We start from the raw sequence: 55535 nt of genomic DNA on the forward strand, positions 1-55535 counted from the left end.
GGCGGACATGCGGGTCTCGCTCACGAACCACGGCCCGTTCACCGTCGTCGTCGAGGTCTGAGCCGGGTCCCGGTCCGGACGCAGACGGGTCGGACATCCGGCGTGGACGACGCAGACGGTCGCGCGTAGGAAATCTGCGCACAGAAGCCTGAGGGCCGGGGTCCTTCGTCCGGCCCGGCCCCGCTCCCCGATCCGGTCCGGTCCGGTCCGGACGAGCGGTCCTACGGCTCCACGACCGTCTCCTGGGCGGCGGCCGTGTCCCCCGCGAGCAGTTCCGCGTCCACCGCGACGTTCCGCTTGACCAGGGCCAGCGCGATCGGTCCCAGTTCGTGGTGGCGGGCCGAGGTGGTGATGAAGCCCAGCTGCCTGCCCTCGGCACCGTCCGCGGCGAGCCGTACCGGTGTGCCGTGTCCGGGCAGGACGACCTCGCTGCCGTCGAGGTGCAGAAAGACCAGCCGCCGCGGCGGCTTGCCCAGGTTCTGCACCCGGGCCACGGTCTCCTGGCCCCGGTAGCAGCCCTTCTGGAGGTGGACGGCGGTGCCGATCCAGCCCAGCTCGTGCGGGATGGTGCGGTGATCGGTCTCGAAGCCGACGCGCGGGCGGTGCGCCTCGACGCGCAGCGCCTCGTACGCGAGGACGCCGGCCAGGGGGCCGTGCGCGGCCGCGTACTTCTCCAGGTCGGCGCGGGGCAGGAACAGATCCCGGCCGTACGCCGTCTCCCGTACCGTCACGCCGTCCGGGGCCTCCGCGATGGAGCCGGCCGGCAGATACACCACGGCGAAGTCCTCGGTGCGGTCGGCGACTTCGACCCGGTAGAAGAACTTCATGGACTCCAGGTAGGCGACGAGATCGCCCTGTGTGCCCGGTTCGGCGTGCATCCACACGGTCTCGCCGTCGTCGACGAGGTAGAGGGCGTGCTCGATGTGCCCGTTCGCGGTGAGGATCAGGGCCTCGGTGGCCTGTCCCGGGGCGAGGTCGCTGACGTGCTGGGTGAGCAGGAGATGCAGCCAGGCCAGCCGGTCGCTGCCGGTGACGGTGACGACGGCACGGTGCGAGAGGTCGACGAGGCCGGAGCCGTCGGCGAGGGCGCGCTGCTCGCGGAACAGATCGCCGTAGTGCGCGGCGACGCCTTCGTCGTGGCCTTCGGCGGGTACGGCACCGGGCAGGGACAGCAGGGGGCTCTTCATGCGACCAGCGTACGACGCGATTTACGGCTCGGGACGGGCCGCTTCGGCCGTCCGGGCGGCGCCCGCGGACGCCGCCTTCGCCGTGCAGTCGGCGCAGCGGCCGAAGATCGCGAAGTGCTTCATGTCCGTCTCGAAACCGAAGTCGGCCTGGAGCTTCGCGGTGAACTCGGCGACGACCTCGACATCGGCCTCGATGACGTTCGTGCAGTCGCGGCAGACCAGATGGATGTGGTGGTGGCGGTCGGCCAGGTGGTACGTCGGCGCCCCGTGCCCCAGATGGGCGTGGCTGACCAGCTCCAGCTCCTCCAGGAGTTCGAGCGTCCGGTAGACGGTGGAGATGTTCACGCCGGATGCGGTCCTGCGCACCTCGGCGAGGATGTCGTCCGGCGTCGCGTGTTCCAGCGTGTCGACGGCTTCCAGGACAAGCTGCCGCTGCGGCGTCAGCCGGTAGCCGCGCTGTCGGAGGTCGGTCTTCCAGTCGGTGCTCACCACACGCTCAGTGTAGGTCGGGGTGAGCACCTGCCCGCAGCTGTGTGCGAAAGGAATCCATGCACCGCGCGCCGCGATCCCCGCGAACGCGGGCGGCGGAACGAACGGCAGGAACGCGGCGGCCGGGGCGGGCCGCCGGGGCGAGGACTACTTGAAGAAGGCGATGCCGTCGTCCGGAAGGTCGCCGAGGCTCTTCGCCATCGCCTCGACCTCTTCCGGAGTGACGACCTTCTTCAGGTGCGCCGACATGTACGGGCGCAGCTCCACCTCGGGGGTGGCCTTCTCGCCGACCCACATCAGGTCGCTCTTCACATAGCCGTAGAGACGCTTGCCACCGCTGTACGGGCCGGAGGCCGCGGTCCGGGCCACCGCGTCGGTGACCAGGTCGATCTGCGGCTTCTGGTCGGCCAGCTCGCCGTACCAGATCTCGATGACGCCCTGGTCGCGGACCATGACGACCTCGACCTTGCGGTCCTTGTCGATACGCCAGTAGCCGGACTCGGACTCCAGCGGCTTGACCTTCTTGCCCTCGGAGTCGAGCACCCAGGTGTGCGAGACGTACTCCAGGAAGTCCCGGCCGTCGTGGCTGAAGGAGACTTCCTGGCCGAAGTTGCACTGCTCGGCGCCGGGGAAGTCGGAGACACCCGCGCCCGCCCAGTTGCCGAGGAGGAAGGCCAGCGGGACGAGGTCCGGGTGGAGGTCGGACGGGATCTCGATCATGAACGGCTCAGACGATCTGTGAGGTGGGGGCGACTTCGAACGTGACACATCGGAGTGCCGGTGTCACGTCGTCCTGACGGGGGTACCCGTGCGGACAGAGGCGAGGGCGGGGAGGTTCAGCGCTGACCCTGGTACAGCTTCTTCACGGTCACGCCCGCGAAGGCGAGAACGCCGACGCAGACCAGTACCAGCAGGGCAGAGAAGAATGCCTCAAGCACGGGAACTCCTTGGAACGAGCGGTATGGCAGCGGTATGGGGCCGGGCCCCAGCCTAATGGGTTGGGGCCCGGCCCGCCGGTTCGGGGTTTACGGCCCGCTGCACGATATGGAGTGGATCAGGCCGATACCGTGGGGCAGGTCAGCCCAGCAGCTGGTTCTGCAGGATCAGCGTCTGGTGGAACGGAACGCGATCCGTGCCCTCCTTGCCCTCCCGGGACTGGACAACGAGGGCGAACGTGTCGCCGGCGACCAGGTATCCCAGGCGCACCTGCGCCGCGCCGTACGGCTTCGCCTCCTCGTACGCGTACGACGCGGTGCGCTCCACCTTGCCTGCGCCGCTCCAGCCCTCGTCGAGGACCATCCCGGACGTCTCGGACGTCCCGACGAGAGGTACCCCGGAGGGGGCGTCCCCAACGACCGCGTCCCTGAAGTACTGCGCGAAGGCCGTCGAATTGAACTGCACGAGATAAATCCGGGACGACGTGCCGTCGGGCATCGCCCAGCCGCGGGCGGCGACGTGCCGCGGAGCAGAGTCCTTCAGTATGTGTGTGATGTCGGAGCGCTTGCCCTTCACGTACTCGGAGAGGTACCGCTCCGTGCTCACCCAGCCGCCATCGAGCTTCTTGTCCACGGTCGCTCCGGCCGGAGCGGGCAGCAGCAGACGTCGAAGGTCGGCGTGGTGAATCTCGGCGGCATTGCCGTCGCTGAACGGGCGGGGCGAACCGGCCGGCAGCGCCGGCAGGCTCAGCTCGGGATAGTCCCAGCGGCCGTCACTCCCGGTGGACAGACCCGGTGCGGGCGTACTCGTCCACGCCCAGCCAGCCGTCGCGGAGGCCCGGCACCGCCTTGTCCTCGCTCCAGCCCGCGGGCCTGTCGGCGAGCAACTTGCGCAGGTCGCCGTCCGTCCTGACCTGACGGTCCTGGGACGCGGGCAGCGGGTCGGGGGCCTTGTCCGCGGGCAGCGCCTTCGCCGGGTACGCCAGATCGGGCTGCGCCAGGGCGGGCAGCGGGGTCGGGGCACGACCCGCCTGCACGTCGTAGCCCACGGCGGTGCCGCCGGCGATACCGAGCACCGCGGCAGCGGCGATCAGCAGGGCCGTGCGCCCACGCGGGCCCTTCGCGACGGGCGCTGCGGCCGGTGCGGCCTCGGGATCAGCCACGGGCGCCGACCCGGGCACGGCCCGGGGCTGGACCCGGGGCCCGGGCCCGGGCTCAGGCATCGGCACCGGTTCCGGCCCAAGCACCGGCTCCGGGGTCTCTCTCGCCGGCGATGGCTCCACGGCACCGGCCGGTATCTCTTTCGCGGCGAGCGGCTCGGCCTGCCCGTCAGGAATGGTGTCCTTCGATTCCAAAAGGGGTCCCCCCACGAGACCTGAGGCGCGGATTCCGTTATTCGCGCACCCACCTGACTGCCACCGAGGGGATGAGGTTGCCCGCCCGACGATTACAGTTCGGCATATGCCGAAGAAGCTCGTGATCAAGGTGACTGCCGGTGCCGACGCAGCCGAGCGCTGCTCCCAGGCGTTCACGGTGGCCGCGGTCGCCGTCGCCAGTGGTGTGGAGGTCTCCCTCTGGCTGACCGGGGAGTCCTCGTGGTTCGCGCTGCCGGGGCGGGCCGCCGAGTTCGAACTGCCGCACGCCGCCCCACTGCCGGATCTGATCGAGTCGATCCAGGCGGGCGGCCGGATCACCCTGTGCACGCAGTGCGCCGCGCGTCGCGACATCACCGAACAGGACGTCCTGGAGGGCGTACGCATCGCGGGCGCCCAGGTCTTCGTCAGCGAGATCATGGCCGACGGCGTCCAGGCCCTCGTCTACTGACGGCGCCCACGGCCTTCGGCGCCGTCCCGGCCGTTCAGTGCCGTTTCTTGCCGTCGAGCTCGTCCCACCACTCGTCCGACTGCGGATCGCCGGACGGATCGTCCCACCAGCGGTCCTCCGGGCCCCGACGGTTGGCGACCATGGCCGCGACGGGCGGGATGACCATGGCGACCACACACATCGCTATCGCGGCGGGCATCGACCACAGCCGGACAAAGGACCAGGCCGATACGAAGAGGACGATGCAACCGCCCATCATCAGGAAATAGCCGCGACGGCGTCGGGCGTACATACCTCAAGCGTAGGCCCGTTCCCCGCCCGCGCGAACGGCGCGAAGGGCCGTACCCCGCTTCGGAAGGCGTCCAACCCCCGGGGCACGGCCCTTCGGCCGGCAAGGCGTCGCGGGAGCACCGGCCCGGCCGGTGCTCCCGCGTTCGGTGACTAGACGGCGATCGCGACCTCGGAGAGGCCACCGGTCTGCGCCACGACCGTGCGGTCGGCGCTGCCGCCCGGGACGAGGGCGCGCAGCGTCCACGTGCCCTCGGCCGCGTAGAAGCGGAACTGTCCGGTCGCCGAGGTCGGGACCTCCGCGGTGAACTCGCCGGTCGAGTCCAGCAGGCGCACGTAGCCGGTGACGGGCTCGCCGTCGCGGGTCACGCTGCCCTGGATGGTGGTCTCACCGGGCTTGATGCCCGAAGCGTCGGGGCCGCCGGCCTTTGCTCCACACATGGTGTTCTGTCCTTCTGGGTCGGGGGTCGTGCTGGTCCGGGTCGTGCGGAGTTACTTGTTGGCGCCGAGCTCGATCGGCACACCCACGAGGGAGCCGTACTCGGTCCACGAACCGTCGTAGTTCTTGACGTTCTCCTGGCCGAGCAGCTCGTGCAGCACGAACCAGGTGAGCGCGGAGCGCTCGCCGATGCGGCAGTACGCGATGGTGTCCTTCGACAGGTCGACCTGCTCGGCCTCGTAGAGCGCCTTGAGCTCGTCGTCCGACTTGAAGGTGCCGTCGTCGTTGGCGTTCTTCGACCACGGGATGTTGCGGGCGCTCGGCACGTGGCCGGGGCGCTGGGACTGCTCCTGCGGGAGGTGCGCCGGGGCGAGCAGCTTGCCGCTGAACTCGTCGGGCGAACGCACGTCGACCAGGTTCAGGCTGCCGATGGCCTTCACGACGTCGTCGCGGTAGGCGCGGATCGACCTGTCCTGCGGCTGGGCCCTGTACGCGGTGGCCGGGCGGGACGGGATCTGGTCGCCGTCGACCAGGTCGCGGGAGTCGAGCTCCCACTTCTTGCGGCCGCCGTCGAGCAGACGGACGTCCTGGTGACCGTAGAGCTTGAAGTACCAGAACGCGTAGGACGCGAACCAGTTGTTGTTGCCGCCGTACAGGACGACCGTGGTGTCGTTGCCGATGCCCTTCTCGGACAGCAGCTTCTCGAAGCCGGCCTGGTCGATGAAGTCACGGCGGACCGGGTCCTGGAGGTCCTTGGTCCAGTCGATCCGGATCGCGTTCCTGATGTGGTTCTTCTCGTACGCCGAGGTGTCCTCGTCGACCTCGACGAGAGCGACCTTCGGGTCGTCGATGTGGGCCTCGACCCAGTCGGCGTCTACCAGGACGTCACTGCGGCTCATTCTGTTCTCCTCCGGGGCGGTCTGCGGCGAGATGGTGCGAGACGGTGCGTGATACGGATGTGCGGCGGCGCAGGGTGCGGCGCACGTGCACAGGCGATGAGGATGGGGATGGGGCCCCGACATCGGTCGAAGGGCCGGGGAACGCGGGGCGCCGAAGGCTCCCGCTCAGACAGTGCGACAGAGCATGGCGGCGACGCGACACAGGTCCACTGCCCGCCGCTTCGTGAGATCCGCCCGGCCCCGCTGTGGGAGACCGCCGATTGAGCACTGCATGGCACCGATCGTAGGGAGGTACGGGCGGGCATGTCACCGCCGTACCGTATCGCGAGACGCGATCGTCCGTAATGCGAGACACGAACATGAGCGCGGCGTCCGCGGCACCGTGCCCGCCTCCTCGGCACGCGTCGATCATCTGCGGATCGGACGCGACCGTCTCACTATGTGGTGCACCGGGGCGTCGAAGCCCCGCCCCGCCCCGCCCGTCCCTGCTCGGTGGGGCTCATCGGCGGGGACCGCGGGCCGGAATCATCCGGCGATCCTCACGTCCGTGCCCGTCACCGAGATCTCCAGACCGTCGGCGGTCGGTTGGATCCTCTGCAGCTTCAGGCCGCTGGGCAGGCCGCCGACCTCCCGCTCGAAGTCGGTCTTCCGGCGCACCAGACCTTCCAGTCCGGGAATGCCCTCTCCCGGCACCTTGTCCGCATGCACCTTGATGGTGTGACCGTCGATCAGGGTGACGGTGGAGAGCACACTGCGCGACAGCGGGCGGCCGAGGATGTCGACCGTGCCGGTCACCTTCACCTTGCCGTTGCCGCCGTACTCGACGACTACGCCGTCGCTGGCAGCCTTGGTCAGGTCCTCGTACGAGATGACGGCGGTGCCGGTGGCACGGGCGGCGGTGGCGCTGGAGTAGCCGTCGGCGAGCTTCACCTCGTACAGCGCGGCGTTCATCCTGCTGATCCGGATCCTGCGGCCGTTGGCGTCGGTCTCGATGCCGGAGATCTCGACGTCGACCTCGTCGAGCTGCGATCCGGCGACCTGCGTCAGAAACGGAAATCCCTTGATGGAGACGTCCGTCGAGCCGATCGTGGCGCCGGTGACCGCGACCCGTCCCTCGGCCTCCGACTCGGCGAAGTACACCGCCGCCCGGTCGACCGCGACGAAGATCCCGCCCAGGACCACCACCATGACCAGCAGTATCCGCAGTGCACGCACGCCCGCTCCTCCCGCCCACCCTGCATCCGGCCGGACCCCCGGCGCCCGTGCGTCCGCCACGGATGCACAGCACGCCCGGGGTGATCGACGAGCAGGCACCCCCCTTCGGTTCCCGAGGGGGGTGGTACCGGTCGGCGCCAGGACAGCACTAGGAGATCGCGCGGCCGATCAGATAGACGGCGGGGGCCGCGGCGGTGAGCGGCAGCGCCACACCGGCCGTCATGTGGACGAACCGGGACGGGTAGTCGTAGCTCGCCACCCGCAGCCCGATCAGTGCGCAACCCCCCGCCGCGAGGCCGAGCAGCGCGCCCTTCGCGCCGAGATCGGTGAACGTCCCCGCCACGGCACCGGCGCCCGCGGCGGCGAGCAGCGCCACCACGACCGAGGCCGGTCCGGGCAGCGGCAGGGCGCGGACGAGCACGGCGACCGCGACGGCCACCGCGCCCACCGTCACCGCGTCCGGGACCGCCGCGAGATGTCCGGCGGCCAGGACCGAGAGGGCGGCCGACGCGACAGTGGCCATCAGCCCCTGCATCCGTTCGTCGGCGCTCGCGTGGCTGCGCAGCTGGAGGACGACGGTGAGCAGCACCCAGACGCCGAGGGTGCCGAGGATGGCGGCCGGTCCGTTCTCCCGGCCCGCGGCGAGCAGCGCGATGTCGGCGACGAGACCACCGGCGAACGCGAGCGCGATGCCCTGCCGGGCCGGCCACATGCCGTTGAGCCGGAACCAGCCGGCCGCGGTCACGGCCTGGAGCAGCACCAGCGGCACGACCAGGGCGTACGACCCGATCGCGGCACCGACGGCGAGCAGCAGCCCGAGTCCCGCGGTGATCGCGGCGGGCTGCATGCCCGGCGCGATGATCGGTGAGCGGCCCTCGGCACGGGCGCGCTGGGCATCGGTGATGCGGCTGTTGCCCAGAGTGGTGGGCGTGCTGTAACCGGCGGCGTCGAGCGCGGAGGCGGCGGCCGGGCGTGCTTCCGCGGGAACAGCCGCCCGGACCGGCTCGGCGGCGCCGCTCGCGAGCGGGACCTCCGGAGGCAGCGGGTAGGAGCCGGAGGCGCCGTGCGGCTGCGCGTGCTGCGGACGCGGCGCACCGTCGGCCCCGGCACCGGGCGGCACGGGCTGAGCGGGCTGGATGGTCGGCTGGTACTGGGTGTCCCAGGTCTGCCCCTCCCAGGTCTGCGTGACCCCGGGGTCGTGCGTGCCGTGGGCCGTGGGCGCGACGGGTTCCCCCGACTGCCCCTCGGGCCACACGGGCCCGGGGTTCGTCCCGAGGGCTCCGGGCGTCCGGTGCGGGTCGTGAGCACCGTGCTCCTGCTGCGGGGCTCCGTACGGGGCCTGCTGCCCGTACGGCTGCGCGCCGTACGTCTCGCCCCCGTACGACTGTCGTCCGTGGGCCGGGCCACCACAGGAAGACTGGTCGCCGTAGGACTGGTCGCCGTACGAGGGCGAGACGTGAGTCGCGTCGCCGTGCGACTGCTGCCCGTACGACTGCTGTCCGTAGGTCTGCTGCCCGTACGCCTGCTGTCCGTACGTCTGCGCGGGCTGCGGATCCTGGCCGTACCCGGGTCCGTACCCCTGGCCCGGATCCTGCCCGTACGGATGCTGATGATCGTTTCCGTACGGATACTGATGATCGTTGCTGCTCATGTTCTGCGGTTCACCCTCCTGCGAACGGCGGGAGCACCTCGACCGTGCCGCCCTCGGCAAGGCGTACGGTCTCATGACCTCGGGTCCCGACGGGGGCACCGTCGATGAGGAACGAGCACCTCTGCAGCACTCGGGTGAGCTCACCGGGGTGCCGCTCGCGCACCGCGTCGAGCGCCTCGGCGAGGGTCACGGCTGTGTACGGCTCCTCCGCTGTCCCGGCGGCGGCCTTGGCGGCGGCCCAGTAGCGGATCGTTCCCGCGGGCATGGCGGCACTCCTCTCGTCTCGCATCAGCTGTCCATCATGAATCACGGTGCCGCCACCCAGTCGCCGATGCGGGTGAGCAGGCTCTCGTCCGCCGCGTTCTCGGCATGGCCCATACCGCGTTCCAGCCACAGCTCGGCGCCGTCGCCCGCCGCCTCGGCCAGCATCCGCGGGTGGTCCAGCGGGAAGTACGGGTCCTGGTCGCCGTGCACGATCAGCAGCGGGGCCGGGGCGATCAGCCCTGCCGCCTCCACGGGCGGGAGCGGCACCGGATCCCAGTCGTCGCGGTCGATCCGGGTGCGGAACCCGTAGCGGCCGACCAGCCGGCCGACGGGCCGGGTGACCATCCAGTGCAGCCGGCGCATCGGGGCCGTGCCCCGGTAGTACCAGCGGGCAGGGGCGCTCACGGCCACCACCGCGTCCGCGTGCGCCTCCGCGCGTGCTCCGACGCGCCCCTCGCGCCCCACGACGCCACGGGCCTCCGCGCCCTCCGTCACCCGTCCGGCGTAAAGCGCCCCGTGCCGCAGCACCACGGAGCCGCCCATCGAGAACCCGACGGTCACGACCCGCCGGTGTCCGAGCGCCCGCGCCCACTCCACCGCCGCCGCCAGATCCAGCACCTCGCGGTCGCCCACCGTCGACCGGCCGCCGGAGCCGCCGTGGCCGCGGAAGGAGAACGTGACCACGGCCGCACGCCGGGCGAACACCCCGGCGGCCCGTCGGACGGCGGGCCGGTCCACCGAACCGGTGAACCCGTGCGCGACCACGACCGCAGTACCGTCGAAGGATGTTCCCGCAGCGGCCCCGGCACCCGCCGTACACGGCTCGTACACCGCCTCGATACGAATCCCGTCATCGGTCCGCAATGCAGTGCGCAGAGGACCGGGCGTGATCAAGGGAACAGAGGAACTCCGAAATCGCCCCTCGGACACAGAACTCATGTGGGCTATTCTGCTGGGAAGAGGATCCGGGCAAAGCAGCCCCCGGGTCCTTTTGTGCTTTCCAGACGTTGTTACGGAGAAGTTTCCACAAGCTCAGCGGTCCCGGGGCGCGGGGCCGCAGCCGTAAGAACCGTATGACAACCGTCGTACGGCAACCCGTGCGAAAGCCCGCACGAAACGTACGAAGAAGTGCCGCATACTCCCCCGGGCCCGAGCCCGGGAGTGCCCCTCTCGCAGGGAACGAGGAGGACCGACGTAATGGGCGAGCGAACCGTGCACGATCACCGACCGACGACCCAGGCAGGTGGGCGGCGATGAGTTCACTGCTGCTCCTGACAAATGCCCTTCAACCGTCGACGGAGGTGCTTCCCGCCCTCGGTCTCCTGCTGCACAGCGTGCGGGTGGCACCGGCCGAGGGCCCCGCCCTCGTCGACACCCCCGGTGCCGACGTCATCCTGATCGACGGCCGCCGCGATCTGCCGCAGGTGCGGTCGCTGTGCCAGCTGCTGCGGTCCACCGGACCGGGCTGCCCGCTGATCCTCGTCGTGACGGAGGGCGGTCTCGCGGCCGTCACCGCCGACTGGGGCATCGACGACGTACTGCTGGACACGGCGGGACCGGCCGAGGTCGAGGCCCGGCTGCGGCTGGCCACCGGCCGGCAGCAGATCGGCTCCGACGACTCGCCGATGGAGATCCGCAACGGCGATCTGTCGGTCGACGAGGCGACGTACAGCGCGAAGCTGAAGGGCCGGGTCCTCGACCTGACCTTCAAGGAATTCGAACTGCTCAAATATCTGGCGCAGCACCCGGGCCGGGTCTTCACCCGCGCCCAGTTGCTCCAGGAGGTCTGGGGCTACGACTACTTCGGCGGTACGCGGACGGTCGACGTCCATGTGCGGCGGCTGCGCGCCAAGCTCGGCCCCGAGCACGAGTCGCTGATCGGCACGGTCCGCAACGTCGGCTACCGCTTCGTCGCACCGGAGAAGGTGGAGCGCGCCGCCGAGGAGGCCAAAGCCCAGGCCGCGGCGGAGGCGGCCGCCGGACCCGTGACCCGCCCGGAGCGGCCGGGGACGGCCGGGGCCGCGGAAGAGGTCCCGGTCCGGCCCGCGCGCAGGTAGCGGGTGACAGGTGGACCGGGCCGGGTCACGGAGCGGGCTCCGGTGCGTGCGGCCGCACGGCAAAACCGCGGCGTGCCGGTGATGACGACACCGCCGCGGACACGCGTGACGGCCTGGTGCACGACAAGGAGCCCACTCGCTCTCGTGCACCAGGCCGTAACAGGCCCCGCGAACCCGGCCCGGTCCACCTGTCACCCGCTTGGTCCATCCGCGTAGACTGCCGCGCGTGGCCAAGGTGACGCGGGACGATGTGGCGAGACTGGCGGGTACGTCGACCGCGGTCGTCAGCTACGTCATCAACAACGGACCCAGGCCGGTCGCCCCGGCCACGCGCGAGCGGGTACTCGCCGCGATCAAGGAGCTGGGCTACCGGCCGGACCGGGTTGCCCAGGCGATGGCCTCGCGGCGGACCGATCTCATAGGGATGATCGTGCCGGACGCCCGGCAGCCGTTCTTCGCGGAGATGGCGCACGCGGTCGAGCAGGCCGCCGCCGAGCGCGGAAAGATGGTGCTCGTCGGCAACTCCGACTACCGCGACGAGCGCGAGGTCCACTATCTGCGGGCCTTCCTCGGCATGCGGGTCTCCGGGCTGATCCTGGTCAGCCAGGGCCCCAGCGAGCGGGCGGCGGCCGAGATCGAGGCATGGGACGCGCGGGTCGTGCTGCTGCACGAGCGGCCCGAGGCGATCGACGACGTCGCGGTCGTCACGGACGACATCGGCGGTGCCCAGCTCGCCACCCGTCATCTGCTGGAGCACGGCAACGCCTACGTGGCGTGCCTCGGCGGCGTGGAGTCGACCCCGGCGGTCGGCGACCCGGTCGCCGACCACGTCGAGGGCTGGCGCCGCGCGATGCACGAGTCGGGGCGCTCGACGGAGGGCCGGCTCTTCCAGGCCCCGTACAACCGTTACGACGCCTATCAGGTGGCGCTGAAGCTGCTCGCCGGGCCGGACAGGCCGCCGGCGATCTTCTGCTCGACGGACGACCAGGCCATCGGGGTGCTGCGGGCGGCGCGCGAACTGCGGATCGATGTGCCCGGGGATCTCGCGGTGGCGGGCTTCGACGACGTGAAGGAAGCCGGGCTGACCGATCCGCCGCTGACGACGGTCTTCTCGGACCGCCCCGCGATGGCACGGGCGGCCGTGGACCTCGTGCTCGACGACTCGTTGCGGGTGCAGGGGTCGCGCCGGGAGCGGCTGAAGCAGTTCCCGTCCGCGCTGGTGGTGCGGCGGTCGTGCGGCTGCGGGGAGCCGGCGACCGGTCGGTGACGATGCCGGTGGTGCGGGGGCCCGGACGGGTCCGTGCCCGCCCGACGACATCGCTGTCATGGCCGTCGCCTTCCTGTACAGCGTGGTCACCGACGCACAAGGCCCGTGCGGAGCCGGCCACGCTCCCCTGACAGGATCACCGCAATCCTTCGGCGCCGCGACTGCAGCCTGCCGTGCGGAGACAGCGGGCGCCACCGCACTGCTCGGCACCCGCCCCTCGGGCCGGAACCCCGGGGAGTCCGGACCACTCGCTCCGGCCCACCGCACCCTCAGGAGACCGGCCGGCATGAGACCGGTCGGCACGGGCAGCGGCCGTAACTTATATCGGGCATACGAGGTTCTGCCGGGCTTCTCAGGGCGGGCTCAGGCTTCTCTCATCTTCGCCGGACACGCTTTTGGTCATGACAGAGAGCCAGCGCCCGAGCGGCGAGTACCCGATGTACCCCTCGTACGGCAACGGTGACGCGTCCTACCCGCCGCCGCCGTCCCACCAGCCCGCGCAGCCGATCGCGACGGGCCCCGGCACCACGGTGTGGCCCGGCGGGGGCGGCGCCGACGGGCACGGCGGCGGGGACGGCGGATACGGGTCCGCCCTCCCGCAGCCCGCGCCCGAGCCGGCCGGGCCCCGGCGGCGGGCCAAGCGGCCGGTCGCGCTCCTGGCGGCCGTGGCGATCGCGGCGGCGGTCGTCGGCGGCGGCACCGCCACCGTCATCAGTCAGCTCACCGGCAACGACGCGAACAGCACGGTCAGCGGTGTCGTCCCCGGCACCACCGTCTCGCAGAGCAGCAAGGGCACCGTCGCCGGTGTCGCCAGAGCCGTCTCGCCGATGATCGTCGAGATCAAAGCGACCTCGACCGCGGGCGAGTCCACCGGCTCCGGCGTCGTCATCACGTCCGACGGCGAGGTCGTCACCAACAACCACGTCATCTCCGGCGCGTCGTCGATCAAGGTGACGCTCAGCACCGGCAAGACGTACAGCGCGAAGGTCGTCGGGACCGATTCCGCCAAGGACCTCGCGCTCATCAAGCTCCGGGGCGCGAGCGGGCTGAAGACGGCGACGCTGGGCGACTCCTCGGCCGTCGCGGTCGGCGACCAGGTCGTGGCGATCGGCTCGCCGGAGGGCCTCACCGGCACTGTGACCAGCGGCATCGTCTCCGCCCTGAACCGCGATGTCACGGTCGCCAAGGAGGACGGCAGCGGCCAGGACCAGAGCCAGGGCCAGGGCGGGCCGGGCGGTGGCGGACAATGGCCGTTCGAGTTCGGCGGTCAGCAGTTCAACGGCGACACCGGCAACTCCACCACCACCTACAAGGCCATCCAGACCGACGCCTCGCTCAACCCCGGTAACTCCGGTGGCGCGCTCATCAATATGAACGGCGAGATCATCGGCATCAACTCCGCGATGTATTCGGCGAGTTCGTCCAACGGATCCAGCAGCGCCGGCGCGGGCAGCGTGGGTCTCGGGTTCGCCATCCCGGTGAACACGCTCAAGGCCGACCTCGGCACCCTGCGGGCCGGCAACAGCTCCTGAGGAGACAGTCATGCACCACCCCACGCACACCCCCGGCGGCCCGGCCGACCTGGCCCTGCCCCTCGCTCTCGTCACGGAACTGGCCGTCCGCCGGGCCGCCGAGCCGCCCCGGGTCCCGGAGATCCGCACGACCGCGGGCCGCAAGCGCCGGGCCGCGCGACGACGTGCCGCGGCCGTGCGAGGCTGAGAGCAGCCCGACAGGCACGGAACGAGAAGAGGACAACGAGCGATGAGCCCCGCCGAAGACGATCCGCAACGCATCCTGATCGTCGACGACGAGCCCGCCGTACGTGAGGCGCTGCAGCGCAGTCTCGCGTTCGAGGGGTACGGCACCGAGGTCGCCGTCGACGGTCTCGACGCCCTCGCCAGGGCCGAGTCGTACGCCCCCGACCTCATCGTCCTCGATGTCCAGATGCCGCGGATGGACGGCCTGACGGCGGCCCGACGGCTCCGCTCCACCGGCACCACCACACCCATCCTGATGCTCACCGCCCGCGACACCGTCGGCGACCGGGTCACCGGTCTCGACGCGGGCGCCGACGACTACCTGGTCAAGCCCTTCGAGCTGGACGAGCTCTTCGCCCGCATACGGGCCCTGCTGCGCCGCAGCTCGTACGCGGCCGCGGCGGGCGGCGACGTCCCCGACGACAATGTGCTGGCCTTCGCCGATCTGCGGATGAACCTCGCCACCCGCGAGGTCACCCGGGGCACCCGCCGGGTCGAGCTGACCCGTACCGAGTTCACCCTGCTGGAGATGTTCCTGGCGCACCCGCGACAGGTACTGACCCGCGAACAGATCCTCAAGGCGGTGTGGGGCTTCGACTTCGAACCGAGCTCCAACTCCCTGGACGTGTACGTGATGTACCTGCGCCGCAAGACGGAGGCGGGCGGCGAACCGCGGCTCGTGCACACGGTGCGGGGGGTCGGTTACGCGCTCCGCTCCGGCGGCGGTGACGGATGACCGGGGCCCTGCACCGGCTGCGCGCCCTGCCCCTGCGGACCCGGCTCGCGCTGCTGGTGGCGACGGCGGTGGCGGTCGCGGTGGCGGCGGTCGCGGCGGCCTGCTGGTTCGTGACGCGGGCGCAGCTGGAGAACCAGCTGGACTCCTCGCTGCGCAATGTCTCGGTCAGCGACACCTATGTGCAGCTGCTGCTCACCTCCTGCACGCGCCCCGGACAGGCGTCGGCACCGCAGCTCGAAGGCGCGTACACCGTTCAACTCGTCACCGTGTCCGGGAGCACCTGCACCGCGGCCGGGGCGTCGCCGATCGGAGTGAGCGCCGCAGACATCGCCGTGGCCGCCGGGCTGCGCGACAACGCCCTGCACACGGCCAGGGACAAGAGCGGCGCGAAGATGCGCGTGTACACCTACGCGTACGAGCCCCGCAATCCGATCCCGGGGGTGCTGCCGGGAAGCTTCGCGGTCTCCGTCGCCCGTCCGATGAGCGAGGTCGACGACCCGCTGTCGACCCTCGCCTGGGTTCTCCTGATCGTCTCCGGCGTCGGTGTCGTCGGCGCCGGTGCGGCCGGTCTCTGGGTCGCCCGCACCGGCCTGCGTCCCGTCGACGAACTCACCGAGGCGGTCGAGCACGTCGCGCGGACCGAGGACCTCACCGTCCGCATCCCGGTCGAGGGCGAGGACGAGATCGCCCGGCTGTCCAGCTCCTTCAACTCGATGACCGCTTCCCTCGCCAGTTCCCGCGACCGCCAGGCCCAGCTGATCGCGGACGCCGGCCACGAGCTGCGGACGCCGCTCACGTCCCTCCGTACCAACATCGAGCTCCTCGCCCGCAGCGACGACACCGGCCGGGCCATCCCGGCGGACGACCGCAGGGCCCTGATGACATCGGTGAAGGCCCAGATGACCGAGCTGGCCTCGCTCATCGGCGACCTTCAGGAGCTGGCCCGCCCCGACGCGGCGCACCCCGGCCCGCTCCAGGTCGTCGCGCTGCACGACATCGCGGACACCGCCCTGGAACGCGCCCGTCTGCGCGGTCCCGAACTCACGATCCGGGCGGACCTGACGCCCTGGTACGTACGGGCCGAACCGGCCGCGCTGGAGCGGGCGGTGGTCAACGTCCTGGACAACGCGGTCAAGTTCAGCCCGGCCCACGGCACGATCGAAGTCGCGCTGCTCAACGGCGAACTGACGGTCCGGGACCACGGCCCCGGCATTCCCGCCGACGAACTCGCGCACGTCTTCGAACGCTTCTGGCGCTCCCCGTCCGCCCGCCAGCTCCCCGGTTCGGGCCTCGGCCTGTCGATCGTCGCCCGCACGGTCCAGCAGGCGGGCGGCACGGTCGCGCTGCGCCCGGCATCCGACGAGGACGGCGAAGGCGGCACGGTGGCGTCGATCCGGCTGCCGGGGGCCCCGCAGCCGCCGCCGGAGCTGTGAGCGGGCAGGCGCACATCGTCATCGTAAGGGCGCGTCGCAGGGTGGAGAGGCGCCCGCGCACCGACTGGCCGTATGCGGGCGTTCCGACAGCACGCCCGTCGAAGCGGACGGGGGCGGAACATCACTCCTCCAGCATCCGCCGCACCCGCGCGAGGCGTTCCTCGTCCCATTCCACCGCGGGGTCGGGTTCGAGGAAGGACAGGGCGGTCGCGGTGATGCCCAGGGCGGGCCGGGACCACTCGGCCTCGCCCGCCGAGCCGAAGGCGCCCGGTCTGAGCTGCCGTTCGATGAGGTCCGGGCAGGCGGGCGCGGTGAGGACGAAGCCGCGCATGGTGGCGCTCAGCTGGGTGGCCAGCTCATCGAAGGTGAGGTGGAGATCGGAGCGCAGGCGCAGGCCGAGCAGGGCGGCCAGGCGCTGGTAGGAACGGGCGATCCGGTCGTTCAGGTCGCGTTCGGCGGCGGCGAGCGCGCCCTGGACCTCGTGCCGGAGGTCGCCGTCGGCCAGGCTGAGGAAGGTCGCGTGCAGGGCGATATAGGTGCGCCACCGCGTCGAGGCGTGCATGGCCTCGAAGTCGCGCAGGGCGCCCTGGCGCAGCAGTTCGACGCACAGGTCGCTGCGGCCCCGGGCGGTGGCGAGCTGGTCGATCCGTTCGCGGACCAGCCGCCGGACGGCCTCTTCGCCGACCTGACCGTCGGCACCGGCCGCGGCGGGCGCGCTTCGGGCAAGCTCCTTGAGCAGGTCGCTGAAGAACAGGTCCTTGTAGGGCCAGCGGCGGTAGACGGCGGCGCGCGCCACACCGGCCTCGCGGATGACGTCCTCGAAGCCGAGATGGTCCAGGCTCACGGTCAGACCGGTGCGCTCGACCATCGCCATGGCCGCGTCGAGCATGCGCTGCGCGGTCTCGGCGTCGGTGAGACGGCGACGGCGCCGGGTCGGCCCGGTCGGGGGTTGCTCGTTCGTCATCTGGCCCTCTATCCTTCGAGCATTGCTTGATACATGATATCTCAAGTTTCATCATTGTTCTCCAGTCCGGGAGGATTCATGTCATCGCAGCATCTCCCCGCATCCGTCCGCAGGGCCGCGCACATCCTGTACGCGGCCACCGCCCTGGCCGCGGCCGGTGCGGGCGCGATCGTGGTCGACCAGGCCGCGGGCGACGGCCTGGCTCAGCAGCTCCGGCAGGCCTACCCGCAGCGCAGCGCCGATCAGATCGGGATGGCCGAGTCCAGCATCCTCACGTACCTGTTCGCGCTCGCCGCGCTGGGCGCCGCCCTGTTCGCGGCGATGGCGTGGGCGAGCCGTCGCGGCCGCCGTTGGGTGCGCGGGGTGGGGGTGACGGCCGTCGTGCCGGGCACCGTCCTGGCCGTGTACAACTTCGGCCAGCCGCACCCGTTGGTGATGACGGTGGCGGGCGTCCTGCCGTGCGCGGCCGGGCTGGCAGCCGTCGCCCGACTGTGGACGCGGGAGTCCTCGTCCTACTTCGCGTCGGCCCACACGGCGTCCGCCTGAACCTCACCCGCTCCCGACGCGCGGTGGGGCGCCGCGGCGGTCGGCCGACGGCCGACCGGTAGTCCCCCGCGGCGCTCGACGGCAGCCGCGGCGCCCCGCCGTGCTGTCGGGACGGTCCGCATGCGTCCCCACCGCCGCAGCAGCACCCGGGTTCAGCGGCGCCCGGATCACCGATCCAGCGGGTTGTGCCTGATCAGTGATTCGACCAGCCCCGACCGGGTGGCGGGGAAGTCCAGCGGGACGATGCCGAGGCCGGTCCAGCCGGATGCCTCGGAGCCGTCGAGGAAGGACTGCACCTGCGGGTTGAGCCGGTCCGCGTTCCAGCGCGGCGGCATCAGGGCGGCGGTGCTGACGTAGTTCATGTACAGCTTCCCCGGCTGCTGCGCGGCCCTGCGGAACTGGGCCTCGATCTTGGGGTACTTGGCGAACGGCTCCGCCATGTAGTCGTCCTGGATGTCGAAGAGCGCGGAGTCGCCGTAACGGACGCCGGGCAGACCGCCGTTGTCCGCGAGCAGCACGACCTTGCCGCGTGCATCCCCGAGCAGGGGGAGCGCCGGGTCGATGCGGAACAGGGGACGCCATCCCCGTACGTCGAGGTAGTCGTCGAAGATGCGCCGGAAGGTGTCGTCGCTGTCCTCGGAGTACTCCTGCTTGACCCGCATCAGCACGGTCTCGGTGGGCCGCTCGGCCAGGAAGTCCCAGCAGGCGCCGAGCACATCGCCGAACATCAGGTTCTGGTACGAGGCGCCGTGATGGATCGCGAAGGAGTCACCCGTGACCCGGCACCGTACGTCGAGGAAGCGCAGCCCGCTGCGCAACTGCTCGGCGATCGTGGTGTTCTGGCACTCCGTCCAGGGGCCGCCGTAACGGGCGCCGGAGTCGTGCGACCCGGGGATCGTGAGGCGTTGCAGCGCGGTGGCGTCGGGGATGCCGCTCATCCAGTCCTGGGTGGTGAGGGCCCGACGGGGCCCGGCGACGGCGGGTCCCGCGCCGACGAGGACCGTGGTGGTGGCGGCGAGGGCGCCGGCCAGGAAGTTCCTGCGCGTACCGGTGTACGGGCTCATGCGGGGGTGCCTCCGTCTGCCGTGGGGGGTCAGCCGTCAGATTATGACCGGCACACGTCATCTCTGGAACAGCGCCGCGTCACGGCGCCACGGCGGAGCCGGCGAGCAGATCCAGCCCCAACGGGGTGCAGGAGTGCCAGACCGCCTTGCCCTCGCGCTGGGTGACGATCAGACGCGCGTCCCGGAGAGCCTTCGCGTGTTCGGAGGCCGACGATTTGCTGATGTCCAGCTCCCGGGCGATGTCCGTGGTGGTGAGCTGCTGGGTGAGCAGCCCGAGAGCCGCCGCCCGGGTGCGCCCCAGCAGGGCAGTCAGCGGATCGCCACCGTCGCGCGTGTCCAGCAGGGGGAGCGGGGTCAGCGCCGGGTAGATGAGGATGCTCGAGGCGTCGTCGTGCACGGCCATCACGGGCGGGCCGTCCCACACGACGGACGGCAACAGCACGATGCCGTGTCCGGTCAGAACGACCTCGCCGTGCTTGTGACAGTCGAAAGCCAGGGTCGTCCCCTGCCAGCGTCCACCGGGGACGAGACCGGCCAGCGTGGCCCGGATTCCGTACTCCGCGAGATATCGGGTGCGCCAGGCGCGTTCGGCGTCGAATCCTGACCGGACACGGCTCCAGGACGGGGCCACCAGTCCGGCGTGGGCCGATCGCAAGGACCGCTCCAGCTCCTGCCAGGTTTCCCGGTCCCGGTCGGCCAGCCCGCGCACCCAGGCGGTGACCGGACGGCTCGTCCGGCACACCCGGCGCAGTTCCGAACGGACCGTGTCGGCAGGGGCCGACAGAACCGTGTCGAGGCCGTCCTCAAGGCCTCGGCTCAGCGGGTCGAGGAACATCGGACCCGTCGCCTCCGGCGGCACCAGCTCCAACAGGCGGCGCGCCTCCCGCGGCAAGCCCGCACGTATCGAGTGCTGCCATCGTCCGAAGACCGGCGAGACCTCCCGTTGGACCATCGCGACCACCAGCACCAGCTCCATCAGCGGCGCCGGTTCGGTGGCGAACGTCACCCCCAGCAGGTCCTCGGGCGTGAAACGCACACTCAGCATCCGTCCCCCTCGTTCCGGTCCCCGGACTCGGTCTCGTCCTCGGATGTCCGCGCGCCATGGTTCGGCCAGAACCGAAACCATCGCGGCCCCGGGGCCCGGTCCTGACCATGGGACGCGCAACGCCTTCGAGGGTGGCTCCGGCCACCCCCGGAGGGAAGTCCCGATTCGGCCCTGTGCGAACCGACCGACACCGGGCCGTACTCGGACACGGGGGACGGGGGAGGGTCCCGCTGCCGCTTCGCGGCAGCGGGATCCGAATCCTCCGGCAGCCAATTCGAACTCGGAGGAGTCACAGAATGAACGTGTTACGAGCCGTCGCCCTGAAGCGGGCGTCCCTGGTGGCCGCCACCGTGGCCGCCGTCAGCGCCGCGGCCCTCGGGCTCGCGCCCACGGCCGGTGCGACATCGACGAACATCGACACCTGGTCATCGTTCTGGCAGCCCTGCGGCACCTACATGTGCCTCTACTACAGTCCCAACCTCACCAACGCGAGCTGGACTCCGTCCGGAACGTCGGACGCGGACCTTTCGGGCAACAAGTTCGGCAACCACGGCACGGGCTCGGCGGGCGCCGGGCAGGTGGTGCGCAACAACGCCGCCTCCATGGGCAACAACACCACCAACTGCCACGTCACCGTCTTCTACTCCCCCAGCTTCAAGGGTGACTCGAACTGGCTCCACGCCGGGCACGCGGGCAATCTCAACACCCGCCTGCGCAACAACGACGCCTCGATCCGCGTGGACAGCTGCACCTGAGCCGGCCCCGGGCCGCCGTCCCGGCCGCGCCGCACGGAGCGGCCGGGACGGCGGCCCGGCCGGGAGATCGGAGTACCGCTCATGGCAGAACCATCGGGGAGCCGCTCATGGCAGCACCACTCGTGAAGACGGATCGGACCACGATCCGGCGCCGTACGGCGAGCCGAACCGCCCTGTCCACCGGACTGCTGGCCGTCTCCCTGTTCGTCTCCGCGTGCGCCGGACCTCCACGGGAGGCCACCGCTCCCGCGCCCGTCGCGACACCGAGCCCGTCGACCATGGGGGAACTCCGGTTGCCGCTCAACGAGTACCTTCCCAGCCTGGAAGAACAGGCGACCGGCGACTACCTCGTCTATCGCGTGCAACAGCACTGCATGCGCGGTTACGGATTCCGGTATCTGCCGGATCTGTCCGCGCACTACATCGGAGCCGTCGTCGCGACCGGGCGCGAGTACGACTCGCGCCGCTACGGGATCAGCGACCGGGCCATCGCCGCCGAGCGCGGATACCACCTGAGCCAGGAGCCACCCGGAACCAGAAGCCCGCAGCCCGCCACCGCCCTTTCCCTCCCGGAGCGCGAGGTGCTGTCGGGACGGGCCCCGGACGGCCGGAAACTGACCACGCCCGTCCGCGACAAGGCCGTTCCCGACGGCGGATGCGCCGGAGAGGCCGAGCGCACGGTGCACCTCGGCGCAGCGGACGAGGTGCAGCGGGGCTACGACCTCGTCGCCCGGCTGCGCCATGGGATGTTCGTGCGTTCGCGCTCGGACGCCCGTATCGCGGCGGTGAACAGGAAGTGGTCCTCCTGCATGCGGGACCACGGGTTCAGCTACCGCGACCCCGACGCCGCGATCGACGACCCCCGCTGGGACCTGCAGAACAGCGCCGGGCCCAGCCGTAGGGAGATCTCCGTCGCCACGGCCGACATCTCCTGCAAGCTGCGCACCAACCTGCTGGGAGTGAACTCCGCCGTCGAGGCGGCGTACGAGAACACCGCCATCAGGTACCACGCACGCGAGTTGGAGGCGGTGCGCGCCCACCGGGACTCCGAGGTCGAACGGCTTCCCGGCCTGACGCGCAGATACGGCCGGGCCCCGTAGGCCGGTCCCCCTCGTGGCGTCAGCCCCGCAGGTTCCGGCGCACGGGCCCGGGATCTTCTTCCCCGGGCGATTCGCGCATGCTTCGAAGCGGTGACAGGACGTACGGGAGGATGCTCGACGTCATGCCGACGGCCCCGATCCACAACGTGGTCCGGGCTCCGAACGCGGAGCCCGAGACTCCCCCCAGAAACCCGCCGAGCGGAATGCCGCCCCAGGACACGAACCGGGCCGTCGCGCTCGTGCGGCCCAGGAGGCGATCCGGTGCGAGGGTCTGCTGGAAGCTGGATTGGGCCACAAAGCGGATGACCCCGCCCAGGGAGAGGGACGCGAGTCCGAGCGCGGCCGCGTACACGCTCCACCCCGGATGCGCCATCGGCATCAGCACGGTCGGCGGACACGTGACAAGGGGTGCCAGCCAGATGACCGGACCCTGCCCGACCCGCTTCGAGACCCTGGTCGCCGTCAGCGCACCCAGCAGCGCACCACAGCCCATTCCCGACAGAATGAGGCCGATACCGAAGGAATCGAGGTCCATCTCCCTCTTCAGGAAGACCAGCAACATGGTTTGGTACATGATCAGGAAGAGGTTGAACATCGCATCCCCCAGAATGATCGCGCGCAGGGCGGAATGCTTGAGAACGAATGCCAATCCCTCTTTGATGTCCCTGAGCAGCCGAGGGTGATCGCTCCGCTCCGGTTTCTGTTCGCGTTTGCGGATACCGGTCGCGAGCAGACCCGACATCGCCATCCCGGCCGAACTCACCAGAAGCGTCGCAGGGGCTCCGAGCCAGCCGATCAGCGGCCCCGCCATCCCTGGTCCGCCGATGCTCGTCACGGAGCGTATCGCCGAGAGTTTCGAGTTCCCTTCGACGAGGTTGCCGCGCCCCACCAGGTGCGGCAAACAGCTGGCGTACGCGACGTCGAAGAAGACCGTCAGCACGCCGTGAGCCAACGCGACGGCGTAGAGCCACCAGATCGTCAGAACGTCCGACCACCACGCCACCGGTATCGTCGAGAGGGCCACCGCCCTCGCGAGATCCGTGCTGATCATCACCGATCGCTTGCGCATGCGGTCCACCCACGCGCCCGCCGGCAGCCCGACCAGGAGCGAGCCCGCCGTGGTCGTCGCGGTCAGCACTCCGACCTGGAACTCGTCGGCGTCCAAGGCCACGATGGCAACCAGGGGCAGTGCCAGAAAGATGACGCGATCGCCCAGTTGGCCGAGCGCGGTGGCGGCGGACAAGCGCCCGAAGTCCGGATCGCGCAGGAGTCCGAACCGGGGGGACATCGACATGTGGGTCACCTACCGCCGGCTCCAGAGGTCACTCCACCGGCTTCGACGGGCTGCGGCCGGTCGACTCCGAACTCGTAGGCCACTTCCCGGCGCACGTCCGGAATGACCATGTCGGCGGTTTCCACCGGACGTCCCCCGGTGTCGTAGATGGTCCGCTCGATCTGGAGCACCAGGTCCCCGACGCCGATCCCCAACAGGTTCGCCTGTGCCTGGGTGGCACGCGCCGGGCGCGGCAGTTCGACCACGGTCTCGATGTCCACGCCGATGAGCCGCATGCGCGCGACGACCCCCTTTCCCGCGAGGGGGCCCGTCTCGGGCAGCACGATCGGCGTTCCGCCCGTGATGGCCATCGGCTCCCAGGATTCGGAGAGCTGGACGGGCTGCCCGTCGGCGAGGAATTCGTAGCGCGTGTTGACGCAGAGGTCCCCGGGACCGATGGCGAGCCTCTCGGCGATCGCCTCGGGGGCGGGGACCCGCGCCCGGCTGTGCGCATCCCAGGCGCCGGCCCTGCCCCGCTCCTCCATGCCGGCGAGGAAGCGGGGGCCGCCCCGGCGTTCGCGGTGCCGCGAACGGACCATCCGCAGGCGCTCGCGCGGCATGCGGACGTAGGTGCCCGAGCCCGCGCGTCCTTCGAGGAGGCCCATGACGATCAAACCGTCGACGGCCCTCTGCGTGACGTTGCGCCCGACCTCGTACTCCTCGGCGAGCCGCGCCCGGGACGGCAGGCGCTCCCCGACTCCCCACTCTCCCGCGAGAATCCGTGCGCGCAGCGCGTCGGCGACTGCGAGGTACTGCGCCTCTCGGGGCATGTGCGACCCTCCGGTTGCTCTGCTGCGCGGCAGCTGGTGATTCCAGGCGGAGTCGGCAAGCTACTGCACCGGGCGGAAGCTACTGGAGCAGAAACACGTTCGGTGCGCGCGGGCGCTCGACGGGCGGCAGCACGGGCGGGGCCCTTTCTGGTGGACCGCGATGAGGAGTGCCCCGTGACTCCGTCCGGCCAGGCCACCGCCAGAACGCAGTGGGGCGGTGGGCCCGCCGGCCCACCGCCCCACTCACCCGCGTACGGGAGTTACTGGATGACCGTGATCCGGTCCGTCGCCGGCGGGGCCAGCGGCGCGGCGGCCGTCGAGTGGGCCGCCAGGTAGGCGTTGAAGACGTCCAGGTCGGAGGGGCCGACGAGCTTGTTGGTGCCCTGGCCGAGTGCCGCGAAGCCGTCGCCGCCGCCCGCCAGGAACTCGTTCATGGCGACGCGGTAGGTCTTCGCGGGGTCGATCGCCTCACCGTTCAGCTTGATGGTGTCGGTGACCACGCGGTCCGCGCCCGTCTTCGTCATGTCCAGGGTGTAGGTGAGGCCCTTGGACACCTGAAGGATCTTCGGGCTGGCCTCGTTGGAGCCGCTGACCTGCTGCTGGAGTGCGGTGACCAGCTGGGCGCCGGTCAGGTCGACGACGTTCATCATGTTGGTGAACGGCTGCACGGTGAAGGACTCGCCGTACGTCACCACCCCGTCGCCCTCACTGCCGGTCGCCTTGTAGACCAGGTCCGCCCGGATACCGCCCGGGTTCATGAAGGCGACGACCGCCCCGCCCTTGTCCGCCGGGGCCAGGCCCTCCAGCTGGGCGTCCGCGATCAGGTTGCCGAGCGGCTTCTCGGGGGCCGTGGAGCCGCGGCCGTTGATGTCGGCGCTGATGTAGCCCTGCGGCTTGTTCGCGATGGGCGCCGCGAGGGCGTTCCAGCGGGCGATCAGGGCCGTCATGTCGTTGGCCTTGGGCTGGTCCCGGCTGACGATGTGGTTGACCGACTTCGGGTTCGCGGCGCTGGCCGACTTCACCGACGTACGCACGATGTCGTTGGTGCGGCGGTCGTAGGTGAGGGTCGTGTCGGTGTAGAGCTTGCCGAACGACGATGCCGAGGTGACCATGCGCGGGTTGCCCGCCGGGTCCGGGATCGTGCAGACGTACGCCTGGTGGGTGTGGCCGGTGACCAGCGCGTCGACCTTGGGCGTGATGCCCTTGGCGATGTCGACGATCGGCCCGGAGATGCCGTCACCGGCGCCGGAGCTGTCGCAGTCGTAGTTGTACGAGGTGGAAGCCGGCTGCCCGCCCTCGTGGATCAGCGCGACGATGGACTTGACGCCCTGACGGTCCAGCTCCTTGGCGTACTTGTTGATCGTCTCGATCTCGTCGTGGAACTTCAGGCCCTTGACGCCGTTGGCCGTGACGATGTTCGGCGTGCCCTCCAGGGTCACCCCGATGAAGCCGATCTTGACGCCGTTCTTCTTCCACACCGTGTACGGCTTGAGGATCGGCTTGCCGGTCTTCTCGTTCGTCACGTTGGCGGCGAGGTAGGGGAAGTCCGCACCCTTGAACTTCTTGCCCTTCTCGTAGCAGCCCTCGACCGGGTGGCAGCCACCGTTCTGGAGGCGGGCCAGTTCGGTGGCGCCCTCGTCGAACTCGTGGTTGCCGACGGTCGTCACATCGAGGTCGATCTTGTTGAGCGCCTCGATGGTCGGCTCGTCGTGGAAGAGACCGGACAGCAGCGGGCTCGCGCCCACCATGTCGCCGCCGGCCGCGGTGATCGAGTACGGGTGTCCCTTGCGCGCGGTACGGAGCGAGGACGCGAGGTACTCGACGCCACCGGCCGCAATCGCCCTCGTCGTGCCGTCGGCCTGCGTCTCGGTGACCGTGCCCGCCGAGCCGGCCGGCGGCTCCAGGTTTCCGTGCAGGTCGTTGAAGGACAGCAGTTGTACGTCGACGGTACTGGCCGGCTTGTGTCGGCCGTGGTCATCGCCATGGCCGCGGTCCTGGGCGCCGGCCGGCATCGCGGCGACGAGCGCGCCGACGGTGGCGAGCCCGGCCGCGGCGGCGAGCACCCGCCGGGACGCGCGGTTCTTCTGCGGTGTCGCTGACATCGGTCCCCTTGTGAGTTCAGCGTGAGGTGTGAGGGTGATGGTGAGTCTGGAGACTTCGTGCCGCAGCCTAGGGTCAACGCGCGTAGCGCGACAGGTGTACGGGGTTACGAACTGGTTGCCATGCGGTCGGAATCAGGGTCAACTTCCGCTTATCGCCTGCATGGCGCACATATGCGGGCAGAATCACCCCTCCGCGTCCCGCCGAATCCACCTGCGCCGCGCCGCACCCGGCCCTGGCGACCGACCGCCGTCGCAGCGAGCCGGCCGGCAACCGGGCTCGGCGCGTCGGCACCGCTCGCCCGCCCGGCACCCGGGCGCGGTGGTCCGCCCACCTCGTCCGCCCACCTCGTCGGCGCCGCTCGCCGAAGCCCCCCGGGGCGCTCCCACGCGGCGCCCGCCCCCCGCCGTCCAGGGCCCGTCCGGCAGCCCGCGCCCCCGCAAGCCGCCCGACGCCCGCCCCATCCCCGTACGCTCGTACACATGACGACTGACGTACCTCTCCCCGCCCCCGGACGTGAGATCCAGACGCTCGACGCGCTCTCCCCCGAACAGGCCGACGCCGTGTCCGGTCTGCTCGCCGAGGCGGCCCGGTCCGACGGCAGGCAGGCCGTGTCCGAGCAGGGGCGGCTGCAGCTGCGGGGCGGACGGCGCGAGGGCGTGCGGCATCTGCTGCTGACCAGCGGGACGGTCCTGGTCGGGTATGCGCAACTGGAGGACACCGACCCCGTCGAGGCGCCCGCCGCCGAACTGGTCGTGCATCCGGCGTACCGCGGACAGGGACACGGGCGGGCACTGGGCGCGGCGCTGCTCGCCGTGACCGGGAAGCGGCTGCGGGTGTGGGCGCACGGCGGGAAGTCCGCGGCCCGGCATCTCGCACAGGTCCTCGGCCTCTCCCTCTTCCGCGAACTGCGCCAGCTGCGCCGCCCGTTGAGCCCGCTGGACATCGCCGAGCCGGTGCTGCCGCCCGGTGTCACCATCCGCACCTTCGTGCCCGGCGAGGACGACGCCGCCTGGCTCGCGGTGAACCGGGCCGCCTTCGCCCACCACCCCGAACAGGGCTCGCTGACCCAGCGCGACCTGGACGACCGCAAGGCGGAGCCCTGGTTCGACCCGAAGGGGTTCTTCCTGGCCGAGCGCGACGGCGAGCTGATCGGCTTCCACTGGACGAAGGTGCACGCCGAGGAGCGCCTCGGCGAGGTGTACGTCGTGGGCATCCGGCCCGACGCGCAGGGTGGTGGGCTCGGCAAGGCGCTCACCGCGATCGGGCTGCGCCATCTGGCCGCCGAGGGGCTGCCGACCGCGATGCTCTACGTCGACGCGGACAACAAAGCGGCCCTGGCCGTCTACGAACGGATGGGCTTCGCGACGCACGAGGTGGACCTGATGTACCGCACGGAGTCCTGAGCCGCGGCACGGAGGAAGGGGCGGCGCCGCTTGACGCCGCCCCTTTCTTGCGTCACTCTTTCACTACTTCATTAGTGAAAGGGGTGAACATGGCAGAGTCCGCAGCGGTCGAATACCGCATCGACCGGCGCAGCGGTATCGCCACGTACCTCCAGATCGTCCAGCAGACCAAGCAGGCCCTGCGCCTCGGTCTGCTGGAGCCCGGCGACCGGCTGCCCACCGCGCGGGAGGTCGTCGAGGCCACCGCCATCAACCCGAACACCGTGCTCAAGGCGTACCGGGAACTGGAGCGCGAGGGCCTCGTCGAGGGCCGACGGGGGCTCGGCACCTTCGTCACCCGGACCCTCGGCGGCGTGGCGGCCGCCGACGATGCGCCGCTGCGCGCCGAGCTCGCCGACTGGGCCCGCCGGGCCCGCACGGCCGGACTGGAGAAGGACGACGTGAGCGCGCTCTTCACCGCCGTACTGGACAAGACCTACGAGGGAGATCAGGCCGGATGACAGGCGCTGCGATCGAGGCCGTCGGCCTCGGCATGAAGTACCGGGGCAGGGGCGGGGGCTGGGTGCTTCGCGACTGCTCGTTCCGGCTGCCCACCGGGCGCGTGTGCGCCCTCGTCGGCCCCAACGGCGCGGGCAAGTCCACCCTGCTCGCCCTGGTGGCCGGTTTTCTGCGCCCCACCGAGGGGACGGTACGGGTGCTGGACGGGGCGCCGGGCGGGGCGCGGGCCCGGATGGCCTTCGTGGCCCAGGACAAGCCGCTCTACCCGCAGTTGACGGTGGCCGAGACCCTCTGGGCGGGAGCCGAACTGAACCCCGGAACATGGGACCAGGACACCGCCGAACGCATCACCGGGGAGCTTCCGCGCGACGCCCGGGTCCGTCACCTCTCCGGCGGACAGCGCACCCGGCTCGCCCTGGCCCTCGCGCTCGGCAAGCGGCCCGAACTGCTCCTGCTGGACGAGCCGATGGCCGACCTCGACCCGCTCGCCCGCCACCAGCTGATGGGCGCCCTGATGGCCGAGGCCGCCGAGCGCTCCACCACCATCGTGATGTCCTCGCACATCCTCACCGAGCTGGAAGGCGCCTGCGACTACCTCCTGCTCGTCGACAACGGCCGGGTCCGCCTCGGCGGCGAGACGGACGATCTGGTCGCCGCGCACACCCTGCTCACCGGCCCGGTACGGGACACCGCACCGCACACCGTCGTCGAGTCCCGCACCGCGGGGCGTGTGCAGACCACCCTCGTACGGATGGAGGGCCCGGTGGACACCGGCGTCTGGGAGACCGCGGAACCCTCGCTGGAGGAACTGCTGCTCGCGCATCTGCGGTCACCGGAGGCTCCCGCACTGCTGACGCCGAGCGCCGAGACCGGCAAGGAGGTGGCGGCCGTATGAACGCCATCGGTCTGTTCGGCCCGGCCCGGGTCGTCGTACGCCAGCACCGCCTCACGCTGTGGATCGCCGCCGGCCTCGCACTCGTGGGGATCGCCGCCGTGGTCGCCACCGCCCTGTGGACGGCCTCCGTCTCCGGCACGTTCGCGGGCACCGACTGCTCGGTGGAGAACACCGTCCGGGGATGCGGCGTCACCGTCCGCCACTTCCTCGGCGCCGAACTCCGCCTCAGCCGCGCCGTCGATTACGCGGGCCTGGTGATGATGCTCCTGCCCGCGTCCATCGGCATGTTCGTCGCCGGCCCGCTGATCGCGCGGGAGCTGGAGAACGGCACGTACAGGCTGTCCTGGTCCCAGTCGCTCTCGCCCGCGCGCTGGCTCGCCGCGAAGCTCGCCGTGCCCGTCGTGCTGACCCTGGCCGGGGTCTCCGTACTGTCCGCCGTCTCCGCCTGGGCCTGGTCGCGGGCGAAGACGACCCACTACCCGAAGAACTGGTACGAACGGGACGTCTACGGCGCGATGGGCACCGTCCCCGTCGGCTACGCCCTCCTCATGCTCGCCCTCGGTGCGCTCGCCGGGCTGCTGCTGCGGCGCACCGTCTCCGCGATGGTCGTGACGGTGATCGGGTACGGGGCACTCGTCATGGCCCTGAACTCCGTGCGCAACGGTCTGTGGCCGACACTGACGGCGACGTCCGGCGCGGCGGACGGCCACCGGTTCCCGGAGGGGGTCGCCGACGCCGGACAGGGCTGGCTCACCAGCGGCGGGGAACGGCTGTCCGCCGACGTCTGCCGGACCGCCGCCGACCTCGAAAGCTGCCTGGCCGACAAGAACATCGCCCTGCGCTACCTCGACTACCACCCCGCCTCGCACTTCTGGCCGCTCCAGCTCGTCGAGACCGGCATCCTGCTCGCCCTCGCCGCCCTCGCGGTCGCGCTCTCCTTCCGGGTGCTGCGCCGCCGTCACGGCTGAGCAGAACGTCGTTCCGGGCCCCGCACACGGGCCCGGAACGGCCCCTGGGGCGCATCCGCGCACCCGCACACCGCTTCCTGCACGTCATGTCGCCGTTACCGGCCATTCAGAAGGGCTTGCGACCCTCTCAGGATGCAGCCAGCTGTGCCGACCCCCCACCACGGGAGAAATCCCGGCGGAGACCGCGCGAACCACACGAACCGTGCGTTTAACGCGATCTCCGCACACTCCGGCGCGCCCTCCAAGCCCCTGACGCGGAAGAATGGGGGCATGAGCCAGCAGCCCAGCTCCGAGGTCCCGGTCCAGCCCACCGTGCAGCCGTCGGTGGGCACGCTCGCCGCGCACCGGCCGCGCGCCGTCGCCTCGTCCGCGTCCGACGGAGCGCTGTCCACCCGGGCCGACCTCGATCCCGACATCGACGCCGACGTCGACGCGTACGAACCCGATGTCGACGGCGACGAACTGCCCCACGGCCGATTCCTGGACCGGGAGCGCAGTTGGCTCGCGTTCAACGAACGCGTACTCGAATTGGCCGAGGACCCGGCGACGCCCCTCCTCGAACGGGCGAATTTCCTCGCCATCTTCGCCTCGAACCTGGACGAGTTCTTCATGGTCCGGGTGGCCGGGCTGAAGCGCCGCATCGCCACCGGTGTGGCCACCCGCTCCGCCTCCGGCCTCCAGCCCCGCGAGGTCCTCGACCTGATCTGGACCCGCTCGCGCGAACTCATGGCCCGGCACGCCGCCTGCTACCAGCAGGACGTCGCCCCCGCCCTGTCCGACGAGGGCATACAGCTGATCCGCTGGCCCGAGCTGACCGAGAAGGAACAGGCCCGCCTGTTCACCTTCTTCCGGCAGCGCGTCTTCCCCGTGCTGACCCCGCTGGCCGTCGACCCGGCGCACCCCTTCCCGTACATCTCGGGCCTCTCGCTCAACCTGGCCGTCGTCGTACGCAACCCGGTCAGCGGCCACCGCCACTTCGCCCGGGTCAAGGTGCCGCCGCTGCTGACCCGCTTCCTGGAGGCGTCGCCGCAGCGGTACGTGCCCATAGAGGACGTCATCGCCGCCCACCTCGAAGAACTCTTCCCGGGCATGGAGGTCCTCGCCCATCACATGTTCCGGGTCACCAGGAACGAGGACCTGGAGGTCGAGGAGGACGACGCCGAGAACCTCCTCAAGGCCCTGGAGAAAGAACTCATGCGGCGCCGCTTCGGCCCCCCGGTCCGCCTGGAGGTCGAGGAGTCCATCGACCCGTACGTGCTGGACCTGCTCGTCCGCGAGCTGAAGGTGTCCGACGCCGAGGTCTACCCGCTGCCCGGTCCGCTCGACCTCACCGGGCTCTTCGGCATCGCCTCCCTGGACCGGCCCGAGCTGAAGTTCCCCAAATTCATCGCGGGCACCCACCGCGATCTCGCCGAGGTCGAATCCGCCTCCGCGCCCGACATCTTCGCCGCCCTGCGTGAACGCGACGTGCTCCTGCACCATCCGTACGACTCGTTCTCCACCTCCGTACAGGCGTTCCTGGAACAGGCCGCGAGCGACCCCGACGTCCTGGCCATCAAGCAGACCCTGTACCGGACTTCGGGCGAATCACCGATCGTGGAAGCACTCATCGACGCCGCCGAGTCCGGCAAGCAGGTCCTCGTGCTCGTCGAGATCAAGGCCCGCTTCGACGAGCAGGCCAACATCAAGTGGGCGCGCAAGCTGGAGGAGTCCGGCTGCCACGTCGTCTACGGGCTCGTCGGTCTCAAGACCCACTGCAAGCTCTCGCTCGTCGTCCGCCAGGAGGGCGACACACTGCGCCGCTACTCGCACGTGGGCACCGGCAACTACCACCCCAAGACCGCCCGGCTGTACGAGGACCTCGGCCTGCTGACCACCGACCCGCAGGTCGGCGCGGACCTCTCCGACCTCTTCAACCGGCTCTCCGGCTACTCCCGCCGCGAGACCTATCGCCGCCTCCTGGTCGCCCCGAGGTCTCTGCGCGACGGGCTGATCACCCGTATAAACAAGGAGATCACGCACCAGCGGGCCGGGCGCAGCGCCTACGTCCGCATCAAGGTCAACTCGATGGTCGACGAGGCGATCATCGACGCCTGCTACCGGGCCGCGATGGCGGGTGTGCCGGTGGACATCTGGGTACGCGGCATCTGCGCGATCCGCCCGGGCGTCCCCGGCCTCTCCGAGAACATCCGGGTCCGCTCGATACTGGGCCGCTTCCTCGAACACTCCCGGATCTTCTCGTTCGGCAACGGCGGCGAACCCGAAGTGTGGTTCGGCAGCGCCGACATGATGCACCGCAACCTCGACCGCCGGATCGAAGCACTGGTCCGGGTCACCGATCCCGCCCACCGCGCCGCGCTCAGCCGGCTCCTGGAGACCGGCATGGCCGACACCACCTCCTCCTGGCACCTCGGTTCCGACGGGAACTGGACCCGGCACGCCAGGGACGCGGACGGCCAGCCGCTGCGGCACGTACAGGAAATGCTCATTGACGCCCGGAGGCGCCGGCGTGCGACGCCATGACCACCAGACGACGCAGGCGGACCTTACGGCAGGGGCGGTGCTCGCGCCCTACCTGCAGGAACAGGCCGCCGAATTCCTGCGCAGCCTGCGCCTGCACCGCGAGAACAGCGCCCCCACGGACGCCGGAAGCCACGCCGCCGAGGAGGCCGCCGGTGCACTGCGCCGCTCGTCCCGGCGGATCGGCGGCACACTGCACACCTTCCGGGCAGCACTGGACACGGCCTGGGCCGAGCAGCTCCGCACCGAACTTGCCTGGCTCTCGGGCACCCTGGCCCGGGAACACGCCTACGCGACCCGGCTGAACCGGCTCCTCGAAGCGCTGCACACCCTGTCCGGCACCTCGCTGCCCGCAGCCCGGACGGGAACCGGCTCCGGATCCGGCGCCGACAGCAAGGAGCGCGCGGCCCTCGATGTCGGCGCGGCCCGCGCCGGTGCGCTGCTGGAACGACAGCTGACCCTCGCCCGGACCCGCGCCCACTCCGCGGCCCTCCAGGCGCTCGGCTCCTCCCGCTTCCACGCGGTGGCCGACGCCGTCGCGCTGCTCGCCTCCGAGGTCCCGCTCGCCACGACGGCCACCGCGCCGGCCGAGGAGATGCTGCACGGGCCCGCCGACCGGGCCGAACAACAGCTGCTCGGCGCGGTGGCCGCCCTCCCCTCGGACGAGGCGGTCGAGCCGTACAACGAGGCACAGGACGCGCCCTGGCACCGGACCCGGCTGCTGCTGCGGCTGCACCGGTACGCCCGCGAGGTGATGCGGGGTGCCCCCGATCCGGCCCTGGCCGCGTCGGGGCACGCGCTCGACCTGCACCGCGACGCCGCGGAGGCGGCGGCCGCGGCGGCGTCGGCGGCCCGCACCCCCCGGATCGCGCCCGCCACCGCGTACGCCCTGGGAGTGCTCCACGCCGATCAGCGGCACGAGGTGGAAGCGGCGCGCAGTGTGTTCCGGGAGAGCTGGCCGTACACGGCGGCAGCGGTGGTCGCGCCGTGACCGGACCGACAGATGACCGCGGCGGCAAGCGCACCGCGACCGGACCCGTGCTCGCCGCGGGGTGTGTGCTGTGGCGCCGGTCGGAACACTCCGGCGATCTGGAGGTCTGCCTGGTCCACCGGCCCCGTTACGACGACTGGTCGCACCCCAAGGGCAAGCTGAAGCGCGGCGAGTCCGCGCTGGACGGCGCGATGCGCGAGGTTCTGGAGGAGACCGGCCACCACTGCGCGCCGGGCGCCCCGTTGCCCACCGTCCGGTACACCGTGAACGGGCGTCCCAAAGAGGTCGCCTACTGGGCGGCCGAGGCGACCGGCGGCGCATTCCTACCGAACGCCGAGGTCGACCGGGTGAGCTGGCTCTCCCCGGCGGCAGCCCGCGCCCGGCTCACCCGGCCCCACGACCGGGACGTGCTGGACGCCCTGCTCGCCGGCCTGTCGAGCGCCTGACGGGGCCGACGGGGCCGACGGGGCCGATCACCTGACGCGGCGGGAGCCGAGCCCGTCGAGGGGCGAGCCGGGCCGTCGAGGCCACGGGGCGCGAGGCCGGGCCCCTCGACGGGAGAGCCGGGCCCGTCGAAGCCACGGGGCGGGCACGAGTCCCCCGTTCACCGGCAGAGGACCCGCGTCCCGCACCGGCGCGGAAGAACCGCACCGTCCGACACGGTTCACCTCCCGTTCACTCTCCCCCGTAGGTGGCTTCACCTGTTCTGCCTAACTTCGGCGGTGCACGGTGCGCGGCGCAACGCCGGAGCACCCACCACCTCGCACGCCGTCGTAGAACGAATAGACCTCGGCGGCTCCTGGAAGGAACACCCGAAAGTGAAGCTTCAGCGCAAGAACCGGCTTCGTGCCACCGCGCTCGGTGCCCTCGCCGTCTCCGGCGCCCTGGTCCTCACGGCGTGCGGTTCGGACAACAACAGCGAGGGGTCCACCGGCGGCAACGGCGGCAAGACGAGCGCCGCGTCGAACGTCAAGTGCGACGGCGCCAAGGGCCAGCTGCTCGCCTCCGGCTCCAGCGCGCAGAAGAACGCCATGGACCTGTGGGCCAAGAACTACATGGCCGGCTGCTCGGGCGTCGAGATCAACTACAAGTCGTCCTCCTCCGGTGAGGGCATCGTCGCCTTCAACCAGGGCACGGTCGGCTTCGCCGGTTCCGACTCGGCGCTGAAGCCCGAAGAGGTCGCCGACTCGAAGAAGATCTGCAAGACCGGCCAGGGCATCAACCTCCCGATGGTCGGCGGCCCGATCGCCATCGGCTACCACCTGGAAGGCGTCGACAACCTCACGCTGGACGCCCCCACTCTCGCCAAGATCTTCGACACCAAGATCAAGAAGTGGAACGACCCGGCGATCGCCAAGCTCAACAAGGGCGCGAAGCTGCCGGACAAGGCGATCCAGCCCTTCCACCGCTCCGAGGACTCCGGCACCACCCAGAACCTCGGCAAGTACCTGGGTGCCGCCGCCCCGAGCGACTGGAAGTACGAGGCCGAGAAGAAGTGGCCGGCCCCCGGTGGCCAGTCCGCGGTCAACTCCTCCGGTGTCGCCGCCCAGGTGAAGCAGGTCGACGGCTCGATCGGCTACTTCGAGCTCAGCTACGCCACCTCGCAGTCGATCCCCACCGTCGACATCGCCACCGGTGCCGCCGCCCCGGTCAAGGCCTCCTCGGAGAGCGCCTCCAAGGCCATCGCCGCCGCCAAGATCAAGGGCACCGGCAAGGACCTGGCGCTCGACCTCGACTACACCACCAAGGCCGACGGCGCCTACCCGATCGTCCTGGTGACCTACGAGGTCGTCTGTGACAAGGGCAACAAGGCCGAGACCCTGCCCACGGTCAAGTCCTTCCTGAACTACACCGCCGGTGACGAGGGCCAGAAGCTCCTCAGCGACGCGGGTTACGCGCCGATCCCGGCCGAGATCAACGCCAAGGTCCGCGAGACCATCGGCTCCCTCTCGTAACCGAGGCGCCCGACCGAGGCACAGAGCCTCACGCACGCCGGCACCACCAGCAACACCAGTAGCACGTCAGCAACACAGAGCGGGCCGGTCCGGTGCACCCCTCCGGACCGGCCCGCCACCACCCATCCGGTGCACCGCCGCCAGGGGAGCCACACCGCTCCCCCACACAGACCGGAAAGACCATGGCTTCCACCACACCGATAGACACGCCGCCGGCGCCGCCCGCGGCGCGCAAGCGCGTCAGGCCGAAGACCGGGCGCGCGGGCGACAAGATCTTCCTGGGCCTCTCCAGGGGCTCGGGCATTCTGCTGCTCGTCATCATGGCGTCGATCGCCGCGTTCCTCACCTACCGCGCCGCGCTCGCCATCTCCAAGGACGAGGGCAACTTCTTCACCACCCTGGACTGGAACCCGGCCGGCGACCCGCCGGTCTTCGGCATCGCGGTCCTCCTCTTCGGCACGATCGTCAGCTCGATCGTCGCGATGGCCATCGCCGTCCCGGTCGCTGTCGGCATCGCCCTGTTCATCTCGCACTACGCGCCGCGCAAGCTGGCCGCGCCCCTCGCGTACGTCGTCGATCTGCTCGCCGCAGTGCCGAGCATCGTGTACGGCATCTGGGGCGCCCTCTTCCTGGTCCCGTACCTGGAGGGCCTGAACCTCTGGCTCGACCAGTTCTTCGGCTGGACGTACCTCTTCGAGAAGACCGAGGTCGGCGTCGCCCGCTCCCTCTTCACCGTCGGCATCCTGCTCGCGATCATGATCCTGCCGATCGTGACCAGTGTCAGCCGCGAAGTCTTCCTCCAGGTCCCGAAGATGAACGAGGAAGCCGCCCTCGCCCTCGGCGCCACCCGCTGGGAGGTCATCCGCCTCTCGGTGCTGCCCTTCGGCCGCTCCGGCGTGATCTCCGCCTCGATGCTGGGCCTGGGCCGCGCGCTCGGCGAGACGATGGCCGTCGCCACGGTCCTGTCGCCGAGCTTCATCATCTCCGGGCATCTGCTCAATCCGGGTGGCGGAACGTTCGCCCAGAACATCGCCGCGAAGTTCGACGAGGCCGACCAGTTCGGGCGGGACGCCCTGATCGCCTCCGGCCTCGTCCTCTTCGTCCTCACTCTGCTGGTCAACGGCGCGGCCCGGCTGATCATCGCCCGCCGCAAGGAATACTCGGGGGCCAACGCATGAGCCAGGCAGCCAACACCGGCATACAGGAACGCCCCACCCCGATGGCGCCCGCACCCAGGACCAGCCTCAGCAGCCGTGCTCTCCCCCGCTGGGCCCCGCTCGCCTTCGCGGCCGTCGCGCTCGCGCTCGGCGTGGGCATCGGAGCGGCGGCGGGCTGGCGCAGCCACACCCAGTGGGGACTGTTCTCCGCCCTGCTCTTCGTCGTCATCTCGTACGTCACGACGACGGTCGTCGAGAACCAGCGCCAGGCCAAGGACCGGCTGGCCACCAGCATCGTCTGGGTGTGCTTCCTGCTGGCCGTCGTACCGCTCGCCTCGCTCCTGTGGACGACGGTCAGCCGCGGCGCGGAGCGCCTGGACGGGTACTTCCTGACCCACTCGATGGCCGGCGTGCTCGGCTCCGAGCCGACCGGCGGTGTCTACCACGCACTGATCGGAACACTGGAGCAGGTCGGCATCGCCACCCTGATCGCCGCCCCCATCGGCATGCTGACCGCCGTCTACCTGGTGGAGTACGGCAAGGGCGCGCTGGCGAAGTCCGTGACGTTCTTCGTCGACGTCATGACGGGCATCCCCTCCATCGTCGCCGGTCTCTTCATCCTCTCGATCATGCTGATGACGAAGACCGACCCGTCCGGTCTGATGGGTGCGCTGGCACTCACGATCCTGATGATCCCGGTCGTGGTCCGCTCCACCGAGGAGATGCTCAAGCTCGTCCCGAACGAGCTTCGTGAGGCATCGCTCGCCCTCGGCATCCCGAAGTGGCGCACCATCCTGAAGGTGGTCATACCGACCGCGATCGGCGGCATCACCACCGGTGTGATGCTCGCGATCGCCCGGATCGCCGGTGAGACCGCGCCGATCATGCTGCTGGTCTTCGGCAGCCAGATGATCAACGCCAATCCCTTCCAAGGCGCACAGTCCTCGCTCCCCTTCTACATCTGGGAGCAGTACAAGGTCGGCACCGACCAGTCGTACGACCGTGCCTGGGCCGCCGCTCTGGTCCTGATCGCCTTCGTCATGATCCTCAATCTGGTGGCCCGCGGCATCGCCCGCTGGAAGGCCCCGAAGACCGGCCGCTGACCGCGGCACGAAAGAAGCAGTGATTCAGATGGCCAAGCGCATCGACGTCAGCGGTCTGTCCGCCTACTACGGCTCCCATCTCGCCATCGAGGACATCTCGATGACCGTGGAGCCCCGCTCCGTGACCGCCTTCATCGGCCCGTCCGGCTGCGGCAAGTCCACCTTCCTGCGCACCCTGAACCGCATGCACGAGGTCACCCCCGGTGGCCGCGTCGAGGGCAAGGTGCTGCTGGACGACGAGAACCTGTACGGGGCGAACGTCGACCCGGTCACCGTGCGCCGCACGGTCGGCATGGTCTTCCAGCGTCCGAACCCGTTCCCGACCATGTCGATCTTCGACAACGTCGCCGCGGGCCTCAAGCTGAACGGCTCTTACAAGAAGAACCAGCTGTCGGACATCGTCGAGAAGTCCCTGCGCGGCGCCAACCTCTGGAACGAGGTCAAGGACCGGCTGAACAAGCCCGGCTCGGGTCTCTCCGGCGGTCAGCAGCAGCGTCTGTGCATCGCCCGCGCGATCGCGGTCGAGCCGGACGTGCTGCTGATGGACGAGCCGTGCTCCGCCCTGGACCCGATCTCCACCCTTGCCATCGAGGACCTGATCGGCGAGCTGAAGGAGCGCTTCACGATCGTCATCGTGACGCACAACATGCAGCAGGCGGCCCGCGTCTCGGACCGCACGGCGTTCTTCAACCTCGCGGCGGTCGGCAAGCCCGGCAAGCTCATCGAGATCGACGAGACGGAACGCATCTTCTCCAACCCCTCCGTCCAGGCGACCGAGGACTACATCTCGGGCCGATTCGGATAACCGGCCTCGTCCCCAGAACTGCCTTGAGGTGCTGCATGGCGGTGCCACCGCAAGGCGAAGGGGCCGCCCCCGCTCCCTGCAGAGGGAGCGGGGGCGGCCCCCTTTCCGTATCAACGGATCAGGCCCGCCGAAAACCGCCGGGCAGCGCGGCCGCCGGATGCCCCGGTCGCCCCGCAGCCCCGTCAGCCGAAGAGCAGCAGCACGACGCCGTAACTGGCGGCGGCGACCAGCGCGGCGGCCGGCATCGTGATGAACCACCCCAGGATGATGTTCTTGGCCACCCCCCAGCGCACCGCGTTCACCCGCTTCGTGGCGCCCACACCCATGATCGCCGAGGTGATCACATGCGTCGTGGAGATCGGCGCGTGGAACAGGAACGCCGAGCCGAACATGATCGACGCACCCGTCGTCTCCGCGGCGAACCCCTGCGGCGGGTCCAGCTCGATGATCTTCCGGCCGAGCGTCCGCATGATGCGCCAGCCACCCGCGTAGGTGCCCAGCGAGAGCATCAGCGCGCAGACGAGCTTCACCCAGACCGGAATCGGGTCGCTCGGGCTCTCGACATCAGCGATGACCAGGGCCATCACGACGATGCCCATCGTCTTCTGCGCGTCCTGCAGACCATGGCCGAGCGCCATGCCCGCGGCCGAGACCGTCTGCGCTATCCGGAAACCACGCTTGGCCTTGTGCGGGTTGGTCTTCCGGAACATCCACATGATCGCGACCATCACCAGATAGCCGATGATCAGGCCGATGACCGGCGAGACGAACATCGGGATGATGACCTTGTCGAGCACCCCGTCCCAGTGCACCATCGTCCCGCCGGCGAGCGCCGCACCGACCATGCCGCCGAACAACGCGTGCGAGGACGAGGAGGGCAGCCCGAAATACCAGGTGATGAGGTTCCAGATGATCGCGCCGACGAGCGCGGCGAAGAGGATACCCATCCCCTTGTCGCCCTCGGGGGTCGCGATCAGCCCCTCACTGACGGTCTTGGCGACACCGCTGCCGAGGAATGCGCCGGCGAGATTCATCACCGCGGCCATCGCGAGCGCCGCGCGTGGTGTGAGCGCACGGGTGGAGACGGAGGTGGCGATGGCATTCGCCGAGTCGTGGAAGCCGTTCGTATACGTGAAGCCGAGCGCGACACCGATGGTCACGATCAGCGCAAAGGTGTCCACGTGGTTCAGGACTCCTTGACCGCGATGGTCTCCACCGTGTTGGCGACGTGCTCGAACGCGTCGGCCGCCTCTTCCAGTACGTCCACGATCTGCTTCAGCTTCAGCACCTCCATGGCGTCGTACTTGCCATTGAAGAGATGGGCGAGCAGTTTGCGGTGGATCTGGTCGGCCTGGTTCTCCAGGCGGTTGACCTCGATCCAGTACTCGGTGAGATTGTCCATGGTGCGCAGACCCGGCATCGCCTCGGCGGTCAGCTCGGCCGCCCGTGCCAGCACCTCGATCTGCTGCGCGACGCCCTTGGGGAGTTCCTCGACCTGGTACAGCACGACCAGGTCGACGGCCTCTTCCATGAAGTCCATGATGTCGTCGAGCGACGAAGCGAGGTTGTAAATGTCCTCACGGTCGAACGGCGTAATGAAAGAGGAGTTCAGCTGGTGGAAGATCGCGTGGGTGGCATCGTCCCCCGCGTGCTCCGCTGCCCGCATGCGCTCCGCGATCTCGACTCGGGAGGCAGAGTCCGCCCCGAGCAGTTCCATCAGGAGTTTCGAGCCCGTGACGATGTTGTCCGCGGATGCGGAGAACATGTCATAGAAGCTCGTCTCCCTGGGGGTCAGACGAAAGCGCACGTGGGGTCCTCGGGGTGCTTTGGATTCGGTCAGGCTGATGCTAGGCGCATCATCCGGCCACGGCTAACCGGCATTCTTCAGTGTCGCGCATCGAGCCCGGTGATCAGCACGGGCCCCCGGTCACGGTTCGGCAGAATTCGTTAGAATATACCCACCAGGGGTATATGAACGGCAGAGTAGAGGGAAAACGGGAGGCAGTAATGACCACCACCGAGGCCGCCGGGACCACCGACGCCGCGGCGACGGAACCGATCGCCGAGCCGGTCGTCACCGACCACGACCGGGGTATACACGGCTATCACCACCAGAAGGCCGAGCACCTCAAGCGGCTGCGCCGGATCGAGGGCCAGATCCGCGGCCTGCAGCGCATGGTCGACGAGGACGTCTACTGCATCGACATACTCACCCAGGTCTCGGCGTCCACGAAGGCGCTCCAGTCCTTCGCGCTCCAGCTGCTGGAGGAGCATCTTCGGCACTGCGTCGCCGACGCGGCGGTCAAGGGAGGCGAGGAGATCGACGCCAAGGTCGAGGAGGCCACGAAGGCCATCGCACGCCTGCTCCGCACCTGATGCGGGGCCCCGCGCTCACCCCCGGTGGTCGGCCTGCCGGGGGACGGTGTTCCGCTCGTTGATCACCCGGACGTTCAGCACCTCGTCGATACGGTCCGCGCTGAGCCGTTCCTCGATCGCGGCCGACGCGGCGATCATCAGTTCCCCGCAGAGATCGATCTCGGCGAGGGCCACATGGTCGGATACGGTCCGCGTGCCGAGCGTCACCACGTCACTCACCTCTCACTGCCTGGCCGACTTCCCAGCGTAGGGAGCGGACCACACACCGCGCATGGCACGGACGGACCATTTCGCGCCCGTCGGCATGCCTACGCCCCCGACCCCGTCCGTCCGTCGCCCGACTGTCGCTGCTCGATCTTCCCGGTGTAGATGTCGCGATCGTCCGGCAGCCGTACGGAGACCGGCACGCCGAATCCGGACAGCAGCGTCGTCGACACCACCTCCACCGCCGGCCCCTCGTTGGCGAAACTGAACCGGTGGCGCACCTTGCGCAGCCGTCCCTGTTCGTCCAGATACGCATCGAACGGCACCGCGTGCGTGCGGAACCCCTTCGCCGCCGCGGTCAGTGTCCCGCGCGATTGAGGCGAGGCCTCACGCGCCGCCCGGCCGATGTCCGAGGTCCCCCGGTAGTGCCGCACGGTCACCCCGGCGAGCACGGTCCTCCCCACGTACTCCACCTCCCGCGCCCCACGCAGCAGTTCGGCGGCGGCCATCGGATCGGTCACACCGCCGGTGACGAGATTGCCGTCCGCCAGAGTCGTCGTGTCGACCCTGACCCACTTGTCGGCGGGCACTCCGGCGCCGCGGTTCATCATGTAGAGCGCGCCGGGAGCCAGCAGTTCGACAATGGGACGGTGCTCGTCCTCACCGGCCGCGTCCTTGGGCAGCACAACCGTGAGCCGGCCCGTCCGGTTGCGGAAGTCGTACGTTCCCCGGCCCCTGATCGTCACCCGTGTCCCGCCCGCCGCGGTCTCCATGGACGTACGCACCTCGGCGCTTCCCGCGACGGACGGGGCCCCGGCCCGGGGAGCGGCCCCTCCGGTCACCGTCCCCGTTCCCGTCCCGGCCGACGTCCCCGCGAGCACCGCGGCCGCGCCGCGGACCGCGTCGAGGGAGTCGGCACCACCCCGTTCATCGGCCATGGCACGGTCACCGCCGCCACCACCGCCACCGCATCCGGCGGTCGCCGCCATCACGCCCATCAAGGCAAGGGCGCAGACAGCGCGCGCCCCGCCTCCGGACCTGTGCTGCTGCACCACCATCGCCTGCCAACCCCCAACGACGTACCGCTTGCCCGAGCCCCCCATCCGTTCCCCATAACGACGACCCGTGGCCGCCGTCACGCCGCTCCCCGACGACACACCGCCGGGTGGCCGTGCCCAGTACCGTGGACGGGTGTATGACCAACGCACCGACGAGGTCCCGAAGGCTCCCCCCACCCCCGCCTCCGACGGGCACGAGCCCATGACCGTGGAACGCGGCTCGTTCTGCACCGCCCGCTGCAGCTGCGGCTGGTCCGGGCCGGCCCGCCGCTCCCGGGACCGGGCCCGCACGGACGCCGCGGAACACCGAGCGGCACCCTGAACCTTTCCCCGACTCCCTTTCCCTGCTCGCTCCTGTCCTCTCCTTGTTCCTCTCCTGGGCCCCTCGCCCTCCCCCGGCCTCTCCCCCCACCGACCGGCCGTGAACGCCATGACCCGGAGGTCCGATGAACCTGCCGCCCTCGACCGACCGCCGCACCCTGCTCGCCGCAGGCGCCGCCGCGGTACTCACCGGCTTCACCGCCACCGCGTGCGACAACACGTCCGACACCGGCGGCGACCCCACAGGCGGTCCGCGCACCACGGGCGGCACCACACCCGGCTCACCGGCCTCATCGGTCCCGTCGAAGCCGTCCCCCTCCGGCCCGGCGAACTGGACCGCCCTGGCCAAGAGCCTCGACGGCCCTCTCATACGCCCCCAGGACGCGGCCTACCCGACGGCGCGTCAGCTGTACAACACCCGCTTCGACGGCCTGAAGCCGGCCGCCGTCGCCTATGTCAGGCACGACGCGGACATCCGCGAGTGCCTGGCCTTCGCCCGCCGCACCGACACCCCCGTGTCCATCCGCAGCGGCGGCCATTCCTACGCCGGCTGGTCGAGCGGGAACGGCCGCCTCGTCCTTGACGTCTCGTCACTGTCCCGCGTCGAGCGGAACGGCACGATCGGCGCGGGCGCCAAACTCGTCGACGTCTACCAGGGCCTCGCCCGGCACGGCCTGACGATCCCCGGCGGCTCCTGCCCCACCGTCGGCATCTCCGGCCTCACCCTCGGCGGCGGCCACGGCGTGGCATCCCGCGCATACGGCCTGACCTGCGACAGCCTCACCTCGGCGACCGTCGTCACAGCCGGCGGCAAGACCCTCACCGTAGACGCCGAGCACCACCCGGACCTCTTCTGGGCGCTGCGCGGCGCGGGCAACGGCAACTTCGGCGTGGTCACCGAGCTGAGGTTCCGTACCCGCCCGGTCCCGCAGACCGTCACCGCGTACATGTCCTGGCCCTGGTCGCGCGCCCGCTCCGTCGTCACCGCCTGGCAGGAGTGGGGACCGTCCCAGCCCGACGAGATCTGGTCCTCCGCCCATCTCGCCGCGGGGCCGGGCGGCGGCAATCCGAACGTCTCGGTGGCCGCGTTCAGCCTCGGCACGTACGGCGACCTGCAGAACGCCGTCGACCGCCTCGCCGACCGGATCGGCGCCCCGGCCTCCTCCGTCTCGCTGCGCCGCCGCAGTTACCAGGAGGCCATGCTGGTGTACGCGGGCTGCTCGGGCATCACCGACGCCCAGTGCCATCTGCCCGGCACGACGCCCGGCCGCACCACGCAGGGCACACTCCAGCGCGAGACGTACGCCGCCGCGTCCGACTTCTACGACCGCCCCCTCCCCGCGGCGGGCGTGAGCGCCCTGCTCGACCGGGCCGAGGCATTCACCCGGATTCCCGTGACCCAGGGCGGGGGCGGCGGCTCCATCGCGCTCACCGCGCTCGGCGGGGCCATCAACCGGGTCTCCCCACAGGCGACGGCCTTCGTCCACCGCGGCTCCCGCGTACTCGCCCAGTACATCGGTGCCTGGCGCCCCGGCACCGCGGGCGGCGCCCAGCAGGACTGGCTGAAAAACACCCACGCGGCCATGCGCCGGTACGCGTCCGGAGCGGCGTACCAGAACTACAGCGACCCGACGCTGACCGACTGGCGCCGGGCCTACTACGGTTCGGCGGCCGACCGGCTCACCGAGCTGAAGAAGCAGTACGACCCCGAGCGCCTCTTCGCCTTCCCGCAAGCTCTCTGACCTGCGGTCACGGGTGGCACGCCCCGCTGACGGACCCCCGATCACGGGCGGCGCGCCCGGTGACGACCTGTGGTCACGGGCGGCGCGCGCCGCCGGCGGACCTGCCGCCCCGCCGGAGCGCTACGCGGCCAGGTCCTTCTCGCCGCCGCCGCCCGAACCCGGCCGCGGCTCGGGGATCCCGAACGCCCCGGCCCGCCCGTCGGCTGCGGCCGACACCTGCGAACGCCGCGACCTGACGAGTCGTCCGAGCCGCTCCGAACGGGAGACCGCCGCCGCCAACGGGGTCAGCAGCATCATCGCCAGCGGGGCGAGCAGCAGGGCGACCGCCGTACCGAGTGCGAATCCGCCGATGACGTCGGTCGGGTAGTGGACGCCCATGTAGACCCGGCAGAAGCCTTCCAGCAGGGCGAGGCCGATCGCGGCGATGCCGAACTTCCGGTTGACCACGAAGAGCCCGACCGCCAGAGCCATCGCCATCGTGGCGTGGTCGCTCACGAAGGAGAAGTCGTTCTTCCCGTCCACCAGCACATCCAGTCCCGGGTGGTCCCGGAACGGGCGCTGCCGCCCCACGAAGCCGCGGATCGGAATGTTGATGAGCAGCGCGATCCCGGCAGCGAGCGGCGCCCAGACGATCCCGGCGACCGCCGTCACCGAATCATCGGCCGTGCCGCGCCGGCGCACACTCCACCAGCACCACAGGACCACCAGGACCATGCCGAGCATGATCCCGTACTCGCCGACGAACTCCATGACCCGGTCGAACCAGGTGGGAGCGGATTTCGCGAGCCCGTTGATGTCGTAGAGCAGGCTGACGTCGGGGTTCGACCCATCCACTGCGAGTCCAGCCATCTGCTGCGGCCCCTTGCCTTGTCTGCTGCCGCGGGGCACACTCCTGTGCACCGCTTTGACGAACCCCCGTGTCGGTTCGATCACTGCGTGGATCCCTGCCCGTGGATCGGTACGGCGTGGCCGCTCCGCTCGTGAGCGCTTCCCCGGTCGGCGCGGCATGGTCAGTGCAGCGCCGTCCCGGTCCGTCCGGTCCCCCCAGGGAACGACGTGCCCCGCGCGTGCGTTCCACTCTCCACCGAATGATCACCATGACGTTATCGAAGAGTGACTCATCGTCGCAGCTCAGGGCCCAGGCTTCACGGAGAGTTCCGGCCACCGCCGCCCTCGCGTCATGCCGCCGGACGGTCGGCCGGAAGGTCGGTCGGAAGGGCCGCCGCCCCGTCCTTGGTCACGCGCGTCGCGCCGAAGTAGTCGGGCGTGTCGATCTTGTCGAACCGGATCACGGCCCCGGTGTACGGCGCGTTGATCATGTATCCGCCGCCGACGTACAGCCCCACGTGATGAATGGCCCGCGAGTTGGTCAGATCGTCCGAGAAGAACACCAGGTCGCCGGGGAGCAGCTCGTCACGCGAAGGATGCGGACCGGCGTTGTACTGGTCGTTCGCCACCCGGGGCAGCTCGATGTCCACGGTGCGGTAGGCGGCCTGGGTCAGCCCCGAACAGTCGAAGCGCCCGCCCTGCTCCGGCGTGCCGTTGCCGCCCCACAGGTACTTCGTACCGAGCTTCTTCTGCGCGAAGTAGATGGCCCCCGCCGCCTGCTGCGAGGGCTGCACCCGTCCGACGGGCCGGGCGAAACTCTTCTCCAGGGACCGGATGATGGTGACGTAGTTCTGCGTCTCGGAGATGTTCGGAACCCCGCCCGAGCTGATCACCCGGTACGCGCCGGCGTTGTACGCGGCCAGCATGTTGTCCGTCTGGTCGCCCGGCACCTTCTTCACGTACCCGGCCAGTTCGCAGTCGTACGAGGCGGCGGACGGAATCGCGTCGGCCGGATCCCAGACGTCCCGCTTCCCGTCCCCGTTGCCGTCGATCCCGTGAGTGGCCCAGGTGCTCGGGATGAACTGGGCCATGCCCTGAGCGGCGGCGGGACTCTCGGCCCGGGGGTTCCACCCGCTCTCCTGGTACAACTGGGCCGCCAGGAGAGCCGGGTTGATGGCGGGGCAGAGGTTGCCCCACTTCTGAACCAATGGCTGGTACTTCGCCGGTACGGCCCCCTTCGCCAGCCCGACGGCTCCGCTGCTGCCGGAGCTGACGAGTCCGGCTGCAGCGGAGTACGTACCGACGACGAGCAGCGCCACGAAGCACATGGCCATCCCGACACCGATGCCACCGACCACCCAGAATTTCCGCACCCCTCAACCATCCCCCATCGGGGCGGGGTTCATGGGCGTTTTCGCGGGTGTGTACGAATCAACCGGGTCATCGGGGTCACCGACAGGCCGCTCCGGCTCACTGAGCGGCCATCAGGACGCTCCGGCCGACCAGTAGTCGGAGCGCACGTTGGGGCGCGGGAGGGGATAGACCCCCTCGTACGCCGGTCCGTTGGGCTTGGAGGCGGAATCGGCGACCTTCGACTCCTTCACACAGGGGCTGTCGGCCTCGAAGAACGCCTGTCCCCCGCCGCGGAAGCTCACGCTGATACCGAAACCGGCCTTCGTCTGCGCGTAGATCGCCGGGAACTCCTCGTCCTTGTTCTTGGCCTTGATCCGGTAGTCGCTCTCGCGCCAGAACTTCTCGACCTGGTCCAGGAAGCTCTGCCGGCGCTCGGCCGACACGACGGTCATCACGGTGCGCCTGCGCGTCACATCGCAGCTGCCGGTCGTCGTCGGTCCGTGCGCCCACTGCACCTCGGGGTCGATCGCCTTCAGTACGTCGTCGAGCATGCCGTCGGACCGTTCGGCGGCCTCCTGCATGTTCATGTTGCTCCCCTTGGTGCTCTTGGTGCTCTTCGTGGTCCCGGCGCTCGCGCTGCCGCTCGATTGCCCGCTGTCGTTGCCGCAGCCCGACAGCGCGAAGCCGAAAGCCAGGGCCACCGCGACGGTCTGGAACCTTCGCTTCATCGCTGTTCCTCCATCTTGAGCCTGTCGGAGTGTCCCGACACGATCAGAGCGATGCTGTCCGCCGACATAGCGTCTCGTACCGGATCGAAGTAGTTGGAGTGCGCGTCGAAACTCACCCCGCTGGTACTGATGAAGGGCTGGCCGGGGGCCACCGGGAATCGCTGGGCACCGAAGGCCTTGCTCGCCGGGTCCTTGCCGAACCAGAGGTCGTCGTCGCCCGGATCGGCCAGGTCTCCGGCGATGTACGCGCCGGCCGGACCGCCCAGGATCATCCCCACCGCGCCCACGACGACCTGTGTCTTGGACGGGAGCTTGGTCACCGGGTCGTTGGCAGCGGCTCCGACGAAGACGTGCCCGCTGCCGACGCCGAGGTCCACGGCGCGGTCCACGCCCACCCCCGGACTGCCGACGAGGATGATGTCGTCCACCCCCGGTATGCCGCCTTCGCGCTGCGTCGCGGCTCCCACGGTCCGGGAACCGTAGGAGTGCCCGATGGCCGTGATGTGCGGATCCTTGTTCTGGTTGGTGGCCACGATGCCGCCCATGAAGTCGTTGTAGGCCGCACCGCCCTTCTCCGCCCGTCCGGTGCCCGCGACCGCCAGGCTGTGCAGCCCGTCCGGCGTCTGCGGGGCGTCGTACCCGAGCCAGACGATCGCCGCGGTGGACGGGTCGTACCCCTGGGCACCGATCGCCGTGTCACGGGCCCGCTTGAGACCGCTCTTCGCGAACTCCTCGTCGAGGGAAGTGTTCAGCCCCGGCACGTAGGCCGACACGTTCTTCGAGGTGTCGGGGTTGCCGTAGGAGACGATGGCCCTCCCGTTGCCCTCGTCACTGATGCCGATGAGGTACATCGGCGGCTTGCTCCCCTCCTGAAGCTGCCGGTCGATCTCCAGCAACCCCGCCAGCTGCTTCTTCGACTTGGAGTCGGTCTTCCCCTCCAGCTTCGAGATCAGGTCCGGAAGGTTCTTCCGGTTGGCCGCGTCCCTGTCCGCCACCGGGATGCCGTCCAGATAGCCGATCTTGTCCGGTGAGAGTTCGAGGTACTGGTCGCGCTGTTGCTGCGTCAGCCCGTCCCACCACGACTTGCGCTGGGCAGCGGTGGCGTCGGTCGGGATACGGGCGTTGAGGTAGTCGCGCTCGGCGTCCCGCACCGCCGCCTCGACGCGCGACCCGGAGCCGGGCAGCCCGGCCACCGCGCCGCCGCCCCCACCGGATGCCTTGGTCATGTCCCAGGCGGCGGGGATGTACTGGCCCTTGTTCCACTTGTCGCTCGCGCCCCGGGCGGACTGGGCGTACTGGTCGGCGATGCCCTTGATGGTGTCGCCGGGGTGGATGACCGTGTCGACGGCTCCGCTGACGTCGCCCCACAGGCCGTCCTTGCCGATGACACCGGTGACGAAGTTGCCGTCGGAGGGGCGGGACGTGTTCGGCTTCGGGCTTTGTCTACCCGCGTCGACCTGCGAAGAAGAATCGCCGTTGGCCGAGCCGGTCGAGCCTGTGGAGCCGCCTGCACCGCCCGAGCCCTCCGTGCCGCCGGCACCGGATCCGGACCCACCGGACGCGGTGGACCCACCGGACGCGGAGTTACCGCCCGACGCGGCGTTCCCTCCTGACCCGGAATTCCCTCCCGTCGTCGTCGACCCGCCGGACCCCGTACCCCCGGTCACGGTCGAGCCCTCGGAGCCCGCACCACCGGCGGCATCGGATCCGCCGCCGGTCGAGCCGTCGCCGCCCTTGCCCTCGCCCTTGCCGGCCACCACCTCGACCTGGGGTGCCGGGCAGGCGCTTCCGGTCAGTTGGCAGATGGCGTTCCGGAGCTCGCCGGTGAGCTGGCCACCGATCCCGGTCGCCACCAGCCCGCCGATGAGGGCCACGACCACGAGGATCATGCCCAGGTACTCCATCGCGGTCTGACCGGCGTCCCGACGCCACTTGATCATCCGCGCGATGCTGAACGAGCGGTGCTCGGCGCGCTGTTCGGGGCTGAGCCCGAACCATTCACGAGAGCCGGGCCGCAGCAGCAGAACGACGACGACAACCGGCATCACCAGTTGCGCCACGCCCTGCCCACCGGTACTCCCGCCCAGCGTCGCCAGGGCGCCGAGGATGAGCCAAGCATGTACGGCGAGGAGCCCGCGCCAGATCCAGACGCCACCGGTACGCATGTACAGCGACAGCACGAACCCTGTGACCCCGGGCAGCGCCGCGTACAGCAACATGCCCAACAGCCGTCCGTCCACGGCGTCGACAGACGATGCCACGACCAACGCGTCGATCACACCAACGACGGTGACGACGAAGAGCAGTCGGACGAGAATCAGCACCGCCTGCAGAGGGCGCGACAACGACTGCCTGCCTGGACGGACCTCGGCGGCACTCGTGTCGGCACCACCTGGAACCGCTAATTCTCGTATGCCAGACACGGCGAATCTCCCAGCTTTGTGAGTGGGCGCAGCGACAGTTCCCCCGGTCTCTGTATGCGACCACACCAACACTGGGCGCGGCATGGGCCCCAGGGCCCAATGCAGGACTCAAAGTCCCAGGTGATCGGCCTATCTCTTTCCGCCACCGACCGGCTTGATATGGGTCATTGGTGGCGGAGACGTGACATCAGGGCGCCCCGGCGGACCAGAAGTCCGAGCGGACGTTGGGGCGGGGAAGGGGGTAGACGCCTTCGTACGCAGGGCCGTTGGGTGGCGTGGTTGGATCTTTCACCTCGGACTCATTCACGCAGGGGCTGTCCACCTCGAAGAAGGCTTGGCCTTTGCCACCGATACTGAGGCTGACACCAAAACCGTCCTTGGTTTGTGCGTAGATCGCCGGAAATTCAGCATCATTATTGATCGCCTTGATTCGATATTCGCTCTTCCGCCAGGACCGATCGATGAGACCCAGGAAGCTCCCCCTCCGCTCCTTCGACACAATAGTCATGACCGTGCGCCTTCGAGTCACATCGCAGCTACCAGTAGTTGTCTGACCATGAGCCCACTGAACTTCAGGCCGAATCTCTTCAAACACGGCATCCAGGATTTCATCAGAACGTTCCGCTGCATCTTGCATATCCATATCGAGCCGACCCACTCCAGACAGCGGCAGTCCGCCACTTAAACAACCAGACAATGCCATGTTCGCAAGGATGACAGCCGTCAACACCGCAGCAATTCGCTTCACCGATGCCCCTCTACCTTGATTCTCCTCGAATGGCCTGATGCGATCAGAGCAATACTGTCGGCAGACATGGCGTCCCTGCCAGGATCGAAGTAGCGAGAGTGTGCTTCCAGACTGAACCCGTGACGGTTGATCAGTCGCGGCCCGGCATCAACGGGAAAACGCCTTGCCCCGAACGCTTCGCTCGCCGGGTCCTTGCCGAACCAGAGGTCGTCATCCCTCTGGTCAGCAATATCTCCGGCCGCGTAGCCAACCACTGGGCCAGCAGCAATCGTTCCCACGACACCGACGAGAGATTGCCGCTTGGAAGGAAGCTTGGTGACGATGTCGTTGTCGGCGGCACCAACAAACACGTGATCCTTTCCCACACCGAGATCACTAGCGTGGTCAACACCGACGCCAGGACTTCCGACCAAAATGATGTCATCAACCCCTGGAATTCCACCATCGTGCTGCGTCGCCGCTCCCACCGTGCGCGACCCGTAAGAGTGCCCGATAGCAGTCAGATGTGGCTCGTCGTTCAGGTTCGTAACCTCCAGCCCACGCATAAACTTCCCGTACGCTAGACCGCCTTTCTCTGCCCTCTCATCACCCATCACAGCCAAACCTCCCAGCGGGTCGTCAATCGGCTGTTGCGGTGCGTCATACCCGAGCCAGACGATCGCAGCACTAGACGCGTCGTACTTTCGAGCGCCAAGTGCCGTATCACGAGCCCTTTTCAGGTCATCCCGTGCAAAATCCTCGTCAAGAGCTGTCCCGAGTCCCGGCACATACGCCGACACATTCCTGGACGTGTCCGGATTCCCGAACGAGACGATCGCCCGCCCGTTCCCCTCATCCCCGATGCCGAGCAGAAACATCGGCGGCTGCCGCCCCTCCCGCAACTGCCGGTCGATCTCCCGGAGTCCCGCAAGCTGCGTCTCCGATTTCGCGTCGTCCCGCCCCTCCAGCTTCCCCATCAGCAGCTGCAGGTTGTCCCGGTTCGCCGCGTCCCGCACCAAAGCCGGAATGCCGTCCAAGTTGCCGATCTGGTCCGGGTACACCGCCAGGTATTCCTCACGCTGTTCGTCCGTCAGGGCGGCCCACCATGCCTTCCGCTCGGCCGGTGACGCGTCGAGGGGGATGCCGTCCTTCAGGTAGCCGCGCGCCGCGCCCCGCACCGCGGCCGCGTCGCCCGCCGCGTCGGTCCACGTGGCGTCGGGGACCTTCAGGCCCTCCTCGGCCTTCAGCCGACGCAGAATGCGGGCGTACCGCCAGTCGATCTCGGCCGCCGTCCGCACAGCCTTCGCCACCCGGTCCGCGATGTCCTGTGCCTTTGCCGCGTTCGGGTTGGGCGCCACCAGGCCCGCGGACGGCAAGAGGCCCGGCGCCGCGTCGGCCGACGCCGTACCGCCCGGCAACGGCCTGCCGTCGATCAGGGCCTCGCCCGCCGCCGGGTACGTCACCGAACCGTCCACGTGGACGGTGAGCTTCAGGGAATCGGCGTCGTCCAGAGCGTCGCGCAACGCCCGCTGCTGGGCGCGCAGTTCGTGGGCCATGCTGTTCAGCGTCGTACGGAGCAGCCCGCACTCCGTGTAGACGTACTGCAGGTTGCTGCTCAACTGCCGTAGCCGGCCGACCGCCGCGTTCGCCGCCTCGCCGTGCTGCGTACTACGCAACCCGTTCAGCATCTGCGTCTCGATCCGGTCCCGGCCCGCGTCGGCACGGTTGCTCGCCCTGCCCCACCCGTCGGCCGCGCCCTCCAGTTCGCCACACTTCAGGTCGCGTAACTGTGTCCAGGTGAGAGTCATCGCGGTCCGCCCGCCACCGGCGCGAACGACGCCTTCACGGTTTCGTTCGTCTCCCCCTGGGCCCTGGCGACAGCCCGCAGCTTCCCGGCCAGGGCCCCGCACTCACCCCGCGCGGCCTCGAACCGTCGCTCCCACGATTCCCGCACGGCACCCAGTTCCGCCAGCGCGGTCAGCCCGGCGGTCCCCGCGAGCAGCCCCTCGTGCGCGGTCTCCAGTTCCGTCTTCACCGGGCCGAGGTGCGTGCGCATCGCTTCCGCACCACCGGCCGCTCGGAGCCAGGGACCGTCGCTGTGCTTCAGTACGTCCCCGTCGCCACCACTCTTCAGCCCCGCCAGATCGCTCAGCCGCTGACGACCTCCCGGCCGTCCCACCACCGTCACTCCGGTCACCCCGCTCCGTCCTTGGTCGTGGAGCGGCACTGTGCCAAATCCCGTGCGGGCGACACGCCGCGCCCACTCGTGCCTCAAGGCGTCGTACCCGCGCAGGGCCCGGCACATCACGACCCACGGTTCACCCGAACGGGCTATCCCCGGGGTGCCCGGCCGACGACTCGGTCCGTACGCGCCGCTCAGGCCGTCACGCGGTCGGCCGGCACCGGGTCGGTTGCCAGACGGGCGTGCAGATGCTCGTCGTGGTACGCCCCGTCGCCGTAGCGGTAGGACTGGCGCAGCGTTCCCTCAAGAAGGAAGCCGCAGCGGTGGGCCACCCGGCAGGAGGCCTCGTTGCCGATGGCGTGGGCGATCTCGATCCGGCGGGCATCGGCGGTGCTGAAGGCCCAGTCGGTCACCGCCGACGTCGCCCTGGTGGCCACGTTCCGTCCGCGGGCAGCCGGGAGCGTCCAGTAGCCGATCATCGCGAGGCCGTCCGCGCGGTCGTCCCAGCGCAGTCCGACGGCGCCCAGGACCGCGCCGTCGGTCACGCCCAGTACGGCGAAGTCGGCGGCATCGCCACGGTCCCAGCCGCCCTCGCGCAGCTCCAGCCGCGCCATGGCCTCGGCGCGATCGGCTGCCGGGAAGGGGTTCCAGCGGGCGATCAACGGGTCCGCGGCGGCGGTGACCAGCCCGTCCAGCATCGCCTCCAGATCGGCACCCTCCCGGCTCCAGGGGCGCAGCAGCAGGTCCCCCAGGTCGAGCGTGGCGCGGACAAAAGTCCGTCGATCGGCAGCCGGCGGTATGGACGTGGAGGCATTCATACCCCCTTACCTACGTGCCCCTCCCGCCCCACCACCAGCGAATTTCCGCCGGTCACGGGCGGGGCGGCTCCACTCAGCAGACCTCGCCCGGCCCCGACGCCGTGGCCGTCGCCCGGAGCAGGTCCCGCACCAGGTCGTAGTCGATGGCCTCCGCCTTGCGGAAGCGCAGGCAACCCTTCCCCATGTCCTGTCCGGCCAGCCGCTCCGCGAACGCCTCACGCACGTCACCGCGCATCAAGTAGAAGGAGATGTACTGCTTCTGGGCGGCGAACGCGATCACGACGGCGCCGTCCCGCTCGTACGCGGGCATTCCGTACGCCATGACCTCGTCGAAACCGGCGAGCTCCATCCGGCACAGCCCCCGCAGCCTCTCCAGGGCGCCCCTGCGCTCCTCGGGCACCTCGGTCAGATACCCGGCCACGTCCTTCGCCTCGCTCCGCACCATGCGACGAGGCTATGCCCGCCCCGCATGTCTGTCGCCCGGCCGGACGCCGGCCGGGCGGCTTTCGTTCGGATCGCGCCGGGGTACGCGAGCCCGGCCTGATCCGAACGGGAGGCCCTACCCGTCCCCCTTGGCTGCGCATTCCACCCAGAGCAGTTTTCCGCCCTGCCCCGGCAGTCCGGTCCCCATGGGGTGGGCGCCCCAGCTCTCCGCGTAGAGGGTGACGAGGTAGAGCCCGCGTCCGCGTTCAGCGAGTTCCTCCGGTGCTTCGGCACTCCATCGGAAGGGGGCGGGGATGTGCGGGTTGGTGTCCCACACGCTCAGCCGGACGCGGCTGCGCCCGGCGTCGCGCAGGCGCAGGGAGTATGCCCCCGAGGAGTACAAGTACGCGTTGGTGACCAGCTCGCTCGCCAACAGTTCGGCGATCTCCGTGAGTTCGCGCATGCCGTGCACGCACAGGACGGTGCGCAGGGTGGAGCGGGCCACGCCCGGGGCGCGGGGATCCTGCGGGAGTTGGAGGGTGTACGCCCAGGGCGGGGATACCGTGGCACTGACCATGGAAGTCTCCGATCACGGAGGAGAGTTGGAGGGTGCGCTTCGATGTGCCCGGTGACGAGGCCGCTCCGTCGAGCGGGGTACTTCCGGGCGGGTGGCCTGAGCCCGACAGTAGAACGAAACATGTAATGCATTCCATGAACTTCATGAATTACATGACAGATACCCTCGTGTGGGTGACCAAGCCGGGGAGCGAGTGATGTCATCCAGCGCCACACCAACAGCCCGCCGCCAACGACTGGGCGCCGAACTCCGCAAGTTGCGTGAGCGCGCCGGGATCACCGCGACCGAGGCCGCGAGGCTCCTCGGCGGCAACCAGGCACGCATCAGCAACATCGAAGCCGGCCGCTACGGCGTCAGCGCCGAACGGGTGCGCACCCTGTCCTGCCACTACGACTGCTCGGACCACGAGTTGGTCAACGCCCTGGCCGCCATGACGGGTGACCGCTCGCGCGGCTGGTGGGAGGAGTACCGCGGGACCCTGCCCGCGCCGCTCCTCGACCTGGCTGAAATCGAGCACCACGCCCACGGGCTGCGGACAGCGGTCACCGTTCATGTCCCCGGCCTCTTCCAGACCGCGGAATACGCGCGCGAGATCTTCCGCCAGGATGTTCCCGCGCTGTCACCTCCCGACATCGAGCACCGCATCTCGTTCCGTATCAAACGGCAGGCCGTGCTGTTCCGGGAATCGCCGACACCGCACGAGGCCGTGGTCCACGAGGCCGCCCTGCGGATGCAGTTCGGTGGCCCGAAGGTGACCCGCAAGCAACTCCAGCACCTCCTCGACATGGGCGAACGCGACCACATCACCCTCCGGGTCATCCCTTTCTCCGCCGGAGTCCTTGCCGGGTCGGGTCAGTCGATCTACTACTTCCTCGGCCCGGTTCCCCAGCTCGACACCGTCAACCTGGACCAGTCCCACGGCCCCGTCTTCCTCGACGCCGAGGCCCAGTTGAAGAAGTACCGCGTTCTGCTCGGCCGCATGGAAGCCACCGCGCTGGCCCGGGAAGAGTCCAGGGATTTCATCCACAACATCGCCCGCGACCTGTGAAGGAACCCACGATGCCCGCTCCCGCCTGGCAGAAGTCGTCCTACTGCGCACAGGGAAACTCCTGCGTACACATAGCCGCCCCCGCCCCCGGCACCGTCCAGCTCACCGAAAGCGGCGACCCCACCGGGGCGACACTCCGCACCACACCGGCCGCGTGGGCCGCCCTCGTACGCACCATCAAGGAGAACCGCGCCCATGGCTGACGTCCCCGCCGACCTCATCCAGTTCCGCGCCGCCCCCGAGGACGAGGAGGGCCCCGGCCCCTGGATCAAGACCCGGCACTGATCACCGACCCCGCCCCTGCCCGCCGA

60 protein-coding genes (1 of these 60 cut by a window edge) are annotated in these 55535 nt (G+C 70.1%); 27 read left to right on the forward strand and 33 right to left on the reverse strand.

Annotated features, from left to right (window positions below):
* Positions 1-61 carry the 3' portion of a D-aminoacyl-tRNA deacylase gene (gene dtd, locus ACIOHC_RS09285; protein WP_365689656.1) on the forward strand. 389 nt of this gene lie to the left of the window's left edge, so only the last 61 of its 450 coding nucleotides appear in the window; its start codon lies beyond the left edge, outside the window; its stop codon occupies positions 59-61.
* Between the two features lie 160 nt (positions 62-221).
* On the opposite strand, the gene ACIOHC_RS09290 is transcribed toward dtd, so the two are convergent.
* The 5 genes from ACIOHC_RS09290 to ACIOHC_RS09310 form a co-directional block, all read right to left on the reverse strand.
* Entirely contained in the window at positions 222-1187 is a 966-nt protein-coding gene (locus ACIOHC_RS09290) for a YgfZ/GcvT domain-containing protein (RefSeq protein ID WP_401842133.1), read from the reverse strand.
* 21 nt (positions 1188-1208) lie between these two features.
* Positions 1209-1679, reverse strand: coding sequence for a Fur family transcriptional regulator (locus ACIOHC_RS09295; RefSeq protein WP_351075358.1), 471 nt, complete (start codon positions 1677-1679; stop codon positions 1209-1211).
* Positions 1680-1823: 144 nt separating this feature from the next.
* Positions 1824-2396, reverse strand: a complete 573-nt coding sequence (locus ACIOHC_RS09300) for an FABP family protein (protein WP_351075359.1) — start codon at positions 2394-2396, stop codon at positions 1824-1826.
* A 357-nt stretch (positions 2397-2753) separates the two neighbouring features.
* On the reverse strand, positions 2754-3245 hold the full coding sequence (locus ACIOHC_RS09305) for a hypothetical protein (protein WP_365689655.1): 492 nt from the start codon (positions 3243-3245) through the stop codon (positions 2754-2756).
* 139 nt (positions 3246-3384) lie between these two features.
* Entirely contained in the window at positions 3385-3774 is a 390-nt protein-coding gene (locus ACIOHC_RS09310) for a hypothetical protein (RefSeq protein WP_389636546.1), read from the reverse strand.
* Positions 3775-4072: 298 nt separating this feature from the next.
* On the opposite strand from ACIOHC_RS09310, the gene ACIOHC_RS09315 reads away from it, so the two are divergent.
* Positions 4073-4435: a DsrE family protein gene (locus ACIOHC_RS09315; RefSeq protein WP_365689654.1), complete on the forward strand. Its 363-nt coding sequence runs from the start codon at positions 4073-4075 to the stop codon at positions 4433-4435.
* A gap of 34 nt (positions 4436-4469) precedes the next feature.
* On the opposite strand, the gene ACIOHC_RS09320 is transcribed toward ACIOHC_RS09315, so the two are convergent.
* The 8 genes from ACIOHC_RS09320 to ACIOHC_RS09355 form a co-directional block, all read right to left on the reverse strand.
* Positions 4470-4727, reverse strand: a complete 258-nt coding sequence (locus tag ACIOHC_RS09320) for a DUF3099 domain-containing protein (protein WP_351075363.1) — start codon at positions 4725-4727, stop codon at positions 4470-4472.
* A 149-nt stretch (positions 4728-4876) separates the two neighbouring features.
* The gene (locus tag ACIOHC_RS09325) at positions 4877-5164 is read right to left on the reverse strand and encodes a DUF1416 domain-containing protein (RefSeq protein WP_351075365.1); all 288 of its coding nucleotides are present in this window, start codon (positions 5162-5164) and stop codon (positions 4877-4879) included.
* Positions 5165-5215: 51 nt separating this feature from the next.
* Positions 5216-6061: a sulfurtransferase gene (locus tag ACIOHC_RS09330; RefSeq protein ID WP_351075366.1), complete on the reverse strand. Its 846-nt coding sequence runs from the start codon at positions 6059-6061 to the stop codon at positions 5216-5218.
* A 165-nt stretch (positions 6062-6226) separates the two neighbouring features.
* Positions 6227-6334, reverse strand: coding sequence for a putative leader peptide (locus tag ACIOHC_RS09335; RefSeq protein ID WP_350983699.1), 108 nt, complete (start codon positions 6332-6334; stop codon positions 6227-6229).
* Between the two features lie 252 nt (positions 6335-6586).
* Positions 6587-7276 carry a DUF2993 domain-containing protein gene (locus tag ACIOHC_RS09340; protein ID WP_365689653.1) on the reverse strand — a complete coding sequence of 230 codons (690 nt, stop codon included), beginning with the start codon at positions 7274-7276 and terminating at the stop codon, positions 6587-6589.
* 148 nt (positions 7277-7424) lie between these two features.
* Positions 7425-8927: a hypothetical protein gene (locus tag ACIOHC_RS09345; protein WP_401842139.1), complete on the reverse strand. Its 1503-nt coding sequence runs from the start codon at positions 8925-8927 to the stop codon at positions 7425-7427.
* A gap of 10 nt (positions 8928-8937) precedes the next feature.
* Positions 8938-9192 carry a MoaD/ThiS family protein gene (locus tag ACIOHC_RS09350; protein ID WP_351075372.1) on the reverse strand — a complete coding sequence of 85 codons (255 nt, stop codon included), beginning with the start codon at positions 9190-9192 and terminating at the stop codon, positions 8938-8940.
* A 41-nt stretch (positions 9193-9233) separates the two neighbouring features.
* Positions 9234-10130, reverse strand: coding sequence for an alpha/beta hydrolase (locus ACIOHC_RS09355; RefSeq protein ID WP_365689650.1), 897 nt, complete (start codon positions 10128-10130; stop codon positions 9234-9236).
* Positions 10131-10444: 314 nt separating this feature from the next.
* Here ACIOHC_RS09355 and ACIOHC_RS09360 point away from each other — a divergent pair, with 314 nt between their 5' ends.
* From ACIOHC_RS09360 to ACIOHC_RS09385, 6 genes are all read left to right on the forward strand, one after another.
* A complete protein-coding gene (locus ACIOHC_RS09360; RefSeq protein ID WP_401842142.1) occupies positions 10445-11248 on the forward strand; it encodes a response regulator transcription factor in 804 nt (267 codons plus the stop codon).
* A 226-nt stretch (positions 11249-11474) separates the two neighbouring features.
* Positions 11475-12515, forward strand: a complete 1041-nt coding sequence (locus ACIOHC_RS09365) for a LacI family DNA-binding transcriptional regulator (protein WP_351075377.1) — start codon at positions 11475-11477, stop codon at positions 12513-12515.
* A gap of 401 nt (positions 12516-12916) precedes the next feature.
* Positions 12917-14047 (forward strand): trypsin-like peptidase domain-containing protein, encoded by a 1131-nt coding sequence (locus tag ACIOHC_RS09370; RefSeq protein WP_365689646.1) that lies wholly within the window; start codon positions 12917-12919, stop codon positions 14045-14047.
* Between the two features lie 10 nt (positions 14048-14057).
* Positions 14058-14234, forward strand: coding sequence for a hypothetical protein (locus ACIOHC_RS09375; protein WP_365689644.1), 177 nt, complete (start codon positions 14058-14060; stop codon positions 14232-14234).
* 42 nt (positions 14235-14276) lie between these two features.
* Positions 14277-15008: a response regulator transcription factor gene (locus tag ACIOHC_RS09380; RefSeq protein ID WP_351075382.1), complete on the forward strand. Its 732-nt coding sequence runs from the start codon at positions 14277-14279 to the stop codon at positions 15006-15008.
* Positions 15005-16441 carry a HAMP domain-containing sensor histidine kinase gene (locus tag ACIOHC_RS09385; protein ID WP_351075384.1) on the forward strand — a complete coding sequence of 479 codons (1437 nt, stop codon included), beginning with the start codon at positions 15005-15007 and terminating at the stop codon, positions 16439-16441. Before ACIOHC_RS09380 ends, ACIOHC_RS09385 begins: the two co-directional genes overlap by 4 nt.
* A 121-nt stretch (positions 16442-16562) precedes the next feature.
* Here the strand turns inward: ACIOHC_RS09385 and ACIOHC_RS09390 are convergent, their stop codons facing one another.
* The gene (locus tag ACIOHC_RS09390; protein WP_365689642.1) at positions 16563-17405 is read right to left on the reverse strand and encodes a hypothetical protein; all 843 of its coding nucleotides are present in this window, start codon (positions 17403-17405) and stop codon (positions 16563-16565) included.
* A 78-nt stretch (positions 17406-17483) separates the two neighbouring features.
* On the opposite strand from ACIOHC_RS09390, the gene ACIOHC_RS09395 reads away from it, so the two are divergent.
* Positions 17484-17951, forward strand: coding sequence for a hypothetical protein (locus tag ACIOHC_RS09395; RefSeq protein ID WP_365689640.1), 468 nt, complete (start codon positions 17484-17486; stop codon positions 17949-17951).
* Between the two features lie 167 nt (positions 17952-18118).
* On the opposite strand, the gene ACIOHC_RS09400 is transcribed toward ACIOHC_RS09395, so the two are convergent.
* Positions 18119-19015, reverse strand: a complete 897-nt coding sequence (locus ACIOHC_RS09400) for a phosphatidylinositol-specific phospholipase C (RefSeq protein WP_365689638.1) — start codon at positions 19013-19015, stop codon at positions 18119-18121.
* Between the two features lie 79 nt (positions 19016-19094).
* The gene (locus ACIOHC_RS09405; RefSeq protein ID WP_365689636.1) at positions 19095-20060 is read right to left on the reverse strand and encodes a winged helix-turn-helix domain-containing protein; all 966 of its coding nucleotides are present in this window, start codon (positions 20058-20060) and stop codon (positions 19095-19097) included.
* A gap of 296 nt (positions 20061-20356) precedes the next feature.
* Here ACIOHC_RS09405 and ACIOHC_RS09410 point away from each other — a divergent pair, with 296 nt between their 5' ends.
* Together ACIOHC_RS09410 and ACIOHC_RS09415 are read left to right on the forward strand one after the other, a co-directional pair.
* Complete coding sequence (locus tag ACIOHC_RS09410) at positions 20357-20815, forward strand: peptidase inhibitor family I36 protein (RefSeq protein ID WP_351081919.1); 459 nt, start codon at positions 20357-20359, stop codon at positions 20813-20815.
* Between the two features lie 107 nt (positions 20816-20922).
* Positions 20923-21915 (forward strand): hypothetical protein, encoded by a 993-nt coding sequence (locus ACIOHC_RS09415; RefSeq protein WP_351081921.1) that lies wholly within the window; start codon positions 20923-20925, stop codon positions 21913-21915.
* Between the two features lie 19 nt (positions 21916-21934).
* On the opposite strand, the gene ACIOHC_RS09420 is transcribed toward ACIOHC_RS09415, so the two are convergent.
* The 3 genes from ACIOHC_RS09420 to ACIOHC_RS09430 all read right to left on the reverse strand — a co-directional run bounded on the left by ACIOHC_RS09420 (position 21935) and on the right by ACIOHC_RS09430 (position 26120).
* Positions 21935-23209 carry an MFS transporter gene (locus ACIOHC_RS09420; RefSeq protein WP_351081922.1) on the reverse strand — a complete coding sequence of 425 codons (1275 nt, stop codon included), beginning with the start codon at positions 23207-23209 and terminating at the stop codon, positions 21935-21937.
* A 5-nt stretch (positions 23210-23214) separates the two neighbouring features.
* On the reverse strand, positions 23215-24018 hold the full coding sequence (locus ACIOHC_RS09425) for a GntR family transcriptional regulator (protein ID WP_365692980.1): 804 nt from the start codon (positions 24016-24018) through the stop codon (positions 23215-23217).
* 260 nt (positions 24019-24278) lie between these two features.
* Positions 24279-26120, reverse strand: a complete 1842-nt coding sequence (locus tag ACIOHC_RS09430) for a bifunctional metallophosphatase/5'-nucleotidase (protein WP_351081927.1) — start codon at positions 26118-26120, stop codon at positions 24279-24281.
* 480 nt (positions 26121-26600) lie between these two features.
* Here ACIOHC_RS09430 and mshD point away from each other — a divergent pair, with 480 nt between their 5' ends.
* From mshD to pstB, 11 genes are all read left to right on the forward strand, one after another.
* On the forward strand, positions 26601-27524 hold the full coding sequence (gene mshD, locus ACIOHC_RS09435) for a mycothiol synthase (RefSeq protein ID WP_351081929.1): 924 nt from the start codon (positions 26601-26603) through the stop codon (positions 27522-27524).
* 89 nt (positions 27525-27613) lie between these two features.
* On the forward strand, positions 27614-28024 hold the full coding sequence (locus tag ACIOHC_RS09440; protein WP_351081931.1) for a GntR family transcriptional regulator: 411 nt from the start codon (positions 27614-27616) through the stop codon (positions 28022-28024).
* On the forward strand, positions 28021-28917 hold the full coding sequence (locus ACIOHC_RS09445; RefSeq protein ID WP_365692977.1) for an ABC transporter ATP-binding protein: 897 nt from the start codon (positions 28021-28023) through the stop codon (positions 28915-28917). Before ACIOHC_RS09440 ends, ACIOHC_RS09445 begins: the two co-directional genes overlap by 4 nt.
* Entirely contained in the window at positions 28914-29885 is a 972-nt protein-coding gene (locus ACIOHC_RS09450) for a hypothetical protein (protein WP_365692976.1), read from the forward strand. Before ACIOHC_RS09445 ends, ACIOHC_RS09450 begins: the two co-directional genes overlap by 4 nt.
* A gap of 270 nt (positions 29886-30155) precedes the next feature.
* Complete coding sequence (locus tag ACIOHC_RS09455; RefSeq protein ID WP_351081937.1) at positions 30156-32408, forward strand: RNA degradosome polyphosphate kinase; 2253 nt, start codon at positions 30156-30158, stop codon at positions 32406-32408.
* Complete coding sequence (locus tag ACIOHC_RS09460; RefSeq protein WP_365692974.1) at positions 32395-33396, forward strand: CHAD domain-containing protein; 1002 nt, start codon at positions 32395-32397, stop codon at positions 33394-33396. The genes ACIOHC_RS09455 and ACIOHC_RS09460 overlap by 14 nt, the downstream gene beginning before the upstream one ends.
* The gene (locus ACIOHC_RS09465; RefSeq protein WP_365692972.1) at positions 33393-33842 is read left to right on the forward strand and encodes an NUDIX hydrolase; all 450 of its coding nucleotides are present in this window, start codon (positions 33393-33395) and stop codon (positions 33840-33842) included. Before ACIOHC_RS09460 ends, ACIOHC_RS09465 begins: the two co-directional genes overlap by 4 nt.
* Before the next feature lie 372 nt (positions 33843-34214).
* A complete protein-coding gene (gene pstS, locus ACIOHC_RS09470; protein WP_351081943.1) occupies positions 34215-35351 on the forward strand; it encodes a phosphate ABC transporter substrate-binding protein PstS in 1137 nt (378 codons plus the stop codon).
* Positions 35352-35533: 182 nt separating this feature from the next.
* On the forward strand, positions 35534-36529 hold the full coding sequence (gene pstC / locus ACIOHC_RS09475) for a phosphate ABC transporter permease subunit PstC (protein WP_351081945.1): 996 nt from the start codon (positions 35534-35536) through the stop codon (positions 36527-36529).
* Positions 36526-37611: a phosphate ABC transporter permease PstA gene (pstA, locus tag ACIOHC_RS09480; protein ID WP_351081947.1), complete on the forward strand. Its 1086-nt coding sequence runs from the start codon at positions 36526-36528 to the stop codon at positions 37609-37611. The genes pstC and pstA overlap by 4 nt, the downstream gene beginning before the upstream one ends.
* A 28-nt stretch (positions 37612-37639) precedes the next feature.
* Positions 37640-38416 carry a phosphate ABC transporter ATP-binding protein PstB gene (gene pstB, locus ACIOHC_RS09485; RefSeq protein ID WP_351081949.1) on the forward strand — a complete coding sequence of 259 codons (777 nt, stop codon included), beginning with the start codon at positions 37640-37642 and terminating at the stop codon, positions 38414-38416.
* A gap of 182 nt (positions 38417-38598) precedes the next feature.
* Here pstB and ACIOHC_RS09490 read toward each other — a convergent pair whose 3' ends face one another.
* Both ACIOHC_RS09490 and ACIOHC_RS09495 read right to left on the reverse strand, forming a co-directional pair.
* Positions 38599-39597: an inorganic phosphate transporter gene (locus ACIOHC_RS09490; protein ID WP_351081951.1), complete on the reverse strand. Its 999-nt coding sequence runs from the start codon at positions 39595-39597 to the stop codon at positions 38599-38601.
* A 5-nt stretch (positions 39598-39602) separates the two neighbouring features.
* Positions 39603-40223 (reverse strand): DUF47 domain-containing protein, encoded by a 621-nt coding sequence (locus ACIOHC_RS09495; RefSeq protein ID WP_114245730.1) that lies wholly within the window; start codon positions 40221-40223, stop codon positions 39603-39605.
* Between the two features lie 200 nt (positions 40224-40423).
* On the opposite strand from ACIOHC_RS09495, the gene ACIOHC_RS09500 reads away from it, so the two are divergent.
* On the forward strand, positions 40424-40792 hold the full coding sequence (locus ACIOHC_RS09500) for a metal-sensitive transcriptional regulator (protein WP_351081953.1): 369 nt from the start codon (positions 40424-40426) through the stop codon (positions 40790-40792).
* A gap of 15 nt (positions 40793-40807) precedes the next feature.
* Here ACIOHC_RS09500 and ACIOHC_RS09505 read toward each other — a convergent pair whose 3' ends face one another.
* A complete protein-coding gene (locus tag ACIOHC_RS09505) occupies positions 40808-41002 on the reverse strand; it encodes a hypothetical protein (RefSeq protein WP_351081997.1) in 195 nt (64 codons plus the stop codon).
* A gap of 98 nt (positions 41003-41100) precedes the next feature.
* Positions 41101-42054, reverse strand: coding sequence for a hypothetical protein (locus tag ACIOHC_RS09510; RefSeq protein WP_351081955.1), 954 nt, complete (start codon positions 42052-42054; stop codon positions 41101-41103).
* A gap of 133 nt (positions 42055-42187) precedes the next feature.
* Between ACIOHC_RS09510 and ACIOHC_RS09515 the strand changes: the two genes are divergently transcribed.
* Positions 42188-42376, forward strand: a complete 189-nt coding sequence (locus tag ACIOHC_RS09515) for a hypothetical protein (protein ID WP_351081956.1) — start codon at positions 42188-42190, stop codon at positions 42374-42376.
* A gap of 124 nt (positions 42377-42500) precedes the next feature.
* Positions 42501-44117, forward strand: a complete 1617-nt coding sequence (locus ACIOHC_RS09520) for an FAD-binding oxidoreductase (RefSeq protein ID WP_365692966.1) — start codon at positions 42501-42503, stop codon at positions 44115-44117.
* A 120-nt stretch (positions 44118-44237) separates the two neighbouring features.
* Here ACIOHC_RS09520 and ACIOHC_RS09525 read toward each other — a convergent pair whose 3' ends face one another.
* The 10 genes from ACIOHC_RS09525 to ACIOHC_RS09570 all read right to left on the reverse strand — a co-directional run bounded on the left by ACIOHC_RS09525 (position 44238) and on the right by ACIOHC_RS09570 (position 54176).
* The gene (locus tag ACIOHC_RS09525; RefSeq protein WP_351081960.1) at positions 44238-44966 is read right to left on the reverse strand and encodes a phosphatase PAP2 family protein; all 729 of its coding nucleotides are present in this window, start codon (positions 44964-44966) and stop codon (positions 44238-44240) included.
* Positions 44967-45295: 329 nt separating this feature from the next.
* Positions 45296-46318 (reverse strand): bifunctional lytic transglycosylase/C40 family peptidase, encoded by a 1023-nt coding sequence (locus ACIOHC_RS09530; RefSeq protein WP_351081962.1) that lies wholly within the window; start codon positions 46316-46318, stop codon positions 45296-45298.
* 111 nt (positions 46319-46429) lie between these two features.
* Positions 46430-47026 carry a hypothetical protein gene (locus ACIOHC_RS09535; protein WP_351081964.1) on the reverse strand — a complete coding sequence of 199 codons (597 nt, stop codon included), beginning with the start codon at positions 47024-47026 and terminating at the stop codon, positions 46430-46432.
* The gene (locus tag ACIOHC_RS09540) at positions 47023-49350 is read right to left on the reverse strand and encodes an alpha/beta hydrolase (RefSeq protein WP_401842154.1); all 2328 of its coding nucleotides are present in this window, start codon (positions 49348-49350) and stop codon (positions 47023-47025) included. Before ACIOHC_RS09540 ends, ACIOHC_RS09535 begins: the two co-directional genes overlap by 4 nt.
* 286 nt (positions 49351-49636) lie before the next feature.
* Positions 49637-50152, reverse strand: a complete 516-nt coding sequence (locus ACIOHC_RS09545) for a hypothetical protein (protein ID WP_401842197.1) — start codon at positions 50150-50152, stop codon at positions 49637-49639.
* 41 nt (positions 50153-50193) lie between these two features.
* Positions 50194-51984, reverse strand: coding sequence for an alpha/beta hydrolase (locus ACIOHC_RS09550; protein WP_401842157.1), 1791 nt, complete (start codon positions 51982-51984; stop codon positions 50194-50196).
* Positions 51981-52373 (reverse strand): hypothetical protein, encoded by a 393-nt coding sequence (locus tag ACIOHC_RS09555; RefSeq protein WP_401842159.1) that lies wholly within the window; start codon positions 52371-52373, stop codon positions 51981-51983. The genes ACIOHC_RS09550 and ACIOHC_RS09555 overlap by 4 nt, the downstream gene beginning before the upstream one ends.
* A gap of 179 nt (positions 52374-52552) precedes the next feature.
* Entirely contained in the window at positions 52553-53176 is a 624-nt protein-coding gene (locus ACIOHC_RS09560) for a GNAT family N-acetyltransferase (RefSeq protein WP_365692959.1), read from the reverse strand.
* A 73-nt stretch (positions 53177-53249) separates the two neighbouring features.
* The gene (locus tag ACIOHC_RS09565; RefSeq protein WP_365692957.1) at positions 53250-53621 is read right to left on the reverse strand and encodes a DUF1801 domain-containing protein; all 372 of its coding nucleotides are present in this window, start codon (positions 53619-53621) and stop codon (positions 53250-53252) included.
* Positions 53622-53735: 114 nt separating this feature from the next.
* Entirely contained in the window at positions 53736-54176 is a 441-nt protein-coding gene (locus ACIOHC_RS09570) for an ATP-binding protein (RefSeq protein ID WP_365692955.1), read from the reverse strand.
* 196 nt (positions 54177-54372) lie between these two features.
* Here ACIOHC_RS09570 and ACIOHC_RS09575 point away from each other — a divergent pair, with 196 nt between their 5' ends.
* A complete protein-coding gene (locus tag ACIOHC_RS09575) occupies positions 54373-55224 on the forward strand; it encodes a helix-turn-helix transcriptional regulator (RefSeq protein ID WP_351081976.1) in 852 nt (283 codons plus the stop codon).
* 11 nt (positions 55225-55235) lie between these two features.
* Positions 55236-55427, forward strand: a complete 192-nt coding sequence (locus ACIOHC_RS09580; protein WP_351081978.1) for a DUF397 domain-containing protein — start codon at positions 55236-55238, stop codon at positions 55425-55427.
* The last annotated feature ends 108 nt before the right edge of the window (positions 55428-55535 follow it).

Source organism: Streptomyces sp. NPDC088252, assembly GCF_044740965.1.
Taxonomy (GTDB): Bacteria; Actinomycetota; Actinomycetes; order Streptomycetales; family Streptomycetaceae; genus Streptomyces.

Bases quoted from the DNA above. Each gene is read 5' to 3' on its own strand.
- ACIOHC_RS09290 (WP_401842133.1), bottom strand. From the start codon at position 1,187: ATGAAGAGCCCCCTGCTGTCCCTGCCCGGTGCCGTACCCGCCGAAGGC.
- ACIOHC_RS09300 (WP_351075359.1), bottom strand. From the start codon at position 2,396: ATGATCGAGATCCCGTCCGACCTCCACCCGGACCTCGTCCCGCTGGCC.
- ACIOHC_RS09315 (WP_365689654.1), top strand. From the start codon at position 4,073: ATGCCGAAGAAGCTCGTGATCAAGGTGACTGCCGGTGCCGACGCAGCC.
- ACIOHC_RS09320 (WP_351075363.1), bottom strand. From the start codon at position 4,727: ATGTACGCCCGACGCCGTCGCGGCTATTTCCTGATGATGGGCGGTTGC.
- ACIOHC_RS09325 (WP_351075365.1), bottom strand. From the start codon at position 5,164: ATGTGTGGAGCAAAGGCCGGCGGCCCCGACGCTTCGGGCATCAAGCCC.
- ACIOHC_RS09330 (WP_351075366.1), bottom strand. From the start codon at position 6,061: ATGAGCCGCAGTGACGTCCTGGTAGACGCCGACTGGGTCGAGGCCCAC.
- ACIOHC_RS09335 (WP_350983699.1), bottom strand. From the start codon at position 6,334: ATGCAGTGCTCAATCGGCGGTCTCCCACAGCGGGGCCGGGCGGATCTC.
- ACIOHC_RS09345 (WP_401842139.1), bottom strand. From the start codon at position 8,927: ATGAGCAGCAACGATCATCAGTATCCGTACGGAAACGATCATCAGCAT.
- ACIOHC_RS09350 (WP_351075372.1), bottom strand. From the start codon at position 9,192: ATGCCCGCGGGAACGATCCGCTACTGGGCCGCCGCCAAGGCCGCCGCC.
- ACIOHC_RS09355 (WP_365689650.1), bottom strand. From the start codon at position 10,130: ATGAGTTCTGTGTCCGAGGGGCGATTTCGGAGTTCCTCTGTTCCCTTG.
- ACIOHC_RS09360 (WP_401842142.1), top strand. From the start codon at position 10,445: ATGAGTTCACTGCTGCTCCTGACAAATGCCCTTCAACCGTCGACGGAG.
- ACIOHC_RS09370 (WP_365689646.1), top strand. From the start codon at position 12,917: ATGACAGAGAGCCAGCGCCCGAGCGGCGAGTACCCGATGTACCCCTCG.
- ACIOHC_RS09375 (WP_365689644.1), top strand. From the start codon at position 14,058: ATGCACCACCCCACGCACACCCCCGGCGGCCCGGCCGACCTGGCCCTG.
- ACIOHC_RS09380 (WP_351075382.1), top strand. From the start codon at position 14,277: ATGAGCCCCGCCGAAGACGATCCGCAACGCATCCTGATCGTCGACGAC.
- ACIOHC_RS09385 (WP_351075384.1), top strand. From the start codon at position 15,005: ATGACCGGGGCCCTGCACCGGCTGCGCGCCCTGCCCCTGCGGACCCGG.
- ACIOHC_RS09390 (WP_365689642.1), bottom strand. From the start codon at position 17,405: ATGACGAACGAGCAACCCCCGACCGGGCCGACCCGGCGCCGTCGCCGT.
- ACIOHC_RS09395 (WP_365689640.1), top strand. From the start codon at position 17,484: ATGTCATCGCAGCATCTCCCCGCATCCGTCCGCAGGGCCGCGCACATC.
- ACIOHC_RS09400 (WP_365689638.1), bottom strand. From the start codon at position 19,015: ATGAGCCCGTACACCGGTACGCGCAGGAACTTCCTGGCCGGCGCCCTC.
- ACIOHC_RS09405 (WP_365689636.1), bottom strand. From the start codon at position 20,060: ATGCTGAGTGTGCGTTTCACGCCCGAGGACCTGCTGGGGGTGACGTTC.
- ACIOHC_RS09410 (WP_351081919.1), top strand. From the start codon at position 20,357: ATGAACGTGTTACGAGCCGTCGCCCTGAAGCGGGCGTCCCTGGTGGCC.
- ACIOHC_RS09415 (WP_351081921.1), top strand. From the start codon at position 20,923: ATGGCAGCACCACTCGTGAAGACGGATCGGACCACGATCCGGCGCCGT.
- ACIOHC_RS09420 (WP_351081922.1), bottom strand. From the start codon at position 23,209: ATGTCGATGTCCCCCCGGTTCGGACTCCTGCGCGATCCGGACTTCGGG.
- ACIOHC_RS09425 (WP_365692980.1), bottom strand. From the start codon at position 24,018: ATGCCCCGAGAGGCGCAGTACCTCGCAGTCGCCGACGCGCTGCGCGCA.
- ACIOHC_RS09430 (WP_351081927.1), bottom strand. From the start codon at position 26,120: ATGTCAGCGACACCGCAGAAGAACCGCGCGTCCCGGCGGGTGCTCGCC.
- mshD (WP_351081929.1), top strand. From the start codon at position 26,601: ATGACGACTGACGTACCTCTCCCCGCCCCCGGACGTGAGATCCAGACG.
- ACIOHC_RS09440 (WP_351081931.1), top strand. From the start codon at position 27,614: ATGGCAGAGTCCGCAGCGGTCGAATACCGCATCGACCGGCGCAGCGGT.
- ACIOHC_RS09445 (WP_365692977.1), top strand. From the start codon at position 28,021: ATGACAGGCGCTGCGATCGAGGCCGTCGGCCTCGGCATGAAGTACCGG.
- ACIOHC_RS09450 (WP_365692976.1), top strand. From the start codon at position 28,914: ATGAACGCCATCGGTCTGTTCGGCCCGGCCCGGGTCGTCGTACGCCAG.
- ACIOHC_RS09455 (WP_351081937.1), top strand. From the start codon at position 30,156: ATGAGCCAGCAGCCCAGCTCCGAGGTCCCGGTCCAGCCCACCGTGCAG.
- pstC (WP_351081945.1), top strand. From the start codon at position 35,534: ATGGCTTCCACCACACCGATAGACACGCCGCCGGCGCCGCCCGCGGCG.
- pstA (WP_351081947.1), top strand. From the start codon at position 36,526: ATGAGCCAGGCAGCCAACACCGGCATACAGGAACGCCCCACCCCGATG.
- pstB (WP_351081949.1), top strand. From the start codon at position 37,640: ATGGCCAAGCGCATCGACGTCAGCGGTCTGTCCGCCTACTACGGCTCC.
- ACIOHC_RS09500 (WP_351081953.1), top strand. From the start codon at position 40,424: ATGACCACCACCGAGGCCGCCGGGACCACCGACGCCGCGGCGACGGAA.
- ACIOHC_RS09510 (WP_351081955.1), bottom strand. From the start codon at position 42,054: ATGGTGGTGCAGCAGCACAGGTCCGGAGGCGGGGCGCGCGCTGTCTGC.
- ACIOHC_RS09520 (WP_365692966.1), top strand. From the start codon at position 42,501: ATGAACCTGCCGCCCTCGACCGACCGCCGCACCCTGCTCGCCGCAGGC.
- ACIOHC_RS09525 (WP_351081960.1), bottom strand. From the start codon at position 44,966: ATGGCTGGACTCGCAGTGGATGGGTCGAACCCCGACGTCAGCCTGCTC.
- ACIOHC_RS09535 (WP_351081964.1), bottom strand. From the start codon at position 47,026: ATGAAGCGAAGGTTCCAGACCGTCGCGGTGGCCCTGGCTTTCGGCTTC.
- ACIOHC_RS09545 (WP_401842197.1), bottom strand. From the start codon at position 50,152: ATGGCATTGTCTGGTTGTTTAAGTGGCGGACTGCCGCTGTCTGGAGTG.
- ACIOHC_RS09550 (WP_401842157.1), bottom strand. From the start codon at position 51,984: ATGACTCTCACCTGGACACAGTTACGCGACCTGAAGTGTGGCGAACTG.
- ACIOHC_RS09560 (WP_365692959.1), bottom strand. From the start codon at position 53,176: ATGAATGCCTCCACGTCCATACCGCCGGCTGCCGATCGACGGACTTTT.
- ACIOHC_RS09565 (WP_365692957.1), bottom strand. From the start codon at position 53,621: ATGGTGCGGAGCGAGGCGAAGGACGTGGCCGGGTATCTGACCGAGGTG.
- ACIOHC_RS09570 (WP_365692955.1), bottom strand. From the start codon at position 54,176: ATGGTCAGTGCCACGGTATCCCCGCCCTGGGCGTACACCCTCCAACTC.
- ACIOHC_RS09575 (WP_351081976.1), top strand. From the start codon at position 54,373: ATGTCATCCAGCGCCACACCAACAGCCCGCCGCCAACGACTGGGCGCC.
- ACIOHC_RS09580 (WP_351081978.1), top strand. From the start codon at position 55,236: ATGCCCGCTCCCGCCTGGCAGAAGTCGTCCTACTGCGCACAGGGAAAC.